Annotated in this window: 56 protein-coding genes and 3 pseudogenes (2 of these 59 running past the window's edge); 26 read left to right on the plus strand and 33 right to left on the minus strand. The window is 69.6% G+C overall.

Going from position 1 to position 55442, the window contains the following annotated elements; genetic code table 11:
- Nucleotides 1-69: the 5' end (the start) of a DMT family transporter gene (locus PV679_RS07830; protein WP_319679332.1), read on the minus strand. The gene continues 804 nt to the left of window position 1, outside the view; only the first 69 of its 873 coding nucleotides appear in the window; it begins with the start codon at nt 67-69; its stop codon lies off the left edge, out of view.
- 188 nt (nt 70-257) lie between these two features.
- Between PV679_RS07830 and PV679_RS07835 the strand changes: the two genes are divergently transcribed.
- Nucleotides 258-1205 (plus strand): pseudouridine synthase, encoded by a 948-nt coding sequence (locus PV679_RS07835; RefSeq protein WP_319679333.1) that lies wholly within the window; start codon nt 258-260, stop codon nt 1203-1205.
- Here the strand turns inward: PV679_RS07835 and PV679_RS07840 are convergent.
- From PV679_RS07840 to PV679_RS07850, 3 genes are all read right to left on the minus strand, one after another.
- On the minus strand, nt 1199-1828 hold the full coding sequence (locus PV679_RS07840) for an MBL fold metallo-hydrolase (RefSeq protein WP_319679334.1): 630 nt from the start codon (nt 1826-1828) through the stop codon (nt 1199-1201). The genes PV679_RS07835 and PV679_RS07840 overlap by 7 nt on opposite strands.
- Entirely contained in the window at nt 1828-2913 is a 1086-nt protein-coding gene (locus PV679_RS07845; RefSeq protein ID WP_319679335.1) for an S-(hydroxymethyl)mycothiol dehydrogenase, read from the minus strand. Before PV679_RS07845 ends, PV679_RS07840 begins: the two co-directional genes overlap by 1 nt.
- Nucleotides 2914-3034: 121 nt before the next feature.
- Complete coding sequence (locus tag PV679_RS07850) at nt 3035-3736, minus strand: FadR/GntR family transcriptional regulator (RefSeq protein ID WP_319679336.1); 702 nt, start codon at nt 3734-3736, stop codon at nt 3035-3037.
- Between the two features lie 130 nt (nt 3737-3866).
- On the opposite strand from PV679_RS07850, the gene PV679_RS07855 reads away from it, so the two are divergent.
- Both PV679_RS07855 and PV679_RS07860 read left to right on the plus strand, forming a co-directional pair.
- Nucleotides 3867-4376, plus strand: coding sequence for a gluconokinase (locus PV679_RS07855; RefSeq protein ID WP_319679337.1), 510 nt, complete (start codon nt 3867-3869; stop codon nt 4374-4376).
- Nucleotides 4377-4387: 11 nt separating this feature from the next.
- Nucleotides 4388-5785 (plus strand): gluconate:H+ symporter, encoded by a 1398-nt coding sequence (locus PV679_RS07860; RefSeq protein ID WP_319679338.1) that lies wholly within the window; start codon nt 4388-4390, stop codon nt 5783-5785.
- A gap of 58 nt (nt 5786-5843) precedes the next feature.
- Here the strand turns inward: PV679_RS07860 and PV679_RS07865 are convergent, their stop codons facing one another.
- From PV679_RS07865 to PV679_RS07880, 4 genes are all read right to left on the minus strand, one after another.
- Complete coding sequence (locus PV679_RS07865; protein ID WP_319679339.1) at nt 5844-6506, minus strand: cytochrome b/b6 domain-containing protein; 663 nt, start codon at nt 6504-6506, stop codon at nt 5844-5846.
- On the minus strand, nt 6448-7113 hold the full coding sequence (locus PV679_RS07870; protein ID WP_319679455.1) for a molybdopterin-dependent oxidoreductase: 666 nt from the start codon (nt 7111-7113) through the stop codon (nt 6448-6450). The genes PV679_RS07865 and PV679_RS07870 overlap by 59 nt, the downstream gene beginning before the upstream one ends.
- A 158-nt stretch (nt 7114-7271) precedes the next feature.
- On the minus strand, nt 7272-8807 hold the full coding sequence (locus PV679_RS07875) for an APC family permease (RefSeq protein ID WP_319679340.1): 1536 nt from the start codon (nt 8805-8807) through the stop codon (nt 7272-7274).
- 81 nt (nt 8808-8888) lie between these two features.
- Nucleotides 8889-9848, minus strand: coding sequence for a hypothetical protein (locus tag PV679_RS07880; protein WP_319679341.1), 960 nt, complete (start codon nt 9846-9848; stop codon nt 8889-8891).
- Between the two features lie 214 nt (nt 9849-10062).
- On the opposite strand from PV679_RS07880, the gene PV679_RS07885 reads away from it, so the two are divergent.
- Nucleotides 10063-10485 (plus strand): ASCH domain-containing protein, encoded by a 423-nt coding sequence (locus tag PV679_RS07885; protein WP_319679342.1) that lies wholly within the window; start codon nt 10063-10065, stop codon nt 10483-10485.
- Nucleotides 10486-10636: 151 nt separating this feature from the next.
- Here the strand turns inward: PV679_RS07885 and PV679_RS07890 are convergent, their stop codons facing one another.
- Nucleotides 10637-11101 carry a hypothetical protein gene (locus tag PV679_RS07890; RefSeq protein WP_319679343.1) on the minus strand — a complete coding sequence of 155 codons (465 nt, stop codon included), beginning with the start codon at nt 11099-11101 and terminating at the stop codon, nt 10637-10639.
- 58 nt (nt 11102-11159) lie between these two features.
- Between PV679_RS07890 and PV679_RS07895 the strand changes: the two are divergent.
- Nucleotides 11160-11499, plus strand: a pseudogene (locus PV679_RS07895) (tyrosine-type recombinase/integrase); the annotation flags it as partial.
- A gap of 317 nt (nt 11500-11816) precedes the next feature.
- Nucleotides 11817-12210 (plus strand): annotated as a pseudogene (locus PV679_RS07900) (tyrosine-type recombinase/integrase); the annotation flags it as partial.
- 105 nt (nt 12211-12315) lie between these two features.
- Here the strand turns inward: PV679_RS07900 and PV679_RS07905 are convergent.
- The 6 genes and pseudogenes from PV679_RS07905 to PV679_RS07930 all read right to left on the minus strand — a co-directional run bounded on the left by PV679_RS07905 (nt 12316) and on the right by PV679_RS07930 (nt 17388).
- Entirely contained in the window at nt 12316-12846 is a 531-nt protein-coding gene (locus tag PV679_RS07905) for a hypothetical protein (protein WP_319679344.1), read from the minus strand.
- Nucleotides 12847-13420: 574 nt separating this feature from the next.
- Nucleotides 13421-13636 (minus strand): annotated as a pseudogene (locus PV679_RS07910) (helix-turn-helix domain-containing protein); the annotation flags it as partial.
- A gap of 35 nt (nt 13637-13671) precedes the next feature.
- Nucleotides 13672-14010 carry a helix-turn-helix transcriptional regulator gene (locus PV679_RS07915; protein ID WP_319679345.1) on the minus strand — a complete coding sequence of 113 codons (339 nt, stop codon included), beginning with the start codon at nt 14008-14010 and terminating at the stop codon, nt 13672-13674.
- Complete coding sequence (locus PV679_RS07920) at nt 14007-14390, minus strand: type II toxin-antitoxin system RelE/ParE family toxin (protein ID WP_319679346.1); 384 nt, start codon at nt 14388-14390, stop codon at nt 14007-14009. Before PV679_RS07920 ends, PV679_RS07915 begins: the two co-directional genes overlap by 4 nt.
- A gap of 636 nt (nt 14391-15026) precedes the next feature.
- A complete protein-coding gene (locus PV679_RS07925) occupies nt 15027-15704 on the minus strand; it encodes an RHS repeat-associated core domain-containing protein (RefSeq protein ID WP_319679347.1) in 678 nt (225 codons plus the stop codon).
- Nucleotides 15705-15732: 28 nt separating this feature from the next.
- Nucleotides 15733-17388: an FAD-binding dehydrogenase gene (locus PV679_RS07930; RefSeq protein WP_319679348.1), complete on the minus strand. Its 1656-nt coding sequence runs from the start codon at nt 17386-17388 to the stop codon at nt 15733-15735.
- A 128-nt stretch (nt 17389-17516) separates the two neighbouring features.
- On the opposite strand from PV679_RS07930, the gene PV679_RS07935 reads away from it, so the two are divergent.
- The 4 genes from PV679_RS07935 (at nt 17517) to PV679_RS07950 (ending at nt 19847) form a co-directional block, all read left to right on the plus strand.
- On the plus strand, nt 17517-18029 hold the full coding sequence (locus tag PV679_RS07935; RefSeq protein WP_319679349.1) for an NUDIX domain-containing protein: 513 nt from the start codon (nt 17517-17519) through the stop codon (nt 18027-18029).
- A gap of 10 nt (nt 18030-18039) precedes the next feature.
- Entirely contained in the window at nt 18040-18432 is a 393-nt protein-coding gene (locus PV679_RS07940) for a YidH family protein (RefSeq protein ID WP_319679350.1), read from the plus strand.
- Complete coding sequence (locus PV679_RS07945) at nt 18429-18803, plus strand: DUF202 domain-containing protein (RefSeq protein ID WP_319679351.1); 375 nt, start codon at nt 18429-18431, stop codon at nt 18801-18803. Before PV679_RS07940 ends, PV679_RS07945 begins: the two co-directional genes overlap by 4 nt.
- Nucleotides 18804-18935: 132 nt before the next feature.
- On the plus strand, nt 18936-19847 hold the full coding sequence (locus tag PV679_RS07950) for an MBL fold metallo-hydrolase (RefSeq protein ID WP_319679352.1): 912 nt from the start codon (nt 18936-18938) through the stop codon (nt 19845-19847).
- Nucleotides 19848-19878: 31 nt separating this feature from the next.
- Here the strand turns inward: PV679_RS07950 and PV679_RS07955 are convergent, their stop codons facing one another.
- On the minus strand, nt 19879-21183 hold the full coding sequence (locus tag PV679_RS07955) for a glucarate dehydratase family protein (RefSeq protein ID WP_319679353.1): 1305 nt from the start codon (nt 21181-21183) through the stop codon (nt 19879-19881).
- Between the two features lie 157 nt (nt 21184-21340).
- Between PV679_RS07955 and PV679_RS07960 the strand changes: the two genes are divergently transcribed.
- Together PV679_RS07960 and PV679_RS07965 are read left to right on the plus strand one after the other, a co-directional pair.
- Nucleotides 21341-22363 carry a phosphotransferase family protein gene (locus PV679_RS07960; protein ID WP_319679354.1) on the plus strand — a complete coding sequence of 341 codons (1023 nt, stop codon included), beginning with the start codon at nt 21341-21343 and terminating at the stop codon, nt 22361-22363.
- A 9-nt stretch (nt 22364-22372) separates the two neighbouring features.
- Nucleotides 22373-23587, plus strand: coding sequence for an acyl-CoA dehydrogenase family protein (locus tag PV679_RS07965; protein WP_319679355.1), 1215 nt, complete (start codon nt 22373-22375; stop codon nt 23585-23587).
- Nucleotides 23588-23598: 11 nt separating this feature from the next.
- Here the strand turns inward: PV679_RS07965 and PV679_RS07970 are convergent, their stop codons facing one another.
- Genes PV679_RS07970 through PV679_RS07980 form a run of 3 tightly spaced genes read right to left on the minus strand, consistent with a single transcriptional unit; the run spans nt 23599 to nt 26667 of the window.
- Nucleotides 23599-24192, minus strand: coding sequence for a TetR/AcrR family transcriptional regulator (locus PV679_RS07970; protein WP_319679356.1), 594 nt, complete (start codon nt 24190-24192; stop codon nt 23599-23601).
- A 58-nt stretch (nt 24193-24250) separates the two neighbouring features.
- Entirely contained in the window at nt 24251-25906 is a 1656-nt protein-coding gene (locus tag PV679_RS07975; protein WP_319679357.1) for a class I adenylate-forming enzyme family protein, read from the minus strand.
- Entirely contained in the window at nt 25903-26667 is a 765-nt protein-coding gene (locus PV679_RS07980) for an SDR family oxidoreductase (RefSeq protein ID WP_319679358.1), read from the minus strand. Before PV679_RS07980 ends, PV679_RS07975 begins: the two co-directional genes overlap by 4 nt.
- 198 nt (nt 26668-26865) lie before the next feature.
- Between PV679_RS07980 and PV679_RS07985 the strand changes: the two genes are divergently transcribed.
- Complete coding sequence (locus PV679_RS07985) at nt 26866-28119, plus strand: DUF1343 domain-containing protein (RefSeq protein WP_319679359.1); 1254 nt, start codon at nt 26866-26868, stop codon at nt 28117-28119.
- A 51-nt stretch (nt 28120-28170) separates the two neighbouring features.
- Here PV679_RS07985 and PV679_RS07990 read toward each other — a convergent pair whose 3' ends face one another.
- Nucleotides 28171-31011 carry a penicillin acylase family protein gene (locus PV679_RS07990; RefSeq protein WP_319679360.1) on the minus strand — a complete coding sequence of 947 codons (2841 nt, stop codon included), beginning with the start codon at nt 31009-31011 and terminating at the stop codon, nt 28171-28173.
- 243 nt (nt 31012-31254) lie between these two features.
- Here PV679_RS07990 and PV679_RS07995 point away from each other — a divergent pair, with 243 nt between their 5' ends.
- On the plus strand, nt 31255-31866 hold the full coding sequence (locus PV679_RS07995) for a hypothetical protein (protein ID WP_319679361.1): 612 nt from the start codon (nt 31255-31257) through the stop codon (nt 31864-31866).
- Nucleotides 31867-32019: 153 nt separating this feature from the next.
- Here the strand turns inward: PV679_RS07995 and soxR are convergent, their stop codons facing one another.
- Complete coding sequence (soxR, locus tag PV679_RS08000) at nt 32020-32499, minus strand: redox-sensitive transcriptional activator SoxR (protein ID WP_319679362.1); 480 nt, start codon at nt 32497-32499, stop codon at nt 32020-32022.
- A gap of 196 nt (nt 32500-32695) precedes the next feature.
- On the opposite strand from soxR, the gene PV679_RS08005 reads away from it, so the two are divergent.
- Nucleotides 32696-33160: a MaoC family dehydratase gene (locus PV679_RS08005; protein ID WP_319679363.1), complete on the plus strand. Its 465-nt coding sequence runs from the start codon at nt 32696-32698 to the stop codon at nt 33158-33160.
- A 62-nt stretch (nt 33161-33222) separates the two neighbouring features.
- On the opposite strand, the gene PV679_RS08010 is transcribed toward PV679_RS08005, so the two are convergent.
- The 4 genes from PV679_RS08010 to PV679_RS08025 form a co-directional block, all read right to left on the minus strand.
- Nucleotides 33223-33870 carry a TetR/AcrR family transcriptional regulator gene (locus PV679_RS08010; RefSeq protein ID WP_319679364.1) on the minus strand — a complete coding sequence of 216 codons (648 nt, stop codon included), beginning with the start codon at nt 33868-33870 and terminating at the stop codon, nt 33223-33225.
- Between the two features lie 94 nt (nt 33871-33964).
- Complete coding sequence (locus PV679_RS08015; RefSeq protein WP_319679365.1) at nt 33965-34252, minus strand: YiaA/YiaB family inner membrane protein; 288 nt, start codon at nt 34250-34252, stop codon at nt 33965-33967.
- A gap of 197 nt (nt 34253-34449) precedes the next feature.
- Complete coding sequence (locus PV679_RS08020) at nt 34450-35808, minus strand: MFS transporter (protein WP_319679366.1); 1359 nt, start codon at nt 35806-35808, stop codon at nt 34450-34452.
- Nucleotides 35808-36017, minus strand: a complete 210-nt coding sequence (locus PV679_RS08025; RefSeq protein WP_319679367.1) for a hypothetical protein — start codon at nt 36015-36017, stop codon at nt 35808-35810. Before PV679_RS08025 ends, PV679_RS08020 begins: the two co-directional genes overlap by 1 nt.
- Nucleotides 36018-36201: 184 nt before the next feature.
- Between PV679_RS08025 and hmgA the strand changes: the two genes are divergently transcribed.
- The 3 genes from hmgA (at nt 36202) to PV679_RS08040 (ending at nt 39685) form a co-directional block, all read left to right on the plus strand.
- Nucleotides 36202-37530, plus strand: coding sequence for a homogentisate 1,2-dioxygenase (hmgA, locus tag PV679_RS08030; RefSeq protein ID WP_319679368.1), 1329 nt, complete (start codon nt 36202-36204; stop codon nt 37528-37530).
- A gap of 33 nt (nt 37531-37563) precedes the next feature.
- Entirely contained in the window at nt 37564-38358 is a 795-nt protein-coding gene (locus PV679_RS08035) for a GntR family transcriptional regulator (RefSeq protein WP_319679369.1), read from the plus strand.
- 106 nt (nt 38359-38464) lie between these two features.
- Entirely contained in the window at nt 38465-39685 is a 1221-nt protein-coding gene (locus PV679_RS08040; RefSeq protein WP_319679370.1) for a type ISP restriction/modification enzyme, read from the plus strand.
- A gap of 351 nt (nt 39686-40036) precedes the next feature.
- Here PV679_RS08040 and PV679_RS08045 read toward each other — a convergent pair whose 3' ends face one another.
- Nucleotides 40037-40300, minus strand: a complete 264-nt coding sequence (locus PV679_RS08045) for a hypothetical protein (protein ID WP_319679371.1) — start codon at nt 40298-40300, stop codon at nt 40037-40039.
- A 275-nt stretch (nt 40301-40575) separates the two neighbouring features.
- The gene (locus tag PV679_RS08050) at nt 40576-41385 is read right to left on the minus strand and encodes an SGNH/GDSL hydrolase family protein (protein ID WP_319679372.1); all 810 of its coding nucleotides are present in this window, start codon (nt 41383-41385) and stop codon (nt 40576-40578) included.
- 567 nt (nt 41386-41952) lie between these two features.
- On the opposite strand from PV679_RS08050, the gene PV679_RS08055 reads away from it, so the two are divergent.
- The 4 genes from PV679_RS08055 to PV679_RS08070 all read left to right on the plus strand — a co-directional run bounded on the left by PV679_RS08055 (nt 41953) and on the right by PV679_RS08070 (nt 45974).
- The gene (locus tag PV679_RS08055; protein WP_319679373.1) at nt 41953-42807 is read left to right on the plus strand and encodes a glycosyltransferase family 2 protein; all 855 of its coding nucleotides are present in this window, start codon (nt 41953-41955) and stop codon (nt 42805-42807) included.
- Complete coding sequence (locus PV679_RS08060) at nt 42804-43853, plus strand: glycosyltransferase family 2 protein (RefSeq protein WP_319679374.1); 1050 nt, start codon at nt 42804-42806, stop codon at nt 43851-43853. The genes PV679_RS08055 and PV679_RS08060 overlap by 4 nt, the downstream gene beginning before the upstream one ends.
- 77 nt (nt 43854-43930) lie before the next feature.
- The gene (locus tag PV679_RS08065) at nt 43931-44716 is read left to right on the plus strand and encodes a polysaccharide deacetylase family protein (protein WP_319679456.1); all 786 of its coding nucleotides are present in this window, start codon (nt 43931-43933) and stop codon (nt 44714-44716) included.
- A gap of 148 nt (nt 44717-44864) precedes the next feature.
- Nucleotides 44865-45974 carry a DUF5925 domain-containing protein gene (locus tag PV679_RS08070; RefSeq protein WP_319679375.1) on the plus strand — a complete coding sequence of 370 codons (1110 nt, stop codon included), beginning with the start codon at nt 44865-44867 and terminating at the stop codon, nt 45972-45974.
- Nucleotides 45975-46029: 55 nt separating this feature from the next.
- On the opposite strand, the gene PV679_RS08075 is transcribed toward PV679_RS08070, so the two are convergent.
- Nucleotides 46030-46404 carry a GntR family transcriptional regulator gene (locus PV679_RS08075; RefSeq protein ID WP_319679376.1) on the minus strand — a complete coding sequence of 125 codons (375 nt, stop codon included), beginning with the start codon at nt 46402-46404 and terminating at the stop codon, nt 46030-46032.
- Between the two features lie 95 nt (nt 46405-46499).
- Here PV679_RS08075 and PV679_RS08080 point away from each other — a divergent pair, with 95 nt between their 5' ends.
- Nucleotides 46500-47420 (plus strand): GNAT family N-acetyltransferase, encoded by a 921-nt coding sequence (locus PV679_RS08080; RefSeq protein ID WP_319679377.1) that lies wholly within the window; start codon nt 46500-46502, stop codon nt 47418-47420.
- Between the two features lie 5 nt (nt 47421-47425).
- On the opposite strand, the gene PV679_RS08085 is transcribed toward PV679_RS08080, so the two are convergent.
- From PV679_RS08085 to PV679_RS08100, 4 genes are all read right to left on the minus strand, one after another.
- Nucleotides 47426-48928, minus strand: a complete 1503-nt coding sequence (locus tag PV679_RS08085; protein WP_319679378.1) for a trifunctional class I SAM-dependent methyltransferase/NUDIX hydrolase/VOC family protein — start codon at nt 48926-48928, stop codon at nt 47426-47428.
- 131 nt (nt 48929-49059) lie between these two features.
- Nucleotides 49060-50559: a tripartite tricarboxylate transporter permease gene (locus tag PV679_RS08090; RefSeq protein WP_319679379.1), complete on the minus strand. Its 1500-nt coding sequence runs from the start codon at nt 50557-50559 to the stop codon at nt 49060-49062.
- Between the two features lie 3 nt (nt 50560-50562).
- Nucleotides 50563-51126 (minus strand): tripartite tricarboxylate transporter TctB family protein, encoded by a 564-nt coding sequence (locus PV679_RS08095; RefSeq protein ID WP_319679380.1) that lies wholly within the window; start codon nt 51124-51126, stop codon nt 50563-50565.
- Complete coding sequence (locus PV679_RS08100) at nt 51123-52106, minus strand: Bug family tripartite tricarboxylate transporter substrate binding protein (protein WP_319679381.1); 984 nt, start codon at nt 52104-52106, stop codon at nt 51123-51125. The genes PV679_RS08095 and PV679_RS08100 overlap by 4 nt, the downstream gene beginning before the upstream one ends.
- A gap of 122 nt (nt 52107-52228) precedes the next feature.
- Between PV679_RS08100 and PV679_RS08105 the strand changes: the two genes are divergently transcribed.
- Nucleotides 52229-52915, plus strand: coding sequence for a response regulator (locus PV679_RS08105; protein WP_319679382.1), 687 nt, complete (start codon nt 52229-52231; stop codon nt 52913-52915).
- Nucleotides 52916-53119: 204 nt separating this feature from the next.
- Here PV679_RS08105 and PV679_RS08110 read toward each other — a convergent pair whose 3' ends face one another.
- Complete coding sequence (locus PV679_RS08110; protein ID WP_319679383.1) at nt 53120-53560, minus strand: MarR family winged helix-turn-helix transcriptional regulator; 441 nt, start codon at nt 53558-53560, stop codon at nt 53120-53122.
- A gap of 103 nt (nt 53561-53663) precedes the next feature.
- Between PV679_RS08110 and PV679_RS08115 the strand changes: the two genes are divergently transcribed.
- Both PV679_RS08115 and PV679_RS08120 read left to right on the plus strand, forming a co-directional pair.
- Nucleotides 53664-54077: a nuclear transport factor 2 family protein gene (locus PV679_RS08115; RefSeq protein WP_319679384.1), complete on the plus strand. Its 414-nt coding sequence runs from the start codon at nt 53664-53666 to the stop codon at nt 54075-54077.
- Nucleotides 54078-54716: 639 nt separating this feature from the next.
- A protein-coding gene (locus tag PV679_RS08120) for a lytic polysaccharide monooxygenase (RefSeq protein WP_319679385.1) crosses the window boundary here: on the plus strand, nt 54717-55442 show its 5' portion. The gene runs 327 nt beyond the window's last position; 726 of the gene's 1053 nt are visible here — the first part of the coding sequence; it begins with the start codon at nt 54717-54719; its stop codon lies beyond the right edge, outside the window.

Consider the following 55442-nt stretch of genomic DNA (forward strand, 5'->3'; position numbering starts at 1 on the left):
CCGGCGCTGGAGCACCGAGGCGGAGCCGTTGCTGATCGCGGTCAGCACGGCGAACAGGACACTGATCACCGTTCCATCATGCGACCGACCGGCACCGGAGGCGCTCTCATACCGGTCCGCGCTGCCGAGTGGCGGCCGAATGGACGCCGCCGACCCGGGCCGGACGGGGCCTGCCCCGGCGGTGCGGATCCGGCCGGTAGACTCGCCGGACTTGACGCCCGGTGAGCCGGAGAAGACCGGAAAAGATACGGGGACCCGTGGGACGCAGACACCGAACCCCGCCGGCCTCGCCGCTCCCGCAGCGGGACGGGATCGATCCGGTGCGTCTGCGGCTGCCGGCGGATCCCGATGGCGTATGGCCGACGGTGCGCGATCATCTCGTGGCGCGGTTCGGCTCGGCGATCGGCGTCGAGCGGGTCGAGGCGATGTTCCGGGAGGGACGGTTCGTCGGGACGGACGGGCCGGTCGTCGCGGACGAGCCGTACACCTCCGGGCGGTATCTCTGGTTTCACCGGGACTTCGCCGTCGAGGAGCGGGTGCCGTTCGAGATCGGGATCGTCCACCGGGACGAGCGGATCGTGGTCGCCGACAAGCCTCATTTCCTGGCCACCACACCGCGCGGGTCGCATATCACCGAGACCGCGCTGGCCCGGCTGCGGCGCGATCTGGGACTGCCGGAGCTCCAGCCCGCGCACCGCCTTGACCGGCTGACGGCGGGACTCGCGCTCTTTGTCGTACGGGCCGGTGACCGCGGCGCGTATCAGACGCTCTTCCGGGACCGGCGGGTGCGCAAGGAGTACGAGGCGGTGGCCGCGTACGATCCCGGAGTCCCGCTGCCGGTCACGGTGCGCAGCCGGATCGAGAAGGATCCCGGCGTGATGGCCGCCCGCGAGGTGCCGGGCGAGCCGAACAGCGAGAGCCGTGTCGAACTGGTCGAGCGGCGAGGCGGCTTCGGCCGGTACCGGCTGCTGCCCGCCACCGGCCGTACCCATCAGCTTCGTGTCCATATGAGCGGCCTGGGCCTGCCGCTGGTCGACGACCCCGTCTATCCGGTCGTCCTGCCTGCCGGACCCGAGGACTACTCCCGGCCGCTCCAACTGCTGGCGAAGGTGCTGGAGTTCACCGATCCGGTGACGGGCGAGCCGTTCCGCTTCGAGAGCCGGCTGCGGCTCGCCCGGTGGCCGGAGCGGCCGGTTCCTCAGTGACCCCGGGCGAGCCACTCCGCCAGATGGGGTGCCTCGGCGCCGATGGTGGTCGTGTCGCCGTGGCCCGTACGCACCACGGTCTCCGGCGGCAGGACGAGCAGCCGGTCACGGATGGAGTCGATGATCGTCGGGAAGTCCGAGAAGGACCGACCGGTGGCGCCCGGGCCGCCCTGGAAGAGCGTGTCGCCGGTGAAGACCGTGGCCAGCCCGGGAGCGTGGAGACAGACCGCGCCCGGTGCGTGTCCGGGCGTGTGCAGGACCGTCAGCGTGGTGCCGGCGACCGTGAGCGTGGCGCCGTCGGTCAGCTCACCGTCCGGGATCTGCTCCGGATAGGTCTGTTTCCAGAGCGGGATGTCGGCCGGGTGCAGCAGGACGGGCGCGCCGGTCGAGGCGGCGAGGGCCGGAGCGGCGTCGATGTGGTCGTTGTGCGCGTGGGTGCAGACGATGGCGCGCAGGGTACGGCCGCCGAGCGCGGCTTCGATCGCCTCGGCGTCATGGGCGGCGTCGATGACGATCGCCTCGGAGTCGTCGCCGACGATCCAGACGTTGTTGTCGACGTCCCAGGTGCCGCCGTCGAGCGAGAACGTTCCCGAGGTGACGAGATGGTCGATACGAGCGCTCATCAGAACACCACGACCGAGCGCAGGACATCACCCTCGTGCATCCGGGCGAAGGCCTTCTCCACATCGCCGAGGCCGATGGTCTCGGTGACGAAGGCGGACAGGTCGATACGGCCCTGCTGATGGAGGTCGACGAGCATCGGGAAGTCGCGGGACGGCAGACAGTCGCCGTACCAGGAGGACTTGAGGGAGCCGCCGCGGCCGAAGACGTCGAGCAGCGGCAGTTCGAGCTTCATCTCGGGAGTGGGAACACCGACCAGGACGACGGTCCCGGCCAGATCGCGGGCGTAGAAGGCCTGCTGGTACGTCTCCGGACGGCCGACCGCCTCGATGACGACATCCGCGCCGAACCCTCCGGTCAGTTCGCGGATCGCCTCGACCGGGTCGGTGGAGCGGGAGTTGACGGTGTGGGTGGCGCCCATCGCCCTGGCCGTCTCCAGCTTGCGGTCGTCGATGTCGACGGCGATGATCCGGGCCGCGCCCGCGAGCCGTGCGCCGACGACGGCCGCGTCACCGACGCCGCCGCAGCCGATGACCGCGACGGAGTCGCCGCGGCCGACCTGGCCGGTGTTGATCGCCGCGCCGATGCCGGCCATCACACCGCAGCCGAGCAGGCCCGCCACGGCCGGCGAGACATTCGGGTCGACCTTGGTGCACTGGCCCGCGGCGACCAGGGTCTTCTCGGCGAAGGCGCCGATGCCGAGCGCCGGAGAGAGCTCCGTGCCGTCGGTCAGCGTCATCTTCTGCCGCGCGTTGTGGGTGTTGAAGCAGTACCAGGGCCTGCCGCGCAGACAGGCCCGGCAGGTGCCGCACACGGCACGCCAGTTGAGAATGACGAAGTCGCCCGGCGCGACCTCGGTGACACCCTCGCCGACCGACTCCACCACGCCCGCGGCCTCATGGCCGAGGAGGAAGGGAAAGTCGTCGTTGATCCCGCCCTGCTTGTAGTGCAGATCGGTGTGGCAGACGCCGCACGCCTGCACCTTCACCACGGCCTCGCCGGGGCCGGGGTCGGGTACGACGATCGTCTCGACCCGCACCGGCTCGTTCTTGCCGGGAGCGATGACCCCTCGCACCTGCTGCGCCATGCCAGGACCTGCCTTTCCTCACACCTCGTACGGTTCGTCGACCACCACTATCCCGTGCCGGAGCGCCGTCGAGTGACGGGGCGTGCGTGTACGGGAGCACGGAGCGGATGCGGCGGGCCCGTCAGGGAGCCAGCACGTCCAGTTCCTGGAGGGCGCCGACGGCGATCTCCCGGGTCAGTTCCTCGGCCCGGACCGCGTCGCCCTCCCGGACGGCCTCGGCGACCCCGACATGCAGGGTCACGGCGGCCGGATCCGGATCGTCGAACATCACCTGATGGTGCGTCCGGCCGGTGAGGATCTCGGCGACCACATCGCCGAGCCGGGCGAACATCTCGTTGCCCGACGCGTTCAGCACCACCCGGTGAAAGGCGATGTCGTGGACCAGATACTCCTCCAGCCTGCGGCCCCGTGAGGTGGCCACCATCCCGAGTGCCCGCTCGGTGAGTGCGGCGCACTGCTCGGGCGTGGCGTGGCGGGCGGCGAGACCCGCGGCGACCGGTTCGACGGCGGACCTCAGCACGGTCAGTGAGCGGAGCTGCCGGGGCCGGTCGGTGCCGGCGAGGCGCCAGCGGATGACCCGGGGATCGTAGACGTTCCACTCCTCGGTGGGCCGTACGGTCACGCCCACCCGGCGCCGGGACTCGACGAGATGCATGGATTCGAGGACGCGGACCACCTCGCGGACCACGGTGCGCGAGACGTCGAAGCGCTGAGCCACCTCGTCGGTCCGTACAACGCTGCCCTGCGGGTATTCGCCCGCGGTGATGGCGAGACCGAGGGTGTCCAGCACACGGGTATGCAGGCCCCGGCCTTCTGTGGTCATGGGGCCAGCCTACGGTGCGTGGATCACGGCTAAAAAGTACGACGTTTTCATCACAGTGTCTTGAATAAGTCGTACCTAATGCGTTTCAGTAGCGCGACGGACCGATGTCGACGAAGACAGCGAGGCAGCAATGAGCACCCCCCACGTCGTTGTGGTGATGGGCGTGGCAGGCACCGGCAAGACCACGGTCGGCCCCCTGCTCGCCGCCGCGATGGGCGTCCCGTACGCCGAGGGCGACGACTTCCACCCGCCGGAGAACATCGCCAAGATGTCCGCCGGCACACCGCTCGGCGACGAAGACCGCTGGCCCTGGCTGGACGCCATCGGCACCTGGGCGCACGGCCGGGCCGGGCTCGGCGGGGTGGTGAGCAGCTCCGCGCTGAAGCGCGTCTATCGCGACCGGCTGCGGGCCGCCGCGCCCGACGCCGTCTTCCTCCATCTCACCGGCGACCGGGCGCTCATCGAGCGGCGGATGTCGGAGCGCAAGGGGCACTTCATGCCGACCACACTGCTGGACTCGCAGTACGCCGCGCTGGAGAACCTCGGGGCCGACGAAGCGGGTGTCGCCGTCGATGTGTCCGGCACCCCGGAAGAAATCACCGAACGGGCCGTCGCCGCGCTGCGCCGGCTCAAGAACTGAAGGAAGTCTCCGTGAGCAGTCTCAGCGTCGAGACGCTGGCAGCGGACGCCGCCGAACCGATCACCTCGGCGGCCAACGCGCAACTGGGCATAGCGGTCCTCGCCGGCATCGCCGTCATCGTCATCCTCATCACTGTCTTCAAACTGCACGCCTTTCTGGCGCTGACCATCGGTTCACTGGCGCTCGGTGCCTTCGCCGGCGCCCCGCTGGACAAGGTCATCACCAGCTTCTCCGCCGGTCTTGGCTCCACGGTCGCGGGCGTCGGCGTGCTCATCGCGCTCGGTGCGATCCTGGGCAAGCTGCTCGCCGATTCCGGCGGAGCGGACCAGATCGTCGACACGATTCTCGCGAAGGCGAGCGGACGGGCCATGCCCTGGGCGATGGTGCTGATCGCCTCGGTCATCGGTCTGCCTCTCTTCTTCGAGGTCGGCATCGTGCTGCTGATCCCGGTGGTGCTGCTGGTCGCCAAGCGCGGCAACTACTCCCTGATGCGGATCGGCATCCCCGCACTGGCCGGCCTCTCCGTGATGCACGGCCTGATCCCGCCGCACCCGGGACCGCTGGTCGCGATCGACGCCATCGGCGCGAACCTCGGCATCACGCTGGCGCTGGGTGTGGTCGTCGCCATTCCGACCGTGATCATCGCCGGGCCGCTGTTCTCCCGCTACGCCGCGCGCTGGGTCGACATCCCGGCTCCCGACCGGATGATCCCGCAGCGCGCCTCGGAGGATCTGGAGAAGCGTCCGAGCTTCGGCGCGACCATCGCGACCGTGCTGCTGCCCGTCGTGCTGATGCTGGTCAAGGCGCTCGTGGACATCGTCGTCGACGATCCGGAGAACACTCTTCAGCGGGTCACCGACGTCATCGGCTCGCCGCTGATCGCGCTGCTCGCCGCCGTACTCGTCGGCATCTTCACCCTCGGCCGCGCGGCCGGGTTCACCAAGGGACGGATCTCCTCGACCGTCGAGAAGTCCCTCGCTCCGATCGCCAGTGTGCTGCTGATCGTCGCCGCGGGCGGCGGCTTCAAGCAGACGCTGATCGACGCCGGTGTGGGCCAGATGATCCTCGACATCTCCAAGGACTGGTCGATCCCGGCCCTGCTGCTGGCCTGGCTGATCGCCGTCGCGATCCGGCTGGCCACCGGCTCGGCGACCGTGGCGACCATCTCCGCGGCGGGCCTGGCGGCGCCGCTGGCCGCGGACATGTCCACCACGCACACCGCGCTGCTGGTCCTGGCGATCGGTGCCGGCTCACTCTTCTTCAGCCATGTCAACGACGCCGGGTTCTGGCTGGTGAAGGAGTACTTCGGAATGAATGTCGGCCAGACGATCAAGACCTGGTCCGTGATGGAGACGATCATCTCCGTGGTCGGCCTCGGCTTTGTCCTGCTGCTCTCGCTGATCCTGTAGCGACCGCCGCGCGGCACGGCGCCGCACGGCCGGGCGGGTCAGGGCCGGGCGGGGCGGGTCAGTCCTCCTTCCACAAGGAGTGCTCCCGCTCCGCCCACCCGCGTTCCACCGATCCGGTGCGCATCCCGCGCCGCGCCTGCGGATCGCCGTACGCCATCCCGATGTGTCCGATGAGCACGATGCCGATGGCGAGGGCCAGCCAGTCGTGCACAAAGGTGGCGCTCGTACGCCACAGAAGCGGACCGAACCCGGTGAACCACATCAGCAGACCCGTGCCGAGCATCACCAGCACGGCGCCCGCGATCCACGCCGCGTAGACCTTCTGCCCGGCGTTGAACTTCCCGGCCGGCCGGGAGCCGGGCCGGGCGTCGCGCCGCCGTACGGCGCGCAGCCACTCGCGGTCGTGCGGCAGGAAGCGGTTCAGCCGGCGCAGATCCGCGCGGAACGCCCGGGAGCCCAGACCGAGCAGGACGGGCACCGGCAGCAGCAGTCCCGACCACTCGTGAACGGTGACGACGAGATAGCGGCGGCCGACGAGTTCGGCGAGCTGCGGTACGTACAGACAGGCCGCGCTCACCACACACACCAGCATCAGCACGCCGGTGGTGCGGTGCACCCAGCGCTCGGCGCGGCTGAAGCGCCGCCGTGTGGGGTCGGTGGGCTCAGACGGTGGGGGTGTCACTGCGTCCGTTGGACCGGCCGACCCAGCCGTCGACGTCATAACCGCGCTCCTCCCAGTAGCCGGGCTGAACGTCGGAGGTGACGGAGATCCCGGAGAGCCATTTCGCCGACTTGTAGAAGTACATCGGCGCCACATAGAGCCTGGCCGGGCCGCCGTGCGAGTGCCCGATGGGCTTGTCCTGCATCTTCAGCGCCACCATGACGTCGTCCCGGCGGGCCTGCTGGAGCGTGAGGCTCTCGCTGTACGCGCCGTCGAAGCAGGTGAAGCGGATCGCCTTGGCCCCGGCGCGTACTCCCGCGGCGTCGAGGAGCTGTGAGAGCCGTACGCCTTCGAACGGAGTGCCCGGGACGCGCCAGCCGGTGACGCACTGGACGTCGTGGACGATCCGGGTCTGCGGGAGCCTCCGCAGCGCGTCGAGGGTGTATGTGGCGGGCCGGTCGACCAGGCCGTCGATCTTCAGCCGGTAGTTGTCCGGGCCTTTGCGGGGCACGGACGCCGTGACCGAGTAGTAGCGGAAGCCGCCGCCGTTGGGCAGCAGTCCGGTCAGGCCCGTCGGGTCCTGGTCGGCGGCCGAACCGAGGAACGCTTCGAGGCCGCGCTGGAGATAGGGCGCCGTGACGAGTCCGGCGGCGCCGAGGCCGAGCATGGAGAGCACCACACGGCGCCCGACCGGCGTGCCTTCGGGCGTCGCGCCCTCGGGCTCACGCTGTTGAGGGTTCACCTACTGATTCGAACACCCGCGGCCTCCAGAAGCCAGGGGCCGCGGGTGTTCGTCAGACTTTCGTCAGATTCGCCACATCGTCGTCAGACGGCGGCCGTCTCCGACTCGGCGGCCTTTTCGAGCTGGAACGCCTCGTTGCCGAGCCCGATGCGGGCGTGCACCTCCGGCTTGACCGAACGCAGCACCAGTCCGTAGACCACTCCACCGACCAGAGCGAGGACGATGATGCCGGGCAGTACCCAGTTCAGCGCGGAGCCGGGGCCGGCGCCGACGAGGACGTCGAAGTCCTTCACCGTGTAGACGGCGATCGCGATGAGCGCGATACCGGACAGGCCGGAGGCCACCAGCCGCGGCGCCTGCGGACCGCCTGCTCCACGGCGTACGAAGAAGGCGATGACGGCGAAAGCGGCCGCGGCCATCAGCAGGATGACCCCGAGCGCGCCGACGTTGCCCATCCAGGTGAACAGGTGCAGGACCGGCGCCGTGGGATCACCGGTCGGCTTGTCGTCGGTGAGGGCGAAAGCGAGGATGACGGCGACGGAGACCGCGGACTGGAGGACGGAGCCGGAGGCGGGTGCGCCGCTGGACTTGCTGGTCCGGCCGAAGGCGGCGGGCAGCAGACCTTCCCGTCCCATCGCGAAGGCGTAGCGCGCGACGACATTGTGGAAGCTGAGCAGCGCGGCGAACATACCGGTCACGAAGAGGACATGCAGAACGTCCGTGAACGTCGTACCAAGACGGCTCTCCGTGAGTCCGAAGAGGAGTCCGGGCCCCTGCTCCCCGGCCTCGGCGACCACGGAGTCCGGACCGGCGGCGACGGTCACCGCCCAGGCGCTGAAGGCCAGGAACAGCGCGGCGTAACCGACGGCCAGGAACATGACACGGGAGACGACGACATGGGGACGGCTGGTCTCCTCGGCGTAGACCGGAGCCTGTTCGAAGCCGACGAAGGCGGCGATGCAGAAGCAGAGAGCCGTTCCGAGACCGGCGCCCGCCAGGGTGTCCGGGTTGAACGCCTCCAGGGACAGGCCCTCCTTGCTCGGATCGGCGACAGCGGCGATGTCGAAGATCACGACCAGCAGACACTCGATGAGCAGCAGGACGCCGAGCACCTTGGCATTGAGGTCGATCTTGAGCCAGCCGAGAAGGCCGACGACCAGGGCGGCCGCCAGGGCCGGCACCCACCAGACGACGGTGATGTCGAGGTAGGTGGCGAAGAGTCCGGAGATCTCGAAGCCGAGGATGCCGTAGATGCCGACCTGCATGGCGCTGTACGCGACAAGAGCGACCAGCGAGGCACCGGCGCCCGCGGTGGGGCCGAGACCGCGCGCTATGTACGCGTAGAACGCACCCGCGTTGTGCACATGCCGGCTCATCTCCGCGTAGCCGAAGCTGAACAGCACCAGGACGACGCCGAGGATCACATAGAGCAGAGGCTGGCCGACGACTCCCATGACGCCGAAGACGGTGGGCATGACGCCGGCGACGACCAGCATCGGCGCGCTCGCGGCAAGCACGGACAGCAGGAGGCCCACCGTGCCGAGGCGGTTCGCGCGCAGTGCCCGTTCCTGCCCCTTGTAGGTATTGATCTCGCTCGTACTCGAACTGCCCGTCGACATGACAGGGGCTTCCTTTCGGGAATCGGTTGCGCGCATCGATAGGTGCGGTCTGGTGGGCGGTGCGAACCGGCGGACGAATGCTCAGCCGGAGCCGAGCGCTGCGTCGCGCGCGGCGAGAAAGGCTTTGTGGGGGTCGCGGTCCGGATATGACCAAGGGGCCCGGGTGATGTGCGGGCCGATCCGGTGGAACAGCGCGGCGGCTTCGGCGATCCGTCCGTCGTAGAACTGGGCGTGGGCCAGGAAGTTGAGATCGACGCGATTACGCGGATGCTCTTCGCTCTCCCACTCCAGCCACCAGTCGAAGGCCACCTTCAGCACCTGACGGGCGCGGCGCCCGGTCCAGTGCGCGGAGGCCGCCGGGTCCGCCGGCTCATGGCCCGCGGCGGCGAGGACCCGATAGCGCTCGGCGTGGGCCACCACGGGAAGGATCGCGAGCGGCGAGTCGGCGGGCGCCTGTTCGGCGGCCCAGGCCGCGAAGTCGTAGACCTCGTGGAGCGGATCCTGTCCCGCTTCGGCGTGCCGTTCGGCGAGCCGCGCGGCCATCAGATGATGCGCGTGGTGATGGTCCGGGTGGCGGGTCCTCACCTCGTCGAAGAGCTGCGAGGTCTCTTCGTCCGTGCCGAGCGTACGGGCCAGGAGCAGCAGCCCGAGCCAGGGCGTGGGGTCGGCGGGAGCCCGGCGTATCGCGTCGCGGCAGGTGTCCTGCGCCTGCTGTTCGCGTTCCTTGCCGCGCAGGGCGCCGAAGACGGTGGCGCAGGCGAGCAGGGTGGCCGCGTCGGGACTCTCCGGTTCGACGAGCAGCCAGTCGCGGGTCCAGGCGAGTGCGCCGGGGGCCTGAGCGAGGACGACGACACGGTGGCCGCGGCGGTCCCAGTCGTCGCCGGTATCCGCGAGCAGGGTGCGGGCCTCGGACCAGCGGCCTTGGGCGAGCTGGTCTCTTACAGCGCCGAGTTCGGCGTCATCGAGGGCCGGATCGAAGAACTGGTCGGATCGTGAACCACGTCTTCGCGAGCGGCCCAGGGGTGGCGGAGGCGGAGACATCCGCGAAATCCTCCAGGGCACGAATGAGCGATGATCGCGCACAGCCAATCGGTAGGCAAGGCTTCCCGTCAAGAGCTGACTTGTTACAAGATGCAGCCAACTGTCCAGACGGACGGCCGGGGTTGAGCCGTCCCGAGCCGCCGGAAGCCCGCGCGCGGCTGCTGCGCCGCAGCTCGGACGTGTTTCGGCCACCGTGACTCGTAAGGTGGCTCTCATGGAGAACCGCGAACCGCTGCCGCCGTTCCTGCTCGCCTTTCCCGGCCCGCCGCGGGACCGGCTGGTCGCCGCCGTCCTCGCCGCGGAGAAGGTCTCGACGACCGGACTGCTCGCGGAGTACGAGGCGGAGCGGGAGGAACTGCCGCCGGTCGGCGAGCGGTTGGCGCTGATCGACTCGGCCGGGTGCGAGGTCGCGGTGATCGAACTCACGGAGGTACGAGTGCTGCCGCTGGGCGAGGTGGACCTCCGGCACGCGCTGGACGAAGGCGAGGGCTATACGACGGTGGCGGGCTGGCGCGCGGCGCACGAGAGGTTCTGGCACAGCGAGGAGATGCGCGAGGCGCTGGGCGACCCGGAGTTCACGGTCCACGACGGGACGTTGGTCGTCGTGGAGAGGTTCCGGGTGGCGGAACGGCTGTAGGGGCCCCGGCGCGGGCGCGGCCGCTGACGAATCGTCAGCGACCGCCCCGGCCGCCGCCCGGCCCGGGCTCAGGGCTGTCCCGTACCGCACTCCGGGCAGCCGCGCGAACGCGTCGGCCGGCCCGGGTGCCGGGCGCTTACGCGTCGGAAGCTCAGCCGATGCGCGGCTCGAAGGCGGCGGCGTCACCGTGCCACTTCTTGTGGATCCACAGCTTCTCTCCGGCGATCTCGGTCTTGGCCCATGTGCCTGAAAGCTCCCCGATCCGCGTCCCCTTGGGGAGCCTGGCGACCACCGAGTTCGGCTTCACGGCGCCGAAGCGGCCGTAGGACAGGAGCAGAACGGCCCGGTCGGTGACGGCGACAACGCGACGGGTCGTCAGCGCGGCGGCCACGGCCGCGCCCAGCACACCGCCGAGGACGCCGCCGAAGAGCCCGAGATTGCCATCCGCTCCGGCGGCCATGGCCACCACGCGTACGAGCACCAGCCCGGCGACGAAGAACCCGACCTGGGCCCAGGGGTTGATACCGCCCTGCGCCAGATAGACGCGCCTGACCGTTTCGCCTTCCTCCAGGAAGCGACTCGATCTTTCAGAAATCACACCGGTGGTGACTGACACTTCGACCTTCTTCTCTCACAGGCATGGAACACGCAAAAGAACTCTTTGTATCACCTGCCTCCGCCGCATCCACTTCCACGACCTTCGGCATCCGCTCGCAACTCCGCTTCTGGAGCAGGGAGTCGAGCTCGTCGGCGTCAAGGAACCGCCGGAGGCACGCGCACAACGGCGTCACCGCCACCGTCTACGCCCATATCCGGCTCCGCCTCCAGCGCCAGGCGATCGACACTCTCCCCTATGTCGACGAATACAGCTCCAGCCATCCCCAATCACCGGGACATGTGCTCAGCTCGCGAAGAGAATACTTCAGACAATTCTGCAGAGTGGGTGCGTCTGTGCGAATCAATTCTCGTTCACCCAGCCCCGGCCCTGACATCACCATCGTCCAAGGCTTATGACCTGTTTGCATACGCTCGTGATCAACCTTGAGGATAACGGTGACGCCAGCTCTCCCCAACTGATCCATGAGTAGCTCGACGTCCATCATCACCGCTCCCACCAGTATCATCGCGACATCGAGGCGATCCGCGCCTACGTCCATGCCGTGACCTGTCTTTCCCGGATAGCAACTCTGGATCTGACATTCCACAGGTCGTCCAGAGTTGGCCCACTGAAGATTGAATCTTCCGGGCCTCAAGCTCATCTTCACCGAGCTCGTTCAGGTACAGAATTTACTCATCCTCAAGTTCGCGGCTCCACGCCACCTGGACATACCTCACGCCAGTTCCCCCACCACAAACAGCAGCACGAGCGCGACGAGGCAGCCGCCACGTGGAGGACAACGGGCGCGTGTTCGCAAATGAGCGGAGCAGACCGATCAACCCGACCAGCCTCACCCGCATCTTTACCACGCTCCTCCGCAAGGCCGGCATCCGCCGCATCCGCTTCCACGACCTCAGACACTCCACCGCCACACTGCTCCTGGAACAAGGCGTCGAACTCGTCGTGATCAAAGAACTCCTCGGCCACGCCCACATCGGCGTCACCGCGACCGTCTACGCACACGTCCGACTCCGCTCCAACGCCAAGCCATCGACAGCCTGGGCGGGGTCCTCAGAACAGCCGACGACGACCCCGACGACTCATCCGCCGCAGCAGCCGTCCGCTGACGTTGCCGTCACCGTTGCCGTCAAACTCAAGAAGCCCCGCCGGAATGAAATCCGGCGGGGCTTCTGGCTTACGCCAGGGATATTCCGCCAGTCAGGCGGCACAGGCTAGTCAAACCGATATTTGATCCAGCCTGTTCCGCCTATGGGAACCACTCCTACTTCCGCAAGCTGTTTGGCCTTTTCGGTGTAGTAATGACTGGCCACCCGCGATTGAGCACCCGACATGGTGTTCTCCGCCCATGCTCCCTTACACATAGACTTCCTCGCACGCTCCCGCAACCTTTTCCAGACTTTCACGAGTGTCGCGTCATCGGTCATAGCGGCGAGGAACGACTCTTTGAGAATGTCGTCTGACTGCTCACCAAGGGTGATAAACAGGGAATCCGGATTCTTCTGCGCATAATCGCGAGATGAAGTGGCACTCAGATCGACAGGAGAAGGATTCAGGGAAATGCGATCAACGTCGCTGTTTCCGCTTGACATTCCGCTGACTTCCCCCACCCCACCTACCTGTTGCAACTCGTAGGTGGGGAAGAAGCGCTCCTCAACTAGGAGCATCCCCGACTCGCGGGCCCACTCCCAAACCATCACGTAGATCTCTCGGCGATCACCATGGAACTGAAGCGTTACTTTCATTGCGACCCGCTAGGCGACGAAGTGCATTTCGATCCCGCTGCCTTCAAGATCCTGTAGCGCTTCCGCTTCTCGCTTGATGGGGGGCACCAGATCGCATCGTCTGTTTTCCAACATTGATCCCATACATAATGCCATCTGGCCTTTGCACTAGAACATCGAGGCGACGGGAACCCTTGAATCCCCCGGGCGTAGCAAACTCCCTTTCAGGCAAGCTGCCACCTCCCGCAATCACCTGGCCATCCGCTACCTGGTCACCAACCTCGGAGATCTTCAAGTTATGCGGCCCCGTACCTGCTGGCTTGGGCCCCCGCATCATTGCGGGCTTACCACCGTTAGCACAGTCGCATATCGACCTATGCCAGAAACGGATCCGCCACAGTTATGCATCAGGACCGGCGTGGCCCCCGCCAGCACATAGTACGTGTGCAGGCCAGGCCGCTCCTACCTGCAAGTTTGCTGGTCAGCGGGCGATTTGACAGTCACCGGATGTTCGTGCTTGTGTGCTGGTGTTATCGTCACTACTGCCGTCAGTGGTCTACACCGCCTGGGGAATTCCAGGAATTCCGAATGCGCGTCAAGCGGCTTCGTCGTGCGGGGTGAGGCTGATGGTCAGGTCTGCGCCGAGAGACTGAGCCAGGCGGCGCAGGAGGGGAAGCGTGGGCACGGTCCCACCGCCTTCGAAGCGGGAGATCTGCGGCTGCTTCATCCCGCACCGCTCGGCCAGCTCGGCCTGAGACAGCCCGAGCTCGATGCGCCGGTCGTGGACAAGTTGCCCGAGCTCACGGGCGAGCGCGGAAGGCGGCTCCTGCATGGTTCCTCCCCGCCTCAGGCCGCTGGGGCGACGATGGAGACGGTGGGCTCGTCTCCGCCGGCGAGGTGTACGTCCACCGTGAGGTCCAATGCGCGGGCCAGGCGCATGATGACTGCGATGGGCGGCAGCTCGGTGGCCGTCTCGATGCCTTCGATGTCATCGACGCCGACGTGCATGCGATCGGCGAGGTCGGCCTCGCTCAGGCCCAGCTGCTTACGCCGGTCGTAGACGGCCTTGCCCAACGTCATGGCGAGGCCGGCCTCTTCGTAAACCCGGTCGTACTCGGGGTCAGCGTCCAGGTGTTCGCCCAGCAGCTGGCGGTGGCGACGGGTCCTCCATTCGCTGTGGTTCATCGGTTCTCCTTGAGGTCGCGGCTGTAGAGGTCGTGCTCGGCGGCGGCTTCATGCTCTGCCTCGCACAATCGCTGTGCGGCGTGAGCGCGGTCCACTTCGGCCTGCTCGCGCATCTTGGTCTTGCGGAACACGGTGAGCAGCACGACACGTCGGCCGGGCGCCAGCCAGTAGGTGATCCGCTGATGGGCATCGCCCAGGCGGAAGCGCAGCTCGCGGAGCTTGCCGCCCAGGTGGCGAGAGTGCGGTTCGTCGAGCGTGGTGGGCTGCTCGGCGAGCAGGTCGGCGACGCGTTCGGCCTGCTTGTAGTGATGGGCGGGAATGTTCTCCAGCCACAGCCGCACCTCCGGCTCGATCTCGATCGAGTACCGCCCGCTGTCCATAGCACCGATGATATATGGCACGGGGTGCGAGAGCGCGACTTCGCAGTTCAGGTTGTGTGCCGTCGCCACGACCGCAGCCGCTCCAGCGTCGCACACCCCCGGTACGCCCCCCTTCGTCCTGCTGCCACGGCGCCGCCCGCAAACCATCGGCAACCTGCCGAGGCGGCGCAGGGTCGGCTTCTTTCGGCAGGATCGGGCCCGAGCGGGAGAGGCAGCGCACGGCCGGGCTGGTGAGTCGCCCAGTCTGGCGGCGCGGGGCCAGGGCGGGAGGAGTCGGCCCCCGACGGGCGGCCGGGAGCTTCGCCCCCGCCGGAGGCAACACCGACCACCGCCCTCGGCGAGTCCGGCGGCGGGCGTGAGGGTCGGCCCCCTGGTCGGCCATGTGCCTGCGATCCGGCCGTAGGACGGTCGTGGGCGACAACTTGCTCCGCCAGGAGCCCGGTTCCGGTCATCCCGGCAATCTGGCCGGTTGCCGCTCTCGCAGTCCTGGACCGTTCCCTTGCCGGGGCGGCTGGCCTCCCGAGCGAACGGCGGGCTTGTCGGCGACGACGGTCAGCCAATGCGGGTGGGGCCCGCCTTGAACCTCGTAGAGAAAATCTGAACGCACCGCCCTGACCAGCGTCCCGGCACGGCGGGTCAGTGGCCCCGCCCGCCGGATCCGGACGATGTCGGATGATTGCAGAGCTCGGGATTGACGTCGCAGATGGTGCGGCCGGTCGGGTCGCTCAGTGTGACCGGATTGTTTTTGGCATACGCGTAGCCGTTGAGGCTCAGCGGATCACCGATGTCGAGTACCGGGTCGGCCGCAATGAACCGGCCCGTGGAGGCGTCGTATTCGCGGGCACCAAGATGGGTCAGATCGCTCCCGTTGTCGTCCCCGCCTCCGACATAGCCACGGTGCGAGAGCCACGTTCCGGAGCCACTGCCGCGTTCGACGCCGAACGGGTCGGTCTTCTGCCGCTGGACAGTCTGTCCCGCGGCAAGATTGACACTGGCGACAGCGGTGCCGTGCTGGTCCGTGACCATCGCGACCAGAGTGGTGGCCGCCGAACCCCGGCTGGAATGACGCAGCACGGCGGGAGCGCCGGCGAGGCCGTAGTAGCGCCGGCAGTACGCGACGGCCCCGTTGGCGTCGGCGCTCAGCTCGGTCTCGTCCAGGTAGAGCGTGCGGGAGCCCGCCGTAGAAGCGATCAGACGGTTGCCTGCCGCGTCGTACACATACGACGTCCCGTCGGCGAGCGCCCTCTTCTGGTCGGAGGCGCCCGTGGTGCACACCTTCTCGACCTTGCCGACCTTTGGCTGACCGACCGTCACCGGCCCGCCGAGGCGCGCGGCGGGCCGGTCAGCCGACCGCCCCGGCCGCCGCCCGGCCCGCCGCGCGGCCCGAGAAGATACAGCCGCCCAGGAACGTGCCCTCCAGGGAGCGGTAGCCGTGCATGCCGCCGCCGCCGAAGCCGGCCGCCTCGCCCGCCGCGTACACCCCGGGCAGCGGGTCGCCGGCCTCGGTGAGGACGCGGGAGGACAGGTCGGTCTCCAGGCCGCCGAGCGACTTGCGGGTGAGGATGTTCAGCCGTACGGCGATCAGCGGGCCGGCCGCGGGGTCGAGGACGCGATGCGGGGCGACGGTGCGGATCAGCCTGTCGCCCAGATACTTCCTGGCTCCTCTGATCGCCGTGACCTGGAGGTCCTTGGTGAAGGGATTGGCTGTCTCCCGGTCGCGCGCGGTGATTTCACGGCGCAGCGCGGCCTCGTCGATCAGCGGCTCCTCGGTGAGCGCGTTCATTCCGCGTACGAGCGCGCCCAGGTCCTTCTCGACGACGAAGTCCACGCCCTTGTCCATGAACGCCTTGACCGGTCCCGGTACGTCGGCGCGCGCCCTGGCGATCACATCGCGGACCGACTTTCCCGTCAGATCCGGGTTCTGCTCGGAGCCCGAGAGAGCGAACTCCTTGCCGATGATGCGCTGGTCGAGAACGAACCAGGTGTGGTCGTAGCCGGTTCTCATGATGTGTTCCAGCGTCCCGAGCGTGTCGAAGCCCGGGAAGAGCGGCACCGGCAGCCGCCGGCCGCGCGCGTCGAGCCAGAGCGAGGACGGGCCCGGCAGGATACGGATGCCATGGCCGGTCCAGATGGGCTTCCAGTTCTCGATGCCCTCGGTGTAGTGCCACATCCGGTCCCGGTTGATGTGGTGGGCACCGGCCGCCTCGGTGATGCCGAGCATCAGACCGTCGACATGCGCGGGCACTCCCGTGAGCATCTTGCGCGGCGGAGCGCCGAGCCGCTCGGGCCACTGGGCGCGCACCAGATCGTGATTGCCTCCGATGCCGCCGGAGGTGACGATCACGGCCTGCGCCCGGAGTTCGAAGGCTCCGGTGACCGCCCTGCTGCTCGCGGTGCCGCGTTCGGCGGCGCTCGGCCGCAGTATCTCGCCGCTGACGGTGTCGACGGCGCCGGCGGAGTTGCCGAGACCGGTGACCCGGTGCCGGAACCGCAACGACACGAGGCCCTTGGCGACACCTTCGCGCACCCGCCGTTCGAACGGTGCGACGACTCCCGGCCCGGTGCCCCAGGTGATGTGGAAGCGCGGCACGGAATTGCCGTGGCCGGTGGCGTCGTATCCGCCGCGCTCCGCCCAGCCCACCACCGGGAAGAAGCGCATGCCCTGCCGGTGCAGCCAGGCGCGCTTCTCGCCCGCCGCGAAGTCGACGTACGCCTCGGCCCATTCACGCGGCCAGTGGTCCTCGGGCCGGTCGAAGCCCGCCGTGCCGAGCCAGTCCTGAAGGGCCAGTTCCCGGCTGTCCTTGACACGCAGACGGCGCTGCTCCGGCGAGTCCACGAAGAAGAGCCCGCCGAAGGACCAGTGCGCCTGTCCGCCGAACGACTGCTCGGGCTCCTGGTCGAGGAGGATGACGGAGCGTCCCGCGTCGGCCAGTTCGGCGGTGGCGACCAGGCCGGAAAGGCCCGCCCCGATCACGATCACATCAGCGTCGTACGCCATGGGCTTCCGTCCTTCACCGGGCGAGTGCGTGGTCCGATCTTCGGTACGCGCGAGTAACGAGTCAACAGTCCCGCGCCAAGCGCTGTCCGGTAATCCCCGGCGGGCCACGGCCTGATTGGATGGCGGACATGAGTGCGGCAGACGAGATCCTGGACATCGTCGACGAGAACGACCGTGTGGTCGGACAGGCGCCACGCGGGGAGGTCTACGCGCGAGGCCTGCGCCATCGCTGTGTCTTCATCCTCGCGCGCGACGCCGAGGACCGGGTCTTCGTCCATCGCAGGACCGCCGTCAAGCTGGTCTTTCCTTCTCTGTACGACATGTTCGTGGGCGGTGTCGTCGGCGCGGGCGAGAGCTATGACGAGGCGGCGCTGCGGGAGGCGGAGGAGGAGCTCGGAGTGTCCGGGCTGCCTCGGCCCGTACCGCTCTTCCCGTTCCTGTACGAGTCGCCGGACGGCGCGCGGAGCTGGTGGTCGTATGTGTACGAGGTCCGCTGCGCGCTGCCGGTGAACCCGCAGCCGGAGGAGGTCGCCTGGCATGCCTTTCTGCCGGTGGCGGAGCTGGAGCGGCGGCTCGGCGCGTGGGAGTGGGTGCCGGACGGACTCGCGGCGTACGAGCGGCTGAAAGCGTTCCATGCGTAGGCTGCGAGTGGTGACCGACTTTGTGCGCACGCTGCGGCTGTGGCTCGCGCCGCAGCGCGTCGGCGACGAGGGCCAGACGCCTGACTACCGGTTCTCGCTGGCCAATGAGCGCACCTTTCTGGCGTGGATCCGGACCGCGCTCGCGCTGGTCGGAGGCGGCTTCGCGGTCGACCAGTTCCTGCCGGATCTGCGCTGGGGTGTACGGGTCGGTCTCGCGGTGGCGCTGCTCGCGGCCGGAGCGCTGTGCGCGCTGCGCGCGGTCAACCACTGGGTGCGCTGCGAGCGTGCGATGCGGCGCGGCGAGAATCTGCCGGTGTCCCGTTTCCCGGCGCTGCTGAGTCTGTTGGTGGGGCTGGTCGCGGTGGCGATGCTGGTGGTCGTGGTGCTGGGCCGGGCCGGGTGACGGCCGCGGCGGGCCGGGACCCGGACCACGAGGGAGGTCCGCGCGCCGAGGAGGACGCGGACGCGGGCCACTCGCGCGATCCCGGGCTCCAGCCCGAGCGGACCTGGCTGGCCTGGCGGCGTACGACGCTTTCGTTGACCGTGGTGACCCTGCTCGCCGCCCGGCAGGCGGTGCATACGGGAGGCACGGCGGCCGGAGTGGTCGCGTGCGCTCTGAGCGCTCTGGTCTGGCTGGGCTTTCTGGCCGTGGCGCAGCGGCGCGCGCTGGCGCTGGCCGCCGTCAGGCCCCGGCCGCTGTCGCCGCGTGCGGCGGCGGCCACGGCGGGCTGCACCGTCCTGCTGGCCCTGTTCGCGGTCGCCGTCCTGGTGTGATCACGCGGAGGCCGGCCCGCTCCGTGGCGCGGGCCGCGCGAGCGCCCGGCTCACTGGACCCCGCCTTTGCCCGGACCGCGGCCAACTGGCAGGCTCGGGATCAACATCCTGCCTTGACCAGGGAGAATCCCGATGCCTGCCATGGATCCTTACACCGTCCGGCTCTCACCTGAGGTCCATGCCTATGTTCAGCCGGACGGTGGCTGGTGTCTGAACAACGCCGGATTCATCAGTGACGGAGAGTCGACGCTGCTTGTCGACACCACGGCGACCGAGCGGCGGACCCGGCTGCTGCGCGAGGCGATCGTGGCGTCCGGTGTGCCGCTGCCGCGCACTCTGGTCAATACGCATCACCACGGCGATCACACCTATGGCAACAGCGTGTTCGTGCCGGAGGCCACCGTGATCGGCCATGACGCCTGCCGCAGTGAGCAGTTCGCGGCGGGCCGTCAGCTCCATCTGGTGTGGCCCGGCACCGACTTCGGTGATATCCGGATCACCGCTCCGACCCTCACGTACAACGACCGTCTCACGCTGCATGTCGGTGCGATCGAGGTACGGGTCATCCATCCCGGTGCGGCGCACACCATCGGCGACTCGATCGTGCATCTGCCGGAGAGCGGCATCGTCTTCACCGGCGATCTGATCTTCGAGGGCGGTACGCCGTTCGTTCCGATGGGCTCGCTGGCCGGTTCGCTGCGGGCGCTGGAGCTGCTGCGCTCGCTGGACGCGACCACCGTCGTGCCGGGCCACGGACCGATCACCGACCCGTCGGCGTACGACACGACGGAGAGCTATCTGCGGTATGTCACCGAGGTGGCCAGGGAGGGCCACGCCGAGGGCCTCACTCCGCTGGAGGCCGCGCGCCGGGCCGATCTCGGCGAGTTCGCGAAGCTGCGTGAGAGCGAGCGGCTGGTGGCCAATCTGCACCGTGCGTACGCCGAGCTGGACGGAGAGCCGGACGGCTCGCCGCTGGACGCCACCGCCGTGTTCACCGACATGGCGGTGATGAACGGCGGCGTGCCCGTGGCCTGTCACGCCTGACACCGACTCATACGGCGGTGTGTCAGGTCGCTCACCAGCGCGGGATCGACGGCGTCGTCCAGGCCGGGTCGGCCTTCCGCATCGCGGCGGCGTCGTCGCGCTCGCGCATCGCGCCGTCGTCGTCGAGCCAGCGCCGGTGCAGTACGGCGAGTTTCTCCCGGTCGAGTTCGACCCCGAGTCCCGGCGCGTCGGACACGTCGAGCCGCCCGTCCCGGAAGATGTGCCGGGCGGTGATGACGTCCTCGGTCTGCCACGGATAGTGGCTGTCGCAGGCGTAGTCGAGGTTCGGGACGGTCGCGGCGACCTGGGTCATCGCGGCCAGGCTGATGCCGAGGTGGGTGTTGGAGTGCATGGACAGTCCGACGCCGAAGGCGCGGCAGACCGCGGCGAGTTCACGCGTCCGGTGCAGTCCGCCCCAGTAGTGGTGGTCCGAGAGCACCACCTGGACGGCGTCACGGGAGAACGCCTCCGCGATCTCCGGGACGGTGGTCACACACATATTGGTGGCCAGTGGCACGGACGTACCGGCGGACACCTCCGCCATCAGCTCCGTGCCGCTCGCCGGGTCCTCCAGATATTCGAGGACATCGGCCAGTTCGTCGGCGACACGCAGGGAGGTCGGCACGGACCAGGCGCCATTGGGATCGAGCCGCAGCGGCCGGCCCGGGAACGCCTCCGCGAGTGCCCGGACCGCGGCGATCTCCTGCTCGGGCTCGAACACGCCGCCCTTGAGCTTGAACGACGAGAAGCCGTGGTCGCGGACGAAGCGCCGGGCCTGGGCGACGATGCCGGCCGGGTCGAGGGCCGCGTCCCAGTCGTCCTTCTCGCCGGTGTCCGGGTGCTCGGCCCAGCGGTAGAAGAGATAGGCGCTGTACTCCACCGAGTCGCGGACCTTGCCGCCGAGCAGCGCGTGCACCGGCAGGCCGAGTGTCCTGCCGAGCGCGTCCAGACAGGCGACCTCGAAGCCGGAGACGACGGAGAGACGGAGCTTGTCGGCGGTCTGCACGCCGCGCAGCCCGCCCGCGTCCACGCGACTCGCGTCGGCCCGTTCGTCCGGGCCGCGTGAGTCGCCGCACACCTCGCTCGCGAGAGCGAACAGTCCGTTCACATCGCTGACCGGCCGGCCCGGCAGCGCCTCGGCGAGCGGACGGGCGAGATCCAGGTACTTCCCGTCGCCGTATGTCTCACCGATGCCGGTGACGCCACCACGCGTGACGACTTCCACGATGAGCCGTGGCGTGTACGGCTGGTGGACGCCCTGCGTGTTGAGCAGCGGCGGATCGGCTATGAGGATCGGAGTGAGCCTGACCTCGTCGATAAGCAGCGCGGTATTCATACGTGAACTCTATTCAGCGATACGGCCGTGACACCAGTGGCCCCACCGGACCGGCACGGACGCTCCCTGGCGGCGCGGAGGGAGACTGGACGGCATACCGACTGGTCGGCATCATGAACACCGACCGGCTGTACGGCCACTGATGGAGGTACGCACGATGAGCCCAGTCCCGCCGCCAGGACTCGATCCCGAGCGGCTGCGCGGCCATCTCGACCGCGCGTGCCCCGGCCTGGTGAGCGGACCGCTCGACGCGCGTCTGATCGAGGGCGGCCGGTCGAATCTGACGTACTCCGTCAGCGACGGCGCACGGCGCTGGGTGGTCCGCAGGCCACCGCTGGGTCATGTGCTGGCCACCGCCCATGACATGAGGCGGGAGTACCGCGTGATCAAGGCGCTGCATCCGACGGCCGTGCCGGTCCCGGAGCCGCTGCTGCTCTGCGAGGACGAGAGCGTCCTCGGCGCTCCGTTCTATGTCATGGAGTATGTGGCGGGCACGCCGTACCGTACGGCCGAGCAGCTCGCGCCGCTCGGTCCCGGCCGCACTCGCGCCGCCGTCCTGGCACTCCTCGACACGCTTGTCGAGCTGCACGCGGTCGACCCGGCGGAGGTCGGCCTGGGCGACTTCGGCCGTCCGGACGGTTTTCTGGACCGGCAGCTCCGCCGCTGGAGCAAGCAGCTCGACGCCTCACGCGATCGTGAGCTGGCCGGTATCGACGAGCTGCACACGGGCCTGGCGCGTTCGCTGCCGGTCTCGCCCGCACCCACCGTGATCCATGGTGACTACCGGCTCGACAATGTCCTGATCGGCGAGGACGACCGGATCAAGGCGGTGCTCGACTGGGAGATGTCCACTCTCGGTGATCCGCTGACGGATCTGGGGCTGCTGGTGATGTACAGCGCGCGGCTGGAGCTGACGGCTTCTCCGGTCAGCACGACGGCGGGCGCGGCGGGCCATCCGGCGCCCGGCGAACTGATCGAGCGGTACGCGGCCCGCTCGGGCCGGGACACCACCGCCATCTCCTGGTACACGGCGTTCGCCTGGTTCAAGCTCGCCGTGATCCTGGAGGGCATCCACTACCGCTTCACTCTCGGCCAGACCGTCGGTCCCGGCTTCGACCGGATCGGCGATCTCGTTCCCGTCTTCATCCGGCACGGCCTCACCACCCTCCAGGAAGGCTGAGTACATCCCATGGACTTCGCATTCGACGCCCGCACCGAAGAGCTGCGGACGCGGCTGCTCGCCTTCATGGACGAGCGTGTCCATCCGGCCGAGGCCGTCGCCGAGGAACAGCGCGCCCGGCTCGCCGACCCGTGGGACACCCCGGAGATCGTGGCGGAGCTCAAGGCCGAGGCGCGCGAGCGGGGGCTGTGGAATCTCTTCCTTCCGGACTCGCGGTACGGCGCCGGGCTCAGCAATCTCCAGTACGCGCCGCTCGCCGAGATCACCGGCCGCTCGCCGCAGCTCGCGCCCACCGCGCTGAACTGCGCGGCGCCCGACACCGGGAACATGGAAGTGCTCGCCCAGTTCGGCACCGAGGAACAGCGCAAGCGGTGGCTTGAGCCGCTGCTGTCGGGTGAGATCCGGTCGGCGTTCGCGATGACCGAACCCGAGGTGGCCTCGTCGGACGCGACGAACATCCGGACGCGGATCCGGCGCGACGGCGACGACTACGTCATCGACGGCCGCAAGTGGTACATCTCCGGAGCGATGAATCCGGCGTGCGAGATCTTCATCGTGATGGGCAAGACCGACCCGGACGGTGCGGACCTCCGGCGCCAGCAGTCGATGATCCTGGTCCCGCGCGACACTCCGGGCCTCGAAGTCCGGCGCGCCATGCGGGTGTACGGCTACGAGGACCATCACCACGGCGGTCATGCCGAGGTCGTGTTCGACCAGGTCAGAGTGCCCGCCACACATCTGATCGGCGAGGAGGGCGGCGGCTTCGCGATCGCCCAGGCCCGGCTCGGTCCCGGCCGTATCCACCACTGCATGCGGCTGATCGGCATGGCGGAGCGGGCGATCGAGCTGATGTGCCGGCGGGCCGTCTCCCGTACGGCGTTCGGCCGTCCGCTCGCGGAACAGGGCGTCGTACGGAACTGGATCGCGGACGCCCGGGTGACGGTCGAGCAGCTTCGGCTCCTCGTCCTGAAGACGGCCTGGCTGATGGACACGGCCGGCAACCGCGGCGCGCACACGGAGATCCAGGCCATCAAGATCGCCACTCCGCGCGCCGTCGTCGACATCCTCGACCGGGCCGTCCAGCTCCATGGCGCGGGCGGGGTCAGCCAGGACTTCCCGCTGGCCGAGCTGTGGGCCGCGGCCAGGACACTGCGGCTGGCGGACGGTCCCGACGAGGTGCATCAGCGCTCGCTGGCCCGGCGGGAGCTGAAGAAGTACCTCTGACCGGACAGCCCTCAGGGACGCAGCGCTCGCAGCAGCAGATCCGCGAGCTGGTCCGCCACCTGCTGCGGACTGAGCGGGCCGTCCGGGCGGTACCACGTGGAGAGATGGTGGACCGAGCCGAAGTGGTAGTCCACCACCAGGTCGGCCGGAGTGGCGGTGGAGAAGACGCCGCTCCGCTGGCCCTCCTCGATCAGCGCGCGGAACCGCTCGTGGTAGCGGCGGCGTTCGGCCCGTACCTGCTTGTTCTTCTCGGGGCTGAGATGGTGCATCGAGCGGAAGAAGATCGAGGCGTCGTCGAGGTTGTCGATCGTCGTGACGACGACATCGGCGGCGGCGTCCCGCAGCCGTCGCGCCACCGGTTCGTCCGCGTCCGCGAAGGCGTCGAGGCGCTCCTGCTGAAGGCGCAGGACGCGGGCGTAGACCTCCTGGAGGAGATCCTCCTTGGAGCCGAAGTAGTGGTACAGCGCGCCTTTGGTGACGCCTGCCGCCTCCACGATCTCCTGGACGGAGGTGCGGTCATAGCCGCGCTCCGCGAAGAGCCTGGTGGCGGCGGCCAGCAGCCGCTGTGGGACGGGAACGCCGCTCCCGTCCGTCGTTCTGGCCATGTGCCGTCACCCGTCTTTCGCTCCGTACCGCCCGCGCGCGTCGCCGTGCGCGCGTCCTTCATGGCTGGGAACGCAGTTCCCGCCTGAGGATCTTCCCACTGGTGGTCTTGGGCAGCTCGGGCAGGATCTCGACCTCGCGCGGATACTTGTACGCGGCCAGGCGGTCCTTGCAGTAGGCGCCCAGTTCGCCGGTGCCCACGACGGCGCCCGGACGCAGACTGACATACGCCTTCACGCTCTCGCCGCGGTAGGCGTCGGGGACGCCGACCACCGCCGCCTCGCGCACCGCTGGATGTGTGTAGAGCACGTCCTCCACCTCGCGCGGCCACACCTTGAAGCCCGAGGCGTTGATCATGTCCTTCTTGCGGTCGACGACATAGAGCCAGCCGTCCGGGTCCATGAAGCCGATGTCGCCGGTGCGCAGTTCGCCGCCGGGAAAGGTCTCGGCGGTGGCCCGGGGCTGCCGCCAGTAGCCGGAGACCACCTGCGGGCCGCGTACCGCGATCTCGCCCTGCTCACCGAAGGGCAGGTCCTCGCCCCGCTCGTCGATGATCCGTACGACCGTGTCGGCTCCCGGCACGCCGACGGAGAGGGTGCCGGAGGCCGGGTCGACCGGTGCCTCCTTCTCCGGCGGCACGGCGGCGCAGGGCGCGGTGCACTCGGTGAGGCCGTAGCCGTTGCGGATGTACGGGCCGAGGGCCGCGCGGAACCTCTCGACCAGCGCGGGCGGCAGCGGCGCGCCGCCCGAGGAGAGGATCCGGAACGAACTGAAGTGTTCGCGAGTGACATCCGGGTGGGCGGCGAGCGCCATGAAGGCGGTGGAGGGACCGACGGTGTACGCGGGACGGTGCTCGGCGAAGGCATCGAGCACCACGCCGGCCTCGAAGCGGTGGGCGAGTGCGAGAGTGCCCGCGTTGGCGACGCACGCGGCCAGTTCGCAGACCAGGCCGGTGATGTGGAAGAGCGGCGCGAGCGCGAAGTAGCAGGCTCCTTCCTCCAGCGGGTGACCGGCGCGCTGCCGCTCGGCGTTGACCATGATGTTGCCGTGGGAGTTCATGGCGCCCTTGGGCTTGCCGCTCGTACCGGACGTGTAGCTGATCAGCGCCACATCGGAGGGCGCCGGGTCCGCCTCGGCGGGCGCGGGCAGGCTCCGGCGGGCGACGGCCAGCAGATCGTCGGTGTCCGGTGGCACCGGAAGGCGCTCGAAGCCGAGGACGCGCTTGTCGTCGCGGGTCTGGAAGTCCAGCTCACAGGCCGTGAGGACGATCCGTACGGAGGAGGCGTCGGCCGTCTCGCGCAGATACGCCTCCCAGGCGCGGTCCGCGCAGATCAGCGCCGTCACCTCGGCGTCGGCCAGCACATGAGCGACCTCGGCGGACTTGTACATCGGGTTGACCGGTACGACGGTCGCGCCCGCCTTCCAGGCGCCGAGGAGTGCGAGGACGAAGTGCGGGCTGTTCTGGAGCATGATCGCGACCCGGTCGCCACGCCTCAGTCCGCGGCCGGCGAGATGACCGGCGACGGAGTCGGACAGTTCGTCGGCCTCGCGGTAGCCGATCCGGGCGTCGAAGTAGGCGAGCGCGGGATGCTCGGGAGCCCTGGCCACGGCGGCGCGGAACGCGTGCACCACGGAGGCCGGCGGGTCGACAGGGGCCCGCTGGGCCTCGCTGAGCTGGGCGAGCCAGGGTTTGGCCGCGTAGATCGAGCCGGTCATTCCGCGATCCCTTCCCACTTCTGCTGCATGCGGTTCATCGTGGCCAGCCAGCGGTCGGGGTCGGCGGCGCGTGCCTGGTGGAAGCCCGCCACCTCGGGATGCGGCAGGACCAGGAAGCGATCCTCCACCATGGCGGCGAAGAGCGCGTCGGCGACCGCCTCCGGTTCGATGGCCGTGGGGCTGAGGACCAGCTCACCGGCGCTGCCCGAGGCGGTGAGCATGTCCGTACGCACACCCTGCGGACAGATCGCGTGGACCTTGAGTCCGCGATGGCGGTAGGTCAGCGAGAGCCACTCCGCGTAGGCCAGCGCGCCGTGTTTGGTGACGCTGTACGGAGCGGCGCCGATCATGGTGAGCAGACCGGCGGCGGAGACGGTGGAGACGAACCGGCCGCTGCCTCGCTCCAGCCAGTCCGGCAGCAGCGCCCGGACGGCCCGGACATGCGCCATGACATTGACGTCCCAGGCGGCCGACCAGACGTCCTCGCCGGCCAGTGCGTCGCCGGGTGAGCCGAGGCCGGCGTTGGCGCAGTAGATGTCGACGGTGCCGCCGAGCGCCTCGCGGGCGGCGCCGACGATGACGGAGGCGTCGCCGGGGAGAGCGATGGCGCCGATCTCCGCCGCGACCGCCTCGGCCTTGTCCGCGTCGAGGTCATTGACCACCACTCGGGCGCCTCGGGCCGCGAATCCGCGGGCGAGTGCGGCGCCGATGCCGCCGCCGGCCCCTGTGACCACGACCCGCGCGCCGTCCACCGTACTCATCGGGACCTGCCTTTCCGGACTGCCGGTTCTGGCCGACCGTACTGTCGGCGACCACAGACTGACCAGTCGGTATGTTATGAGTGAAGGGAGTGGGAAAGGAAGGAGCGTGCGGCGAACCGCCGGTGGCTCTCGTCCAGTGGACCGTTCCGCACTAACGTGCGTGGGCATGACAGGCCGCGCGATCATGGAGGTAGCCGAATGAGTCTGACCAGACGGGGTTTGCTGGCCGCCGGCGGCGCGGTGGGAGCCGTGGCCGCGAGCGCCGCCCGCGCGACGGCGCGTCCGGACCACGGTCGGCCCGGCGGGAGCGTCCGCACGGGCTTCGACCGGCTGGCCGCCGACGGCTACCGGCCGCTGTCCGGCCAGCGCGTGGGCATCGTCACCAACCCGACCGGGATCACCCAGGACGCGCGGCACATCGTCGATGTGATGCACGGCGACGACCGGGTCGACCTGACCGCCGTCTTCGGTCCCGAGCACGGCTTCCGGGGCACGGCCCAGGCCGGCGGCTCGGAAGGACGCCATGACGACCCGGCCACCGGGCTGCCGGTCTACGACACCTATCTCAAGAGCGGACAGCCGCTCGCGGACATCTTCACCGCGTCCGGCGTCGACACCGTCGTCTTCGACATCCAGGACGCGGGCGCCCGCTTCTACACATACATCTGGACGCTGTACGACTGCATGGAGGCGGCGGCCCTCGCGGGCAAGCGCTTCGTCGTACTGGACCGGCCCAATCCGGTCACCGGCCGAGACGCCCTCGGGCCGGTCCTGCACCCGGACTTCGCGACCTTCGTGGGACGCCGGCCGGTCTCCCAGGCCCACGGCATGACGGTCACCGAGCTGGCGCTGCTCTTCAACGGCGAATTCCTGGCGAAGCCGGTGGAGCTGGAGACGGTGCGGATGTCGGGATGGCGCCGCTCGGAGTTCTTCGACGCCACAGGGCTGCCGTGGGTGCCGCCGAGTCCCAACATGCCGACGCCCGACACGGCGCTCGTGTACTCGGGCACCTGTCTCTTCGAAGGGACGAATCTGTCGGAGGGACGCGGCACGACCAGGCCCTTCGAGCTGCTGGGAGCGGAGGGCATCGACCGGCGGTGGGCCGAGGCGGCCAACGCGCTGGAGCTGCCGGGAGTCCGCTTCCGCGAGGCGTACTTCGCGCCGTCGTTCTCCAAGTTCGAGGGCATCACGGTCGGTGGAGTGCAACTGCACGTCCACGACCGGGAGTCGTTCGATCCGGTACGCACCGGAATCGCGCTGCTGGTGACGGCGAAGCGGACCTGGAGCGGATTCGCCTGGCGCTCCGACAACTGGATCGACAAGCTGACCGGCTCGGCGCGGGTCCGCACGATGATCGACGCGGGCGCCGGAACGGACGAGGTCGCCGGGGCCTGGGAGGACGAACTCGCCGCGTTCCGTGCCGTACGGCGCTCCTATCTGCGCTATCGCTGAGCCCGTGGGCCGGGCCGCCCGGGAAGGCGGTCCGGCCCGTGGATCACACCGTCAGCGGTGCGAGGGAAACTCCACGACCTGCTGATAGGTCGGCCTGTTCTGCCAGTTGACGGTGGCGTGGGTGATGCCGCCCAGCGCCCGGTGGACGATCGCGTCCGTGCACCACTGGTCGCCGGCCGCGCAGCTCTCGTCCCCGGGATAGACCTCGGTCGCCGGAGCCGCCACGGCCGCCTTCAGGCTGGTGAGCAGCGCCTCCCGGCAGGCGCTGAGGCCGCCGTCTCCGCAGTAGGTGTCCGCCGTCGGCGCCCGCACGGGCTCACCGAGGACCTGCCGGAGGTCCTTGTCGACATAACTCCACCAGCCGTACTGGAAGGCCGAGCCGCCGTGCGCTCCGGTCGCGCCATGACTGGCCGCCGGTGATTCGTCGATCGCGAGCGAGGCGGTGAGGGCCTGGTAGAGGCCGTCGCCGAGCCCAGGACGGAATTCGGCCTCGACCAGCCTCGGCCACCAGGCGTCCATGATCCGTACGGCGTCCGAGTGGCCATAGGTGTGCGAGCCCTTCGCGGTCTCCTCGCGCCGGGACCCGGCGGCCCGCCAGGATTCGAGCCGGCCCACCGCGTTGTTCAGCCGTGGATCCGTGACCGGCGCGGAGCGCAGCACCTTCAGCAGTTCCGGCAGGACCTGCTCACCGCGCAGATCGGTCAGCGCCGCGTCGGCCATGACCCGGGTCAGGGAGGCGCGGGTGACACCGCCTTGCTCGACCAGCTTCTTGACGCGGCCGTCGAGCAGATCGGCGCGGTGCACCGCGCCGAAGCCGAACCCGGCCGTGGCGTAGCCCTTCGCCTGCCGGTTGTTCCAGGAGACGTAGTAGTCCTGCCCGACGGAGCGCGGATGCTCGGCGAACGGCGTGTACGCGGCGGTGTTGTGCGCCGGGTCGTAACCCTGCCATTCGTATGCCTGCTCCGCCTTGACGGGCAGCGCGGGATCGACGCCCGCCGCGCGTACCGGATTCATGCCGCTGTTGAAGTAGGCGATGGTGCGGGAGTCCGCGTAGAACCAGTTGAAGGCGTAGTCGATGTTCGCCGCCGCTCGCTGGAAGGAGGCGGCGTCCTTGGTGTACGAGGGGTCGTTGAGCATCTGGAAGCCGATGATCGAATCGGCTTCGTGCCGGTAGGTGGTACGCAGCGAGGTGTACGCGACGGGCTTGCCGCCGACCGTCGCGCGGTGCGTGACCATGCCGTACGCGGTGCGCCAGACCTGGAGCCGGTAGGAGCCCGCGGCGGTGGAGTCGGCGACGCTCGGCTTCCAGGAGTTGGCGCGTTCCATCTTCTCCATGGCGGTGCAGACGGAGCGGTGGAGATAGTGCGTGGACGCCTTGGTGGCCGGTGAGCCGTCGGGCTCGCACAGCTCGACGGCGTAGGTGTCCGTGATGTCCTGGCCGGCCGAGGTGGCGCTCCAGGCGTAGTCCTGGCCCCGGCCCATCTGGACATACATGCCGACTCCGGCGAAGGCGACGCCGCGTGCGCTGATGCCGGGTCCCTGGAGCTCCTGGATCATCAGAAGCTGTGGCGCGAAATAGCCGGTCTGAGGGCCGAAGACGGCGACGGGATCGCCGCTCGCGGTGTGTTCGCCGGAGACGAGCAGCGCGTTGGACATACCGCGCCGCGGGTTGAGCGAACCCGGCGGGACGACGCCGTCGTCGAAGATTCCCTGGAGCGTTGTGAGCGGGGCCGGTGCGCGCACCGGGGCCTTGGCGTGGTCACGGGCCGAGCCGGTCCTGTCGTACACGAGCGGCTCGGCCTGGACCGAGCCCGGATCGGGCAGGGCCGTGCCGCGGGGCTCCGCGGGCTTCCCGGCGTACGGGAAGGCGGTGCCGTCGTGGACGGTGAGCACGGCCTCGGGGTCCTCGCGCTGCCGGAAGGACTCCCAGACCTCGGTGCCCTGGGCGACGCCGTACTTCCGCTGCGCGGCGAGGAGCGAGAGCGCGGCCTGCACCTCGCCGCCGCCTCCGCCGCCGAACTGGCCGCCGACGACGGACGCGATGGAGATCAGGTCAGTGATCCTGAACGGCTGGATCTCGCCGATGTTGGTGATGGAGTCGATCTTGCCGGTGAGGACGTACTCGCCAGGGAAGTAGCGGCCGTTCTTGGACTTCTGGCGGTAGGCGTTGATGCCGTCGACATACGCCTGGGCGTCGGCCATGGCCAGTTCGCCGCGTTCGCCCTCGGTGGTCCTGATCCGTTCGACCTGGGCCTCCAGATCGGCCTCCGTGTATGGCGCCGAGGGCCAGAACTGCTGCTCCAGGCCCTGGTTGGCGAGTGCGCCGCCGGCGAAGGAGGTCAGCTCGCCGCGGCCTATGTGGCGGAAGAGGTCCATCATCCAGAGCCGGTCCTGGCCCGCCGCGTAGCCGGCGCCGAATTCGGTGCCGTAGCGGGTGGTGCCCTTGATGTGCGGGACACCGGTCTGCTTGTCGCGGGTGATCGTGACGTCCTCGCGCGGTGTGGTGACGGATTCGACCTGGTTGCCCGGGACGCCGAAGGAGGAGTCGTTGAAGAAGTCGGTGAGCTTCTCGTCGGTGAGCCCGCCGCGGCCCGCCACCAGCGCGTCATAACGGCCGAGTTGGTCGGAGGAGTGGGCCGGATGAGTGCCGAAGAGACGGTTGCCGAGGATGTCGGCGAGGGTGGCGTTGCCGTTCTGGCCCGGCGGCAGGATGTCGTCGCACTGGCCCAGGCAGTGGTCGGTGACCGGATCGGCGGCGGAGTCGGCGGCCGGCGCCGGTGCGTCGCGTGCGGGATCGGCCGCGGCCCGCGGCAGTGGAATCAGCAGGGCCGCGCCCAACGCGAACACCGCCGCGGCGGTGGCGCTGGTGAGTCTTCCGGTGCGTCGTCGCATGGATGCTCCTCGGGGAGGCCGGTGCGCCGGAGGTTACCGACGGTATGACCCCTCAGTAAGGTGAACATGAGTCACCTTTTCCGAGTCACCACACGGAGTTTCCTGTGAATCGCGCTCGAATCTCGCTCGATATCAACCGAAATGACCGATTCGTAACGGCCATTTGTTTTTTGATGGAGCCGAATGGGGCAGGCGTACGTCCATTCCACAACGCCGAAGTACCAGCGACGGAGGTGGCATACGGTGGCCGGATTCCGGAGTCTTGCGAGACAGGTGCGCGATCCACGATGTGATCTGGCCTTGCGACGGTATTCACTGCGCAAGTGCCTGGAGCGGTTTGCCCCTTATGGGCACCGGGCGACCTGGGATCATCTGTGCGCGAGGCACAGCATGGAGCCCGAGGACAGGGCGCCCGATCCGGCACGGCTGACGGCCGCGCTGGACGAACTGGAGGAGGCGCGGGCCGTATGGCTCGCGTACGAGGTGGAGTTCGCGGAGCGGCGCAAGCGCGAGAAGCACGACGGGCTGCGACGGCCGGGAAGCTTTGACGACTGGCACCGGCGGACCTGGGGCGGCAACGGCGTCGCCCGGTGCGACGATCCCGCGGTCCATCCGTCGGAGTCGCTCGCCGAGGTGCTGCGCCGGCTGATCTCCGGGCTGGAGACGGGACCCGGCGCGGCCTGCCCGGTATGCGCGGCGCGCGGGATCGTCTGGCGGCCCGATCTGTCCAACGAGCCGTGGTCCGGGCCGGTCTGCATGGGCTGTGGCATCGTCGTGCCACAGCCCGTTCTCACGTCCGAGGCCCTGGACCGGGCCAAGCGGAAACGACTGAAGGAACTGGCGTCGGTGGCATAGGACCCGCGGGGGCGGACTCCGGCGACGGTGCGCCCCCGCGGTGTCGGTGACCCCGCCGACTCCCGTCCGCACGCCCGAGCCCTTCGGAACGGAACACGGGACGGCGTCCCGCCGGACGGCGACGGCCACGCGCCGCGGGACCGCCCGCCGGTCTCAGCAGGCCCCGGGCTTCCTGGCGCGGCGTTCCGGGAGAAGGCTCGATCCGGCCATACGGTCACCGAAGACGTCGCCCGGGTTGGACAGGACACAGGTTTCGAGCGAGAGGCAACCGCAGCCGATGCAGTCCGTCAGATGGTCGCGGAGGCGGGCCAGCCGGTTGATGCGCGCGTCCAGCTCCGAGCGCCAGGCTTCGGAGAGCCGGGCCCAGTCGTCGCGGTTCGGAGTGCGCTCCTCCGGGAGTTCGGCCAGCGCGTCCCTGATCGTCGCGAGCGGGATACCCACCCGCTGGGCGGCGCGGACGAAGGCCACGCGCCGCAGCGCGTCCCGGCAGTAGCGGCGCTGATTGCCACTTGTTCTGCGGCTTCTGATCAGCCCTTTGGACTCGTAGAAGTGCAGGGCCGACACCGCGGCGCCGCTGCGCGCCGAAAGCTGGCCGACGGTGAGTTCTTGGATCTTCTCAGGAATCTGCGGCACCTCTCAGAGCCTACTGTCCACTCCCGTTGAGCGTGTCGGCGTCCGCGTCGACGGCCGTATTGACATTCGCGTTGACGCCGTGTTGGCGCCGTGTTGACGTCCGCGTTGACAGAGGAACGCGTGCCCCAGCATCCTGAGCAAGCGCTTAGACATACGCTCGCACGCTTGACGGGCCTGAGAGGCAGGGAACAGGGACATGGCTGAGCCGAGGATCTTCACCTCCGCCGAGGAGCTGCGCGCCGGAGTCGGCGAGCAGCTCGGTCACAGCGACTGGCTGGACATCGACCAGAAGCGGATCGACCTCTTCGCCGACGCCACCGGCGACCACCAGTGGATCCATGTGGATCCCGAACGCGCCGCGTCCGGCCCGTTCGGCACGACGATCGCGCACGGCTATCTCACGCTGTCGCTGCTGCCGGTGCTCGTACCGCAGGTCCTGCGGGTGGAGAACGCGAAGATGGGCATCAACTACGGCGCCAACAAGGTCCGTTTCCCCGCTCCCGTGCCCGTCGGCTCCCGGCTGCGCGCCTCGGTCGTCCTGAAGGAGGTCACGGATGCGGGCGAGGGCGGCGTACAGATCACGGCGCTGGTCACGGTCGAACGCGAGGGCGGCGGCAAACCGGTCTGCGTGGCCGAGTCCGTGACTCGCTATTACTTCTGAGCCGTTGCTCCTGAGCCGTTGCTCCTGAGCCGTTGCTCCTGAGCCGCTTACTTCTGAGCCGGTTACTTCTGAGCCGCGCCGGGCCGCCGCTGGGCGGAGACCATGCGCAGGACGAGATCGGCGTAGAGCGCGCCGACCTCGTCCGGCGTCCGGCGCCCGGCCGCGTTGAACCAGCGCGCCACATCGATACAGAGCGACAGCACCGCGAGCGTGGTGCCCGGCACATCGGGTACGTCGAACTCGCCGTCCCGGACACCGTCGCCGAGGATGCGCCGCACCACCGCGTCGGTGCGCCGCCGCAGCTCCACGATCTCCGCCCGGTGCTCGTCGCCGAGCGCGTCCAGTTCGTACTGGACGACCCGCGCCGTGGTGTGCCGCTCCGCGTGCCAGCGGACGAAGGAGCGTACGGCGTCGGCGAGCCGCTCCGTCGCCGTGCCCTCTCCGTCCGCCGCGGCGGACAGCAGTTTCAGAGCCCTGTCGTGGCCGATGCTGCTGATGCGGTGGAGCAGCTCTTCCTTGGTCTTGTAGTGGATGTAGAGCGCCGCCGGGCTCATCCCCGCGCGCCCGGCGATGTCACGGGTGGTGGTGGCGTGGTAGCCGCGCTCGGCGAACGCCTCCACGGCGGCGACGAGCAGCCTTCTGGCCGCCTCCGGGGTGACCTCACCCCACGGCGTGTTGTCGCCGTCCGCCGTCTGCTCCGCCGTACGCATCGCTCGCCCCTTCCACTCGGCAGGACACCATACCTCGAAGCTGAGCAAGCGCTTAGGGCGTGTCCGGTCCCTGGAGCGGCACAAGAGATCCTGGTCAGAGCTTCTGGAAGGGATCGTGCTCGGCGAGGATCTTCTCCAGCCGGGCCTGGTCGACACGGCTGACGATCTGCCCGGCCTCCTGCCGGTCCCTGACCACCTTGGCCAGTGTGAACGCCGAGGTCGTCAGATAGAGGACCGCGATGCCGAGGAAGCCCCGCACCCACGCGTTGGCGTCGAGACGGAGGATTCCGACGGTCACGGCGCCCAGCGCGAGCGCGAAAGAGGCGACGGCCTGGCCGTAGAAGGCCGCCGTGTTCTGCTGCTTGACGGGAGTATCAGTCATACAAGCAGCTTCGGCCGCCGTGACCCGGGCCACATCCGCATCCGTACTCAGTCGGTACTCAGAAGACCGGGACCGGTGCCAATGGCCCGCCGGGAAGATCCTGCGGCCTACGGCGGATGTGGTGGACGCGATCCGGCCAGGCGTCGTAGGGCGTGTTTCGAAAGTGGCGCCGGTCGCGGGACGGTTCGGCGGCCGGTTCAGGAGCGGTCGCGGGCCGGAGCGGACCGGCGGGATCCCGGGACATCGCCGGGTTCCGTCTCCGTCGCTGTCTCCGTCGCTGTCTCCTCCGCTGCCTCCTTCTCTGTCTCTTTCTCTGTCTCTTTCTCTGTCTCCGGCGCAGCGGCGGCCGGCCGCCGGAGACCGAGGCCGGCCGCCGCCGTCAGCAGAGCGCCGAGCATCACGAACGGAGCTCCGGTGCCGGCGACCCCGGCGACCAGACCGGCGGAGGCGGGCGCGGCGACCTGACCGAGCCGGTTGCCGGTGAGCCGCAGGGCCAGAGCGGTGGAGCGGGCCTCGTCGGGAGCGGCCCGTACGACGGTCGTCATCGACAGCGGCTGGCCGACGCCCAGACAGAAGCCGAGCGCCGTGAGCATCACGGCGAGTGCCCATACCGGTACGGGCAGGGCGATGCCCGCGCAGAGGAGTCCGCCGAGCAGACAGGTCACGGTGAGCAGGACGGTACGGCCGAGCCACCGGATCATCGGGGTCATCACCAGTCGGCAGGCGATGGTGGCGGCGGCGCGCAGGCTGAGCAGCAGACCGATCGTGGTGGGCGCGATGCCGCGCTGTTCCCCGAGCACCGGCAGATAGGCGGTGAGGATGTCGGTGGTGGAGAGCACGGCCAGACTGATGAAGATGCCGACGGGCACGCCTCTGGTCCGCAGGATGCTCCGGACGGGGACCTTCGCCGGCCGTCCGCCCGCCGGAGCGGAGACGGTACGCCGCTCGATACGCCAGAGCGAGGTGCAGGAGACCGCCGCCGCGACGGCGGAGACGAGCAGGGCGAGCGCGCTCGTACGGGCCATCTCGCCGTCCTGGCCGGAGACCAGCAGACCGGCCGCGACCGGTCCGGCGAGCTGGCCGAGGGAGGCGCCGATGGTGAAGTGGCCGAAGTCGCGGTCCTGTTCGGCCGGTGCGCTGCGGCGGGCGACGATCGACTGGGCGCCGATGACGAAGCAGAGATGGCCGAGGCCCATCACCGCGCTCCAGACGGCCAGTGCGGGCAGCGAGCCCGCCGTACCGCTGAGCGCGCATCCGCCGGAGATCAGGACCACTCCGGCCACCAGCAGCGGGACGCAGCGGCCGTGGTCGGTCCTGCGGCCGAGCGGTACGGCGGCGAACAGCGGCAGCAGCGCGTACACGGCGGTGATCACGCCGATCGCCCGCTCGTCCGCGCCCATGGAGAGCGCCCGGTAGGAGACGGCCGGCCTCGCCATCGACACCGCGCCCTGCGCGAAACAGAAGGCGATGACCAGACGGAGCAGCCAGCCTCTCCCGCCGGGCCTCCGGTCCGCCGGGTCCGCCAGGTCCGCTGAGTCCGCTCGGTCCGCCGCCATCAGATCGTGCCGGAGAGGATTCCGGCCGCGACCTCGGCCATGCCCACCACGACAGAAACAGCGGGGACGAACGGACTCGGTACGCGCGGCGGCCGCCTGACGAGCACGGGCAGGACTCCGAGGTAGAAACGGTCGTGGGACAGGCCGTACATGAGCGGCGGGCGCAGCGCTCCGGTCACCAGACCCAGGCGCGTGGCCCGTCCCGCCATGTGCTCGACCATACCGGTGCCGCTACCGCCACCGACGGCCGGATGCCGGGACCGGCGGCCTCGTCGGGCCCGGCGTTCGTACGGTCGTGTGGCACGGACTCCACCGTGCCGCGCGGCGCCGTTGACGCGTCGCGCCAGCAATCCTACGGTTGTCCATAGGATTTCTTGAACAGGGGAGCGGACGATGAGCGGCATCGAGCAGGCGCGGAAGACGGCGGAGGACCTGGACCACTCCCCCGGATTCGGCAATGAGCACAGCTCCGAGGCCGTGCCGGGCGCGCTCCCGCACGGCCGCAACGCACCGCAGCGCGCTCCGCTGGGTCTCTACGCGGAGCAGCTCAGCGGCAGCGCCTTCACCGAGCCCCGCTCGCACAACCGGCGGTCCTGGCTGTACCGCATCCGCCCGTCGGCCGCGCACCCGCCGTACGTCAGGATCGACAACGGCGCGGTGCGGGGCGGGCCGTTCGCCGAGACCGTCCCCGATCCCAACCGGCTGCGCTGGGATCCGCTGCCGGAGCCCGCGCCGGGCACCGACTTCCTGGCCGGCCTCTGGACGCTCGGCGGAAACGGCGACACGGCCCTGCGTGCGGGCATGGCGGTGCACCTCTACCACGCCAACGCCGCCATGACCGACCGGGTGTTCAGCGACGCCGACGGAGAGCTGCTGATCGTCCCCGAGCGCGGCGGCCTGCTGATCCGTACCGAACTGGGCCTGCTCGCCGCCCGTCCCGGCCAGGTGGCGCTGATCCCGCGCGGTGTGCGCTTCCGCGTCGAGCTGCTGGACGAGACCGCGCGCGGCTATGTCTGTGAGAACTACGGCCGGCCGTTCGTCCTCCCGGACCTCGGTCCGATCGGCGCCAACGGCCTCGCCAACGCCCGTGACTTCCTCGCGCCCACCGCCGCGTACGAGGACATCGAGGGGCCGGTGGAGGTCATCAACAAGTTCTGCGGGAATCTCTGGGCCGCCGTCTACGACCACTCGCCGCTCGATGTGGTCGCCTGGCACGGCAATCATGTGCCGTACGTCTATGACCTGCGCCGCTTCAATGTCATCGGGTCCATCAGCTACGACCATCCCGATCCGTCGATCTTCACCGTGCTGACCTCGCCCTCCGACACTCCGGGCCTGGCCGGTGTCGACTTCGTCGTCTTCGCGCCGCGCTGGCTGGTCGGCGAGGACACCTTCCGGCCGCCGTACTTCCACCGCAATGTGATGAGCGAGTACATGGGCCTGATCGAGGGCGCGTACGACGCGAAGACGGCCGGCGAGGGCGGCTTCGTACCCGGCGGCGGCTCGCTGCACAACATGATGTCGGCGCACGGGCCGGATCAGGAGACCTTCGAGCGGGCGAGCGCGGCCGAGCTGAGGCCGCAGAAGATCGACGCCGGTCTCGCCTTCATGTTCGAGACGCGCTGGCCGGTGACCGTGACCGCACAGGCGGCGGGAGCGGGACACCTCCAGCAGGGCTACGACAACGTGTGGCAGGGTCTGGAGCGCCACTTCAGGCGCTGACGCAGAGCTGTATGTGACGTTTTCGGAGTTGCCGTGACCGCCTTCGCCCCCGATTCGCTGGTCCTGAACCGCAAGCTGCCGCTCTGGTATCAGGTCTCGCAGTCGCTGCGCGCCTCGATACTGGGCCGCAGTCCACGCGATCCGCTGCGGCTGCCCACCGAGGAGCAGCTCGCCGCGCACTACGGCGTCAGTGTGCTGACGATGCGTCAGGCGCTCAAGGAGCTGGAGGAAGAGGGCCTGATCAGCCGGCACCGGCGGCGCGGCACCTTCATCGAACCGGGCGCGCGGCGCGGTGCCCCGCGCCGGCTGCTCGGCTCGATCGACGCGATCGTGGCGCAGCAGTCCGGCGAGCGGACGACGGTCCTCGGCCATGGCCCGGTCCCGGTCCCTGGCGAGCTGGCGGAGTACTTCCCGGGCCTGGACGAGGTGGTCGCCTACCGGCGGGTGCGCTGCGACGGCGCGAGCGGTGAGCCCGTCAACTGGGCGGAGAACGCCGTCCATCCCGAGGTCGCGGCGGGGCTCGACATCACCGATCTGGAGCGCTGGCCGATGACGAAGGTACTGCGGGACGCGGTGGGAGTGCGGATCAGCCGGATCACGGACACGGTCGAGGCCCGGCTCGCGGACCCGGCCACGGCGGAGCTGCTGCGGGTGCCGCTGCTGAGCCCGATCCTGCACTACACCGGCGTGACGTACGACGAGCGGGGCCGGGTCGTCGATGTGGCCCGGATCCACTACCGCGGTGACCGCTTCTCCTTCTCCGTCACCGTCGAGACGGATCTCACCGGCACGGAGCCGGACCGGACCGGCGGAGCGCCGGCGCACTGACCCCGGCGCGCTGACCCGATTCCGGGGCGCCGGTTACGATGCCGCCGACGGCGTACGGGGACAAAGACGACGGAAGGACTGTCCGGATGACGGGGAGGGTGCCTCCATGACGGCGGTGCGGTCCGGCGGGCACGCTCCGCTCTCCGACGCTCCGCTGCTGAGCGACCTCATGCCCTGGTCGACGGCGCCCCTGCGGTACGGCAGATCCTGGATCCTGTCACCGGACGCGGCGTCCCTCACGGCCCGCTGGGACCGGCTCGTAGGGGCACGGGGCGCCGAGCGGGAGGCGCTGTTCGAGCCGAGCCGGGCCCGTACACAGCACAGCGCGGTGGCCGCGCTGCCAGGCCGGGCCACGGGCACCGGACGGTTCGCGCGGGAGTCGGGCCGCTGTCCCCGGCCGCTGCGGGTGCTGCACGGCCCGTTCGACGAGCAGTGGCTGATCCCCGACCACCGGCTGATCGACGCGGCCCGTCCCGAGCTGTGGCGGGTCGCCGACGAGCATCAGATCTTCGCCGTCGAACAGGGCTGGATACCGGGCGCCGCGACGGGACCCGCGCTGCTGGTGAGCGCGCTGCTCCCGGACGGCCGTTCGCCGGCCGGACGGCCGGGGCGGATCCGTCCGCTCTACCGCCGGCCCGGCGGCGCCGAGCCCAATCTCGCTCCGGGGCTGACGGCCCTGCTGACCGCGCGTTACGGGCGCGAGGTCACCGGTGGTGAGGTGCTGGCCTGGGCCGTGGCCGCCGCCGCGCCCTCCGCCGAGGGCACCGCCGTACCGCTGACCGCCGATCCCGGAGTCTGGGCCGGCGGCGTGGAGCTGGGACGGCGGATGATCGAGATCCAGCTTCGCGGCGCCCGTGGCGGCGAACGGCCCAGGCTGCCCGGTGGACGCCGTCCCTATGTGCGCGCGGCCGTCCCGGCCGTGCCCGGGACGATCGCGTACGACTCCGGCGACGAGGCCCTCCTGCTGGGCACGGGCCGTATCTCGCCAGTGCCCGCCGGAGCGTGGGACTTCCTCGTCGGAGGCGTACGGATGCTGGAGCTGTGGTTCGAGCGCCGGACCCGGCCCGCCGGACCGGGCACGCTGGAGGCGATCGGTCCTTCGGCCTGGCAGCGGGAATGGACCTCGGAGCTGCTTGAGCTGATCACGGTCCTGGCGCTTCTCGCGGAACTCCGTCCACGGCAGAAGGAACTGCGCGAGGGCCCGGCCATCGGCCGGGCCGAGCTGTACGGAGCGGGCATCCTCCCGGTCCCGGCCGCGGCCCGTCGGCCGGCCTCCGTGCTGGACCATCACGAGGAGGGGCCCGACGGTCAGTTCGCCCTGATCTGAGGCATGTTTTCCACAGGTCCGGTGGCGCGGCAGATGGCCAAAATCATGCGCCGGCCGCCGGTGCTTCTCGTACTGTTCGTACCGCTCGCGGTGCGGCGGTATGAAGGCAGCGGGAGTGACGGGAAACGGCGGGGCGGGAAAACGGGGCGCGGGTTGAACGAGGGCGACGCCGACGGCTGGAGCCGGTGGCGGGGAGTGGGCCACCGGCCGAGCCGTCGCGACGAGGGAAGTGCCCGCGCCCGGCGAACGTGCCGACGCACTGCCGCAGGCCGTGGGAATGACGGACGAGCGGAGAGCGGCACTGCGTCGGACGGAGTGATCGACCGAGCGCGTTCGACAATGCTCCGAGGGTCAGCCGCGGCTGCCGAACAGCGAGCGGCGCAGGCGCCTCAGCGGTGCGAAGAGCGAGACCCGAGCGCTCCTGCTCTTGTGGGTCTCCGACCGGTCACGCGAGGTCAGCTCGCGCATCAACAGGGTCGCCTCGGCCGCCTCGCCCCGGGGCACGGCGGGACCGCCGAGCACCGAGAGATGACGGTCGAGGCGCGAACTGGTCGCGCTGCTCCCGCATGTGATGGCAGGGATTCGCGCCCTGCTGTGCATCGTTATCTGTTCCATGTCACTCCCCACCCGTACGAGGGCACCCGGCCCGGGCAGGTTAACCCTATCGCCCCCTCATGACACTCGTGTATCCCGTCTACGGGAATAACCACACCCGTACGAGGATTGACGACTACCGCCCGATCCATCTTAATTCAGGGCGAGTTGGACAGATCGCCGCCACATTGTTCGATCACGAGCGGGTCAAGAGGGTTCCAAGGGGCCCGGGTTGAGCAAGTGAGGCCGGCGCCACTCCGGCGGCCCGGCGCCGGCCTCGTACTGATGCGCGGACCCTACGCGGCCCTGGTGAAGACCGGCAGATAGCCGCCCGACTGACCGCCGGACGTGGGATGGTACGACTCGCCGATATTCAGCCAGTTCACGCTGTGCAGCCAGGCCGAGCCCGAGCAGATCTCGTGGCCGGTGAAGGCTCCCGCGACATCGGCGAAGGTGAAACCGTGGTCGGCGGCCCGCTTGGCGGTCGCCGCGTTGAGGTAGTCGGCGGCGCCGTTGATCGCGGCGCGCTCGTTCTCGCTGAGGCCCACGACGCAGTTGCCGCCGAGCTGATAGAAGCGCGGATAACCGAGGACGACGACCCGGGCCGAAGGCGCCTTGGATCTGATCGCCGTGTACACCGTGTCAAGGTTTCCGGGCAGGGTGCTGTCGACGAAGCCGCGGGCCTGCGCGACCCGGTTGAGGCAGGTGGCCTCCGACTGGAGGACACAGGTCGTCATGACATCGGCGAAGCCGGCGTCATTGCCGCCGATGGAGATGCTGACGAGGTCGGTGGCCGAGCTGAGGGGTCCGAGCTGACCGGCGGTCACATCACCCGTACGGGCGCCGGAACAGGCGGTGAAGGCGAAGCTCGCGGGTGAGTTCGCGGCCGCCCAGAGGGCCGGGTAGGCCCGAGGCGTGCGCTTGCAGTCGCCGCTGGCGCTGTCATAGCTCCCGGACCCGAGGCCGGAGGAGTACGAGTCGCCGAGCGCCACATAGTCGACGGCGGCGGCCGACTGCGCGGCCTGGGCCGAGGCCGCTCCGGTGAGAGCGAGCACGGCGCCGAGGAACAGCGCGGAGGAGAATGCCGTAATTCGGGACAGTTTCATAGAACCTCTCCTTAGCAGGATTTCTGCCTCAACTTTGTTACCAGGCAACACAGTTCACTGGAAGTGTTCATGCCAAGAACATTGCGTGAGAAGTCCCGAAGAGGCGTCATGATCGCCCGGTTCGTAAGGGATCGAGTAAATCCGATCAGGGAGGTTCCGGAAGTGAACGTCGAAGTACGGCCAAAGAAGTAAAAAAGCGGGACCAGCTTCCAGGTCTTGCCATACGGTCCCAATCATCAATACCGTCGTACATCCACCCGCATCGGACCATCATGCAAAGCGGCTCAGGGGAGGGCTCTAGCGTCGCGATGGATCCCGGAGCGGGGCGCGGTAGGGGGGTGCCGCGCTCGGTGACCGCACTGTGTGCCGAGTCGCGTGCCGCGCGGCCGGCTCGACAACTCACCCACCAGGACGGCGTTCCACGCTGTCCCGGCCGGGGTGAGAACCCCCCTTTCGAACCGGAAACACCACCGGACCGCCCGGGGGCGGGCGGTCCACCGGACGAGAGGGAAAAGACTCGTGAGCGCTTTTCTGCGCCCAGCCGTACCGAGCGAAGATCCATTGACCATGGCGTCAGGTCATACGGACGGTTCCGTAAGTGAGCAGCCGCAGTCGCACTCGCATTTCGCCAAGAACGAATCCGGCCGTATTGAGGGGCAATACCGGCCGGTCTCCTCGCATCTCGCGATCGCTCCGCCCGTCAGTGTCGTGATCCCGGCGATGAATGAGGCGCGGAATCTTCCCTACGTCTTCAAGTCACTGCCCGACTGGATCCATGAAGTCGTCCTGGTGGACGGCGACTCCAGCGACGGCACGATCGGGGTCGCCCGCGAACTGCGGCCGGACGTCAAGGTCGTCAGACAGCGGGGCAAGGGCAAGGGCGACGCGCTGATCAGCGGGTTCGCCGCCTGCACCGGCGACATCATCGTGATGGTCGACGCGGACGGATCGGCCGACGGCCAGGAGATCGTCTCCTATGTCTCGGCGCTCGTCTCCGGCGCCGACTTCGCCAAGGGCTCGCGGTTCGCGAACGGCGGCGGTACGGACGACATGACGGCGATCCGCAAGCTCGGCAACCGGGTGCTGTGCGCCGTCGTCAACGCCAAGTTCGGCGCCAGGTACACCGATCTCTGCTACGGGTACAACGCCTTCTGGCGCCACTGCCTGGACGAGATCACGCTGGACTGCACCGGTTTCGAGGTCGAGACCCTGATGAACATCAGGGTCGTCAAGGCCGGTCTGAGGGTGCAGGAGATCCCCAGCCACGAGTACGACCGCATCCACGGGGTCAGCAATCTGAGAGCGGTCCGGGACGGACTCCGGGTGCTCAAGGTGATCCTCCAGGAGCGGGGCGTACCCCGGGCGACCCGCCGCCGCCCGCTCGCGCTGAGGGTTCCGGTCGCCCGGGGAGAGGTGTCTTGAACCACCGTCACCGGCCCTTCTCCGTGGTGATCTGCGTCTATACCGAGGACCGCTGGGAGGACATCCTCGCGGCGGTCGAATCGGTGCGGCGGCAGTCACTGCCGGCCCTGGAGACACTGCTCGTGGTCGACCACAACGCCGCTCTGCTGGAGCGGCTCGGCCGGGAGTACAGGGATCACGCGGCACGCGGAGAGCTGCGGGTGCTCGCCAACGCGGGACCCCGCGGCCTCTCGGCCGGCCGCAACACCGGCATCGCCGCCGCACGCGGTGAGCTCGTGGCGTTCCTCGACGACGACGCCGTGGCCGAACGCGACTGGCTGCGGTTCTTCGACGAGGCGTACGACGATCCACGGGTGCTGGCCGTCGGCGGACGGACGCTGCCCGCCTGGGCGTCGGGCCGCAGACCGGCCTGGTTTCCCGAGGAGTTCGACTGGGTCGTCGGCTGTACCTACCGCGGCCTGCCGGCCGGAAGGGTACGGGTGCGCAATGTCCTGGGCGGGAACGCCTCGTTCCGGCGTACGGCGTTCGACTCCGCCGGAGGCTTCGCGACCGGTATCGGCCGTGACGGCGACCGGCGTCCGCTGGGCTGTGAGGAGACGGAGCTGTGCATCCGGCTCGCCAGGGCTGTGCCGGACGCCGTGCTGCTGATCGACGACCGGGCGGTCATCCATCACAAGGTCCCGGCGGTCCGCGAGCGCTTCGGATACTTCCGTACACGGACATACGCGGAGGGACTGTCCAAGGCGCTGGTGGCCCGGAGTGTCGGGGCGCGCAAGGGCCTGGAGTCCGAGCGCCGCTACACCACGCGCGTACTGCCGGCAGGAGTGGCGCGCGGACTGCGCGACACGGTGCGGGGACGGCCGGGCGGACTGGGCCGGGCGGCCGCGATCCTGGCCGGGGTCTCGACGGCGGCGGCCGGTTATCTGGTGGGCCGCTTCCACGGCCGTCGCGGGCACGCCGTCTTCTCGTCGGGCCCGGTCGAAAGAGGCCTGGCCGACGCCGCCGCACGCGAAAGCTCCCGGAGTTCCCGGGGAGCGGCGGCGTGAGCGTGCGGGCGACGGGTCCCGCGGCTGGTCCGGACGCGAAGGAGACTTCGCGCCCGGACCAGCCCGTGCCGATCCTCATGTATCACGCCGTCGGACACCGGCCGGCCGCGGCGACGCACGCGCTGTCCGTCTCCCCCGGGGCCTTCGAGGAGCAGATGGAGCTGCTCGGCGAGCGCGGCTTCACACCGGTCAGCACCGCGCGGCTCGGTGACGCGTGGCGGAGCGGGGCACCGTTGCCCGCCCGGCCCGTGCTGATCACCTTCGACGACGGTTACGAGGGTGTGCACCGCCATGCCCTCCCGGTCCTCGCCTCGCTCGGCTTCGCCGCCACCCTGTTCGTCTCCACGGGGTGGCTGCGCGGCGCGTACGACGAAGGCGGCGCTCTCGACACCATGCTCGACTGGGAACAGGTGCGCGAACTGTCCACGGCCGGTACGGAGATCGGCGGTCACAGCCACACCCATCCACAGCTCGACCAGCTCGACGACGAGCGGCTCGGCTTCGAGATCCGGCACTGCCGGGAGATCCTCGCCGCGGAGCTGGGCGCCGCGCCCGTCTCCTTCGCCTATCCGTACGGCTACTCCAGCCGGCGCGTACGCCACGCGGTCCGCGCGGCCGGGTTCGCGCAGTCGCTGGCCGTGGGCAACGCGCAGGCCCGCCGCGGCCAGGGGCCCTACGCCCTGGAGCGGATCACCGTGCGGCGCGGCACCGGGACGGAGGAGTTCGGACGGCTCGTCGAAGGCCGGTACACCGGCCGTCACTTCGCCGGTGACCACGCGCTGACCAAGGGATACGCCGTTGTACGCGGCGCTCGCCGGGCCGTCCGCGCCGTCGGCCGCGCGGCGCGCGGCGGCCGTATCTGACCGGATGTGATCAGCCGTGCACGACGGTCCAGGCCGCCGCCATCGGTGGCCTGGACCGTCCGCGCCGTCGGCCCGGACGGCCGGACTGCACGCCGCCACAGGGCAAAACACCGTGCATCGGCCGTCCCTGTGCCGGATCATGGGCCCCATGTCTGCCAAGCCTCAGGACGCACTGCCGATCCGGCTCAACGTCGACGACAGCGACTCGCCGTCGGACGTGGTCGACGCGCTGTTCCTCGGCCGCTTCGCGACGGGCGAGCAGCCGTACTCCCACAGCTCCACGATCGACCGGGTCAAGTCGGGCGTGACCCTGCTGCCGCCCGGTGCGACCGTACTCCGCTCCGCCCGCGACGACGACCGCAGCGCGACCCTCGCCGAGGGAAACGGCTGGACGCTGCTGGTGTCCCGCTGGAACCGCGGCGCCGATGTGACGGTGACGGCCGTCAGCTCCGATCTCGCCGAGAAGATCCATCAGCAGGCGACGGACGGCGCGCAGGACGAGCCGGAGCCACAGCCCGAGAACGTGACCATGGGGTTCTGGTACGTCTCACCGCGGCGCGGCCCGCACCGCACCACCCGTCAGATCGCCGCCGGCACCTGGGAAGAGGTCAGGCCCAACTACACCGCGCCGGTGGCCGACGCGATGGACCGGCTGATGAAGGTGACTCCGGACGACATCGCCGGCCGGCTGCTTCTGCTGCACGGCCCGCCGGGCACCGGCAAGACCTCGGCGCTGCGCACACTGGCCCGCTCCTGGCGCGACTGGTGCCAGGTCGACTGCGTACTCGACCCGGAACGGCTCTTCAACGACGTCGGCTATCTGATGGACATCGCGATCGGCGAGGACGACGGCACGGCCAAGGGCCGCTGGCGGCTCCTTCTGCTGGAGGACTGCGACGAACTGATCCGCGGCGAGGCCAAGCACACGGCGGGACAGGCGCTGTCCCGGCTGCTGAATCTCACCGACGGCCTGCTCGGCCAGGGCAGGAACGTTCTGGTGGGAGTGACGACCAATGAGGATCTGGAGCGGCTGCACCCGGCGGTCGTCAGGCCCGGTCGCTGTCTGGCCAGGATCGAGGTCGGCTCGCTCACTCGTTCGGAGGCGTTGTCCTGGCTGAGCCGGGAGGACGGCGGCACGGAGGCGAAGGTCGGCCGTGAGGGCGCGACACTGGCCGAGTTGTACGCGCTGCGGCGCGGCAGCGGTCCGGCGGCGGTGCCGGCGCAGCATTCGGGCGCGGACGCGGGTCTCTATCTCTGACGGGCGGCGCCGGGATGGCCGCTCCGGCGCTCCCGCCGGCCGGCCCGGCGCGCGGTCAGCCGGCGTAGACGGCGCGGACCGCGTCCTCCACCGCCGCCAGCGCGGCGCTCCGGCCGAGTCCGAGCCGCCGCACCCGCTCCGCGTACGCACGCGCGGCGGCCGCGGCCTCGTGTTCGGCGGCGTCGCCGGCCGCGGCGACGAAGGTGCCGTTTCTGCCCCGGGTCTCGATCACACCGTCGGTCTCCAGTGCGCGGTACGCCTTGGCGACGGTGTTGGCGGCCAGGCCCAGCTCCTCGGCGAGTCCGCGTACGGTCGGGAGTTTGTATCCCACCGGCAGCGCGCCGGAGCGGGCCTTCGCGGAGATCTGGGCACGGAGCTGCTCAAAGGGAGCGGTCGCGGCGGCGGCGTCGATCACGATCTTCAAGGTCACGGACTGATTCTCCCCCACTACCGATCGCCTCGGGGCCGCGTGCGACCGGTAAATGAGAGGCGGCCGGAGAGACCGCACGCGTAGCGTGCCGCCTCATGACTGTGACTGTTCGTGATTTCCGTACCGAGGACGTCGGTGCCGTGGTCGGCCTGCGACGCGCCTGCACTCCGTTCATGGTGACGACCGAGGAGACTCTCCTGGCCGGAGTGGCCACCGCGCATCCGGCGAAGAAATACCGGCTGTTGGTCGCCGAGGAGGACGGAGAGATCATCGGTACGGCGCATGTCGGCATCGCGTACGACAGCAGTGACCCGGGCCAGGCGTCCGTCACCCCGCAGGTCCATCCGGAGCGCCGGGGCCGGGGCGCGGGATCGCTGATCCTCAGGACCGCCGAGGCGCATCTCGCGGCGGAGGGCGCGACCAGTGTCTACGCCTGGGTGATGGACGAGCCGCCTTCCCGGGCGTTCGCCGAGCGCCATGGCTATCGGCCGACGCGTCCCGCGCACTTCCAGCGGCTGGATCTGGCGCATGGCGCCCTGCCGGAGCTGCCTCCGCTGCCGTCGGGGATCGAGCTGCGTACGGGCGCGGACTACGCCGACGATCCCCGGCCGCTTTTCGCGGCGGACGCGGAGGTCTGCTCCGACGAACCGGGCGACATCAGCGTGGCCCTCGACGACTACGAGGACTGGCTGAGCCACACCTGGAACGATCCCTGCCTCGACCGCGATCTCACCTCCGTCGTGGTGGCCGACGGCCGGATCGCCTCGTTCACCGCGGCCCACACCGACGGAGACACCCGCTATGCCTCCGGGATGACCGGCACACTCCGGGCGTTCCGCGGCCGGGGCCTGGCGAAACTCGCCAAGATCCACTCGCTGCGGCGCGCCCGCGCGGCCGGCTATACCGACGCCTTCACCTCCAACGACGCGGACAACGGCCCGATGCTGGCGATCAACCGGTGGTTCGGCTACGAGATCTGCGCGACGGAGGTACGCCATGTCCGCGCCCTCGGCTGAGCGCCTCACGGGGCGGTGCATCTAGGGCCTGTCCGGTCCGGCGCCACCAGTTCCACCTCGTGTCCGGCGGTGTCCTCCAGATAGGCGGCGTAGTGCCCCTCGCCTCCGGCATACGGATGCCGGTCCTCGTACAGCAGCGACCAGCCGTGCTCCGGCGCCCGCTTCACCAGCGCGTCGAGCGCGGCCCGGCCGGAGACATGGAACGCGAGATGGTTCAGCCCCGGACGGCGGCGGTCATGAGCACCGGCACGGAGGTCCGGTGACCGTTCGATCACCACATAGGCGTCGGCGCGACGGAAGCTGCGGCCGTGCTCCCACCGCTGGTACGGCGTATAGCCCAGCTCGCCGAGGAGCCAGCCCCAGCTCTTCTCGGCCGCACCGGGATCGGTGACCCACAGTTCGATGTGGTGCAACGCGCCGCCGCTGGTGGCCGGCAGACGGACCGCCCGGTCGGTGCCGTCCGGCGCCTGGACGACCGGATCGCCGTCCTCGTGCCAGTGGATGACGAAGCGTTCGCCCGCGCGATACGCGTCGAGCCCGGCCCGGCAGTAGGCGATGATGTCGTCCGGCAGAGCGGACAGGGAATGCCAGGAGAGCCCCGAGCACTTGTGCGGCTCGCGGTTGTACGGCTCGCCTCCCACACCGTGCTCCGCCTCGAAGAACCAGCCGGTCCTCGGCTGTCCGCCCGGCCCTCGGTGCTGCATGACCAGCGCGACGCGCAGATCGGCGGGGGCCAGCCGGACACCGATCTCCTCGTACGCCTCGCGGATCATGGCCCGGCGGACGTCCTCGCCGTGTTCCACATGGCCGGAGGGGCCGTTCAGCAGGCCGTCGCCATAGCCCGTGCCGGAGCGGCGGGCGAGCAGCACCTCGTCGCCCCGGCGCAGGATCAGATGGACATCGACCACCTCGCTATGGCGCCGCGCCTCGGCGGACCGGGCGATCAGTGCGTACCGTTCGTCGTCGACGGCGCGGCCCCAGAGGGCGGAATCGGCCGAGAGCCGCTCATGCTGGACGCGCTCGGTGAGTGGCGCGAGAGCCGCGGTCAGTCGGGCCGCCGGAAGACCCGTACCGGACCAGACGCCCTCGATCAGCACCAGCCGGCCGCCTGGTCTCAGCAGCGACGACCAGTGGCGCAGCGCCGCTTCCGGGTCCGGCAGCAGCCACAGCGTGTGCCGGGCCAGGACGACATCGAAGCTCCGCTCCCTGACGGGCGGCCGGCCGGCGTCACCGATCAGGATCCCGGCATCGGTCCCGGCCAGTTTGGCCCTGGCCAGCGCGGCCATGCGCGGCGAACGGTCGACGGCCGTCACACGGTGTCCCTGCTCGGCGGCGAGCAGGGACAGACTTCCCGTACCGCAGCCGAGGTCGAGCACCCGGGACGGCTCACCGGGCAGCCAGCGCCTCAGCCGGCCGGCCCAGGCCGCGCGGACGGCGGGGTCCAACAGCCCGTGGTCGGGCTCCTGGTCGAAGGAGTCGGCGTCGGCGTCCCAGTCGATCGTGGTCATGCTCCGATGGTGGCAGCCGCCACTGACATCGCGGCCCGGCTGTGTCCTCAGCCGTGGTCCCGGCCCTGTTCACACGCCTCCGCCCCGCGGCACCTGCGCGGTGCTCGCGGGGCGGACAGGTCCGGTGTCGGTCACACGGAGGTCTCCCGACGGCGCAGCGCGAGCAGCTTGCGCACGCCCGGCCAGACCAGCAGCACCACGACCACGGCGTACACCGTCACCGAGAAAGGAGTGTTGACCAGCCCGGTCACACTGCCGTCACTGATCTGGAGCGCGCGGCGCAACTGCTGTTCCGCGGCCGGGCCCAGGATCACACCGATGACGGCCGGCAGCACCGGCAGTCCGTAGCGCCGCATACCGAGGCCGATCAGACCGATGATCAGCAGGATGACCAGGTCCAGCGCCTCTCCGCCGACCGCGTAGGCGCCGACCGCCGCGAAGAAGAGGATTCCCGCGTAGAGATACGGGCGCGGGATGCGCAGCAGTTTGGCCCAGACCGGCGCGAGCGGCAGATTGAGCGCGAGCAGCAGCACCATGCCGACGAAGAGCGAGGCGATCAGGCCCCAGACCAGGTCCGGTTCGCGTTCGAAGAGCAGCGGCCCGGGCTGGATTCCGTACTGCTGGAAGGCGGCCAGCATCACGGCGGCGACGGCGGTCGTGGGCAGTCCCAGCGTGAGCATCGAGACCAGTGTTCCGGCGGCCGAGGCCGAGGCCGCCGACTCGGGGCCGGCCACGCCTTCGATGGCGCCCTTGCCGAACTGCTCCTTGTGCTTGGAGAGCCGCTTCTCGGTGACATAGGAGAGGAAGGTGGGAATCTCGGCGCCGCCGGCCGGAATCGCGCCGAACGGGAAGCCGATGACCGGCCCGCGCAGCCAGGGCTTCCAGGTGCGCCGTACGTCGTCCTTGCCGAGCCAGGGTCGGCCGACCGGAATCGCCTCGCCCGAGGAGCGCCGCAGATGCGCGGCGACCCACAGGGCCTCGCCGATCGCGAACAGCCCGACCGCGACGATCACCACATCGATGCCGTCGGCGAGTTGGAGCGAGCCGAAGGTCAGCCGCTGCTGGCCGGTCATCTGGTCGAGGCCGACCAGCCCGAGGGTGAGACCGATGAGCAGCGCGGCGAGTCCGCGGATACGGGACGAACCGAGGACGGAGGTGACGGCGATGAACGCCAGCACCATGATCGCGAAGTAGTCGGGAGCGCCGATGTCCACCGCCAGCGAGGCGACCGTCGGAGCGAGGACCACCAGCAGGATGGTGCCGATCATGCCGCCGGCGAAGTGACCGCCGGCGGCGGCCGCGAGGGCCTGGGCTCCTCGCCCGGCCTTGGCCATCGGGTTGCCTTCTATCGCGGCCACCACGGCGGCGCTCTCCCCCGGCGTGTTGAGCAGGATGGAGGTGGTGGAGCCGCCGAACATCGCTCCGTAGTAGATACCGGCGAACATGATGAACGCGCCGGTCGGTTCGAGTCCGTAGGTCACCGGAAGCAGCAGGGCCACCGCCATGGCGGGGCCGATGCCGGGAAGCACTCCGATCGCCGTGCCGAGCAGCACACCGATCGCGGCCCAGAGCAGATTGACCGGCGTGAGCGCCGTACCGAAGCCGTCGAGGAGGGAGTTGAGGGAGTCCATCGGTTACAGCACCCCCATCAGCGGGCCACCGGGGAGGGGGACACCGAGCAGGTTGTTGAAGACGAAGTAGGTGACGAGCGAGAGGCCCGCGGCGATCAGCGGGTCACGGTCGTAGTGGCGGCTGCCCAGCGCGTACGCGGAACCCCAGAAGAGCAGGGCGCCGGAGACCGGGAAGCCGAGCGGGCCGATGAGTACGGCGTTGGCCAGGAAGACACCGGCGAGCAGCAGCACGGTGCGCCAGTCGCCCGGTTCGCTGAGATCGATGTCCTCGCCGGCCTCGGCCTCGCCCCGGCCGCCGCGCAGGATGTCGAGGGTGAGCAGGACGGCGACGGCCAGCAGGCCGATTCCGACGGCGACGGGAACGGTCTTCGGGCCGACCGGGCCGCGCTGCGTGATGTCGACGTCCATGGTGAGCGCGTCGGTGAGGACGAGGACACCGAGGGCGAGCAGCAGCACGCTGACGCCGATCTCCGAGTGTTCGCGGAGCCACGACCGGCGCGGGGCGGCCGGCGTACCGGAGGTGCCGGAGACGTCTGGCGTATCAGGTGTGTCGGTATGTGTCGTCACAGTCCCAGCTCCTTCAGGACGGAGTCCACCCGGCGGTCTTCGGCGGCGAGGAAGTCCCCGAATTCCTCACCGGTGAGGAAGGCGTCGTCCCAGGCGTTCTTCTTGAGGGAGTCGCGCCACTGCGGTGAGTCGTGCAGCTTTCCGAAGAAGGCGAGCAGCTTGGTGCGCTCGGCGTCGGAGAGGCCGGGCGGAGCGACGATGCCGCGCCAGTTGGTGAAGTCGGTGTCGAGGCCGGCCTCGCGCAGCGTCGGAGCGTCCAGACCGGGAATCCGCTCGGGGCCGGTGACCGCGAGCAGCCGCAGCTCGCCGGCCTTGATCTGGTCGAGATACTCACCGAGGCCGGAGACACCGAAGGCGACCTTGTCGCCGAGGATGGAGGCGAGGAGTTCACCGCCGCCGTCGAACGGCACGTAGTTGACGGTCTTCGGCGCGATATCCGCGGCCTTCGCCGTCAGCATCGCGGCGAGATGGTCGGGGCCGCCGGGCGAGGAGCCGCCGCCGACCGGCACCTTGGCCGGGTCCTTCTTCCAGGCCGTGAGCAGCTCGCCGAACGTCCGGTAGGGCGAGTTCTTGCCGACCACGACGATGTCCGACTCCTCGGTGATCCTGGCGATCGGAGTCGTGTCGGCGAGGGTCTTGGGCGACTTGTTGGTGTGTACGGCTCCGACGACCCCGAGGCCCATGGACAGGGCGAGCTTGCCGTTGCCGTGGTCGCCGACGAGCCGCGTGAGGCCGACGGTGCCGCCGGCTCCGGGCAGGTTGAACACCTCGATGTTGTGGGTGAGCTCGGCGTCCTCGGCGTTCTTGGCCAGAGTGCGCGCCGTGATGTCGTAACCGCCGCCGGGCGTATTGGGGACCATGAAACGCAGGCCGGGTATCTGCGTACCGGTGTCGGCGCCACTGCCCGCGGTGAGCAGCGGCGGCCCCACCAGCACCAGCAGCGCCGACCCCAGCAGGGCCAGGGGGGTGCGCAATCGCACGTGTGCCGCCTCTCGGAAAACTGTGTGAAGTGGCCCACATGTTGCCTTCGTGTTAAGAAGCTGTCTCTCTTCCGGAATCAACGGACGTTGTGGTCGTTGTGGTCGCGGCTTAGCGTGTCGGCGTGACGAAAGTGCTGGTGGTGGACGACGACTTCATGGTCGCGAAGCTGCACAGCCGCTATGTGTCCGCTATGGACGGTTTTACGGTCGTCGGGGTGGCACACAGCGGCGCACAGGCGCTGCACGCGGCCGAGCGACTGTGGCCGGACCTGGTGCTGCTCGACATCTATCTGCCCGACATGGACGGGATCGCCGTGCTGCGCGAGCTGCGGGCGGCGGAGGAACGGGACCGCGGCCGTACCAGCGTCGACGCGCTGTTCATCACGGCGGCGCGGGACGCGGGCGTGATCCGGGCGGCGCTGCGGGCGGGCGCGCTGCACTATCTGATCAAGCCCTTCAACCAGGCGGCTCTGCAGGAGCAGTTGCGCCATGTCGCCTCGCTGCGCACGCGCCTGGCGGGGCTGGGCGAGGCCCGCCAGGCGGACGTCGACCAGATCTTCGGCACCCGGCCGCCGGGCAGCCGCGAACTCCCGAAGGGTCTGGCGGCCCACACGGCCGACCTGGTCGAACGCACCCTGCGCGAACACGGCGCCGGCCTGTCGGCCACGGAGTGCGCGGACGCGGGAGCGCTCTCGCGCGTGAGCGCCCGCCGCTATCTGGAGTACTTCGCGGACACGGGCCGCGCGGAAGTGACCCTGCGCTACGGCGGCACGGGCCGCCCGGAACGCCGCTACCGCTGGATCGGCTGAAGTCGCGGACGGACGCGGCCGACCCGGACAACGCCGCGAGGACAACGGCACAAGGACAACGGCACGGCCTTTCGCCACGTGGTCGAATCATCCACGTACGTCCGGCCCGTCCTCCGCGACGGCGATCCTTCGCCTCGCGATCACACGCACCGGACATCGCGGGCCCCGCCCTCCGGACGGACGGCGCCGTGTGTGAGACAGGACCTACGCCCGTTGGTGGTGCGTGAGCAGTCGAGTGAGCAGACGCGTCAAGGTCTGCCTGTCCTCGGCCGAAAGCGGTTCCAGTAGGTCGTCCTGCACCCTGTCAAGCGCTCGATCCATGCGGCGCAGTTGCCGATGACCCGCCGTGGTGAGGGTCACCCTGTTGCGCCTTCGGTCATCCGGGTCCGGCGTCCGCTCGACGCAGCCCTGCTCGGCCAGTTCGTTGATCGCCGCCACGACGTCGCTGCGGTCCATGCTGCACCGGCGACCGAGCTCGGCCTGGCTGGCCACCCCGAACTCGTCCAGCGCGGCCAGGATCCGGTAGTGGTATCCGCGCGCGCCCACCTCGCCGAAGCCGCTGGACGCCAACCGGTGGGCGTGCACGGCCACCTGAGTGAGCAGCCAGCTCGGCTTCGCGGTCATGTGTGCGGGGGTCTCTTCCACGACAGCCACCATACATCGTTGGCGCGGCCAATGAATCTCTGTATAGTTGGCGACGCCAATATTGGAGCCGCCAACATTGGGAAGGCCAACGAAAAGGGACGCCATGTCCACGAACACTCTGATCGCCGACCGTATCGAGATCGCCGACCTGTTCACCCGCTTCGCGCGCCTGCTCGACGAGAAGCGGTGGGAGGACGCGGACACCGTCTTCACCGACGACGTGGAGGTGCACTCGCCGCGCGCGGGCGAGATCCACGGCATCGACAAGGTCGTCGGCTTTTTACGACAGGCCGAGGTCGAGGGAGAGCACACCCAGCACGTAACCACCGACCTGCTGGTGGATGTCAACGGCGACCAGGCCGCCGCCTCGGGGAACTCGCTCGTGTACTTCTACCGCGAAGGCCAGGCACCCCACCGGACCAGCGGCCTGCGCCTTGCCGGCACCGTGGTGCGGACGCCGGCGGGCTGGCGACTCAGCGAGTCACGGACCATGCTGGCCTGGATGCACGAGAAGTGACCTCTTTCCGACGAAAGGCTCCCGCCGGCTCAGGCCGGCGGGAGCCGGGGTCGCTTGGAGGTGGATCCTGGTTCTGGCCATGACGAAGGCTGCTCGCGGATTCTCTTCCACCAGCCTCAGCCGGGCTCGAATCCGCGACGACCGCCTGTCTCCCCGCCTCGAATCCCAAGGAATCCGGCGACTGGAAGCTGAGGGTGACTATATTGGCCAGCGCAAAATCGGGGGATTTCGCTCCTCCGGTGCCGGCCTCGGGAGGGACACCGAACCCCCTGAAGGCAAGATCACTTCTGGTGTCGAAGCGGTAACCCTCCGGCACCAGAACGGTACTCCACATGGCAGACATCCCGTCAGTTTCAGGTGCCTCCGCGCTCAGCTTCGACCCCGTTCCGTATCCCCGGCGATCCCCGCCGTTCCCAGGGACATCCGCACCTCGGATCACCGGACACCAGGGCCGCGTCCCTTCCTGAGCGGTCTCTTAGCGGTTCCTTAAAGCGAACATAAGGATTGTCATCAGGCCCTGGTGGCACGGGATTTCGGCGGTCGGAGCGGCTAGCTTGCTGATCGCCGGGGCGGCGCGGCAGCGGGGAGGCTGTCTGTCGCTCCGGCGGATCGTCTGCGCCGCTTCGAAGGAGTCCGTTCATGACCGCTCGCCGTACGGCCACCGGGATCGTCGTCCTCGGCCTCGCTCCGCTCGCGCTGGCCGGGCTGGCCGCCGCGCCGGCCGTCGCTCATGGGTCGATGACGGATCCGGTCAGCCGCGTGGCCGCCTGCTACGCCGAGGGTCCCGAGAGTCCGGACTCGGCGGCGTGCAAGGCCGCGGTCGCGGCCGGCGGGACACAGGCCCTGTACGACTGGAACGGCGTCAATATCGCCAACGCCGCAGGACGGCACAGGCAGTTGATCCCGGACGGAAAGCTGTGCGGCGCGGGCAACGACAAGTACAAGGGCCTCGATCTGGCCCGCGCCGACTGGCCGTCGTCTCCGATGACATCGGGCAATCGCACCTTCCGCTACAGGGGAACCGCGCCGCACAGGGGCTCTTTCGAGCTGTACGTCACCAAGGACGGCTATGACCCGGCCAAGCCGCTGAAGTGGTCGGATCTGGAGGAGAAGCCCTTTCTCAAGGTCACCGATCCGAAGATGGAGAACGGCGACTATGTCTTCACCGGTATCGTCCCGAACAGGTCCGGCCGCCATCTGATCTATTCGATCTGGCAGCGCTCGGACAGCCCTGAGGCCTTCTACACCTGCTCCGACGTGGTCTTCGGCGAGGACAACGGCACGGTCGACGGCGCCGTCCCGGAGGCTTCCGCGCCCACCGAGGAAGAACTCGCCGCGGGTGCGGACAAGTCCTCCGTGGAGCAC

Origin of the sequence: Streptomyces sp. AK02-01A (assembly GCF_033795305.1) — a bacterium.
Taxonomy (GTDB): domain Bacteria; phylum Actinomycetota; class Actinomycetes; order Streptomycetales; family Streptomycetaceae; genus Streptomyces.

Coding starts and splice junctions, on each gene's coding strand:
- PV679_RS07840 (WP_319679334.1), bottom strand. CDS start 1,828: ATGAGCGCTCGTATCGACCATCTCGTCACCTCGGGAACGTTCTCGCTC.
- PV679_RS07845 (WP_319679335.1), bottom strand. CDS start 2,913: ATGGCGCAGCAGGTGCGAGGGGTCATCGCTCCCGGCAAGAACGAGCCG.
- PV679_RS07850 (WP_319679336.1), bottom strand. CDS start 3,736: ATGACCACAGAAGGCCGGGGCCTGCATACCCGTGTGCTGGACACCCTC.
- PV679_RS07855 (WP_319679337.1), top strand. CDS start 3,867: ATGAGCACCCCCCACGTCGTTGTGGTGATGGGCGTGGCAGGCACCGGC.
- PV679_RS07865 (WP_319679339.1), bottom strand. CDS start 6,506: ATGACGTCGACGGCTGGGTCGGCCGGTCCAACGGACGCAGTGACACCC.
- PV679_RS07870 (WP_319679455.1), bottom strand. CDS start 7,113: ATGCTCGGCCTCGGCGCCGCCGGACTCGTCACGGCGCCCTATCTCCAG.
- PV679_RS07875 (WP_319679340.1), bottom strand. CDS start 8,807: ATGTCGACGGGCAGTTCGAGTACGAGCGAGATCAATACCTACAAGGGG.
- PV679_RS07880 (WP_319679341.1), bottom strand. CDS start 9,848: ATGTCTCCGCCTCCGCCACCCCTGGGCCGCTCGCGAAGACGTGGTTCA.
- PV679_RS07885 (WP_319679342.1), top strand. CDS start 10,063: ATGGAGAACCGCGAACCGCTGCCGCCGTTCCTGCTCGCCTTTCCCGGC.
- PV679_RS07905 (WP_319679344.1), bottom strand. CDS start 12,846: ATGAAAGTAACGCTTCAGTTCCATGGTGATCGCCGAGAGATCTACGTG.
- PV679_RS07915 (WP_319679345.1), bottom strand. CDS start 14,010: ATGAACCACAGCGAATGGAGGACCCGTCGCCACCGCCAGCTGCTGGGC.
- PV679_RS07920 (WP_319679346.1), bottom strand. CDS start 14,390: ATGGACAGCGGGCGGTACTCGATCGAGATCGAGCCGGAGGTGCGGCTG.
- PV679_RS07930 (WP_319679348.1), bottom strand. CDS start 17,388: ATGGCGTACGACGCTGATGTGATCGTGATCGGGGCGGGCCTTTCCGGC.
- PV679_RS07935 (WP_319679349.1), top strand. CDS start 17,517: ATGAGTGCGGCAGACGAGATCCTGGACATCGTCGACGAGAACGACCGT.
- PV679_RS07950 (WP_319679352.1), top strand. CDS start 18,936: ATGCCTGCCATGGATCCTTACACCGTCCGGCTCTCACCTGAGGTCCAT.
- PV679_RS07955 (WP_319679353.1), bottom strand. CDS start 21,183: ATGAATACCGCGCTGCTTATCGACGAGGTCAGGCTCACTCCGATCCTC.
- PV679_RS07960 (WP_319679354.1), top strand. CDS start 21,341: ATGAGCCCAGTCCCGCCGCCAGGACTCGATCCCGAGCGGCTGCGCGGC.
- PV679_RS07965 (WP_319679355.1), top strand. CDS start 22,373: ATGGACTTCGCATTCGACGCCCGCACCGAAGAGCTGCGGACGCGGCTG.
- PV679_RS07970 (WP_319679356.1), bottom strand. CDS start 24,192: ATGGCCAGAACGACGGACGGGAGCGGCGTTCCCGTCCCACAGCGGCTG.
- PV679_RS07975 (WP_319679357.1), bottom strand. CDS start 25,906: ATGACCGGCTCGATCTACGCGGCCAAACCCTGGCTCGCCCAGCTCAGC.
- PV679_RS07980 (WP_319679358.1), bottom strand. CDS start 26,667: ATGAGTACGGTGGACGGCGCGCGGGTCGTGGTCACAGGGGCCGGCGGC.
- PV679_RS07985 (WP_319679359.1), top strand. CDS start 26,866: ATGAGTCTGACCAGACGGGGTTTGCTGGCCGCCGGCGGCGCGGTGGGA.
- PV679_RS07990 (WP_319679360.1), bottom strand. CDS start 31,011: ATGCGACGACGCACCGGAAGACTCACCAGCGCCACCGCCGCGGCGGTG.
- PV679_RS08005 (WP_319679363.1), top strand. CDS start 32,696: ATGGCTGAGCCGAGGATCTTCACCTCCGCCGAGGAGCTGCGCGCCGGA.
- PV679_RS08010 (WP_319679364.1), bottom strand. CDS start 33,870: ATGCGTACGGCGGAGCAGACGGCGGACGGCGACAACACGCCGTGGGGT.
- PV679_RS08015 (WP_319679365.1), bottom strand. CDS start 34,252: ATGACTGATACTCCCGTCAAGCAGCAGAACACGGCGGCCTTCTACGGC.
- PV679_RS08020 (WP_319679366.1), bottom strand. CDS start 35,808: ATGGCGGCGGACCGAGCGGACTCAGCGGACCTGGCGGACCCGGCGGAC.
- PV679_RS08025 (WP_319679367.1), bottom strand. CDS start 36,017: ATGGCGGGACGGGCCACGCGCCTGGGTCTGGTGACCGGAGCGCTGCGC.
- hmgA (WP_319679368.1), top strand. CDS start 36,202: ATGAGCGGCATCGAGCAGGCGCGGAAGACGGCGGAGGACCTGGACCAC.
- PV679_RS08040 (WP_319679370.1), top strand. CDS start 38,465: ATGACGGCGGTGCGGTCCGGCGGGCACGCTCCGCTCTCCGACGCTCCG.
- PV679_RS08045 (WP_319679371.1), bottom strand. CDS start 40,300: ATGGAACAGATAACGATGCACAGCAGGGCGCGAATCCCTGCCATCACA.
- PV679_RS08050 (WP_319679372.1), bottom strand. CDS start 41,385: ATGAAACTGTCCCGAATTACGGCATTCTCCTCCGCGCTGTTCCTCGGC.
- PV679_RS08055 (WP_319679373.1), top strand. CDS start 41,953: ATGGCGTCAGGTCATACGGACGGTTCCGTAAGTGAGCAGCCGCAGTCG.
- PV679_RS08065 (WP_319679456.1), top strand. CDS start 43,931: ATGTATCACGCCGTCGGACACCGGCCGGCCGCGGCGACGCACGCGCTG.
- PV679_RS08070 (WP_319679375.1), top strand. CDS start 44,865: ATGTCTGCCAAGCCTCAGGACGCACTGCCGATCCGGCTCAACGTCGAC.
- PV679_RS08080 (WP_319679377.1), top strand. CDS start 46,500: ATGACTGTGACTGTTCGTGATTTCCGTACCGAGGACGTCGGTGCCGTG.
- PV679_RS08085 (WP_319679378.1), bottom strand. CDS start 48,928: ATGACCACGATCGACTGGGACGCCGACGCCGACTCCTTCGACCAGGAG.
- PV679_RS08090 (WP_319679379.1), bottom strand. CDS start 50,559: ATGGACTCCCTCAACTCCCTCCTCGACGGCTTCGGTACGGCGCTCACG.
- PV679_RS08115 (WP_319679384.1), top strand. CDS start 53,664: ATGTCCACGAACACTCTGATCGCCGACCGTATCGAGATCGCCGACCTG.